Below are 56,524 nucleotides of genomic sequence, written 5' to 3' on the forward strand. Positions count from 1 at the left end.
AACAACCCCCACAACCACAAAACCACTTTTAATGATGTTGTGGGTTTTTTCTATTGTTGGTCTTGTGACTGGGGGGCAGACGTGTGCTCGCCCGCCCCCCCCTCCTCGGTGCGTCACCGACCGCTCACTCGGGCGAGCCGCCCGCTTCGAGAAACCGCCGGTGGACGAGGTCCAGCAGGACCGCGTAGGCGTGCTGCGCGCGGGCGACCTCCAGGTCGGCGCCCGTGGCCGCCTCGCCGAGCCGTTCGGTCCGCCGCATCAGCTCCTGGAGCTCCGCCAGGACGTCTGCCCGCGCCGGCTTGAAGATCCCGCTCTCCACGAACCGGATCACCGTCGTGACGTACTCGTCGGCGCCTGCCAGATCGCTGTGCGCGAGCATCAGTTCCCTGGTCGAACCGCTCCGGGAACGGCGTACGACGCCACAGCAGGTAGGCGTCCATGAGACTCAGCACCGTGCGGACCTCGCCGACCCGGGCGTCGGCCGGTGCCCGGTGCCGAGGGGCTCGGCTACTTGAGGATCTGGAGCAGCCGGTCCGCCAGGATCGCCGCCGAATGGGGGTTCTGGCCGGTGATCAGATTGCGGTCCTCGACCATGTAGGGCTCCCAGATCGGGCCGCGGCTGAAGTCGATGCCGACCTTGTCCTTCAGCTCCGTCTCCAGCAGCCACGGTGCCCGGGGAGCCAGGCCGACGCCCGCTTCCTCCTCGTCGGTGAAGCAGGTGACGCGGTACCCCTCGAAGGGCGACTTCCCGTGGATCCTGGTGGCGAGGATCGCGGCGGGAGCGTGGCACACGATCGCCAGCGGCCTGCCCGAGGCGAGCTGCGCGGTCAGCAGGCGGCCGCAGTCGGCGTCGAACGCCAGGTCCGCCATCGGGCCGTGGCCGCCGGGCAGGTACACCGCGTCGTAGTCCTCCAGGCGGACGTCGGAGAGCTGCAGGGGCCGCCGCAGGACCTCGGCGGAGCGGATGATCTCCTCCAGTTCGAGGGCCATCTCCTCGCCGCCCGCCATCGACGGGCGCAGGCTCATCATGTCGACGCTCGGGACCACGCCGCCGGGCGTCGCCACCACGACCTCGTGACCGGTCTCGGTGATCTTCTTGTACGGCATCGCGAACTCTTCGGCCCAGTAGCCGGTCGCGTGTCTGGTGCCGTCCTTCAGCACCCAGTAGGTGGCCCCGCTGACGATGAAGAGCACTTTCGCCATCGCACTCGGTCTCCTTCCCCCCGAGCCGGCTTGTGGAGGGAACACAGCCGTTCCAGCGTAGGCGCATCAGGGACGCAGTGCCCGCAGCAGCAGGTCGGCCAGGTGGTCGGCGACCTCCTGGGGGGTCATGGGGCCGTCGGGGCGGTACCAGGTCGACAGGTGGTGGACCGAGCCGAAGTGGTAGTCGACGACGAGGTCGGCCGGGGTCGCGGTGGAGAAGACCCCCGTCCGCTGGCCCTCCTCGACCAGCGCGCGGAAGCGTTCGTGGTAGCGACGGCGCTCGGCGCGCACCTGCTTGTTCTTCTCCGGGCTCAGGTGGTGCATGGAGCGGAAGAAGATCATGGCGTCGTCGAGGTTCTCGATGGTCGTGACGACCACGTCCGCCGCCGCGCCGCGCAGCCGCTTCTCGATCGGCTCGTCCGCGTTCGCGAAGGCGTCGAGCCGCTCCTGCTGGACGCGCAGCACGCGCGCGTACACCTCGTGCAGGAGGTCGTCCTTGGAGCCGAAGTAGTGGTACAGCGCCCCCTTGGTGACGCCGGCCGCCTCCACGATCTCCTGCACGGAGGTCCGGTCGTACCCCTGCTCCGCGAAGAGCCGGGTGGCGGCGGCGAGAAGCCGCTGCGGAACAGGAGCCCCGTCTCCGTCCGTCGTCCTGGGCACTGCCGCCACCTGCCTTTCTCGAAACTGCTACCTCTGTTGCGGTCGGGAACGCAGTTCCCGTCGGAGGATCTTCCCACTTGCCGTCTTCGGCAGGTCGGGCAGGATCTCCACCTGGCGCGGATATTTGTAGGCCGCCAGCCTCTCCTTGCAATAGAGGGCGAGATCGTCCGGATCGGTTGCGGTTCCCGGTCGAAGACTGATGTAGGCCTTGACGGTCTCGCCGCGGTACCCGTCCGGGACCCCGACCACGGCCGCCTCGCGTACCGCCGGGTGGGTGTACAGGACGTCCTCGACCTCGCGCGGCCAGACCTTGAACCCGGACGCGTTGATCATGTCCTTCTTGCGGTCGACGACGTACAGCCAGCCCTGCGGGTCCATGAACCCGATGTCGCCGGTGCGCAGTTCGCCGTCCGGGAAGGTCTCGGCGGTCGCCTCGGGCCGCCGCCAGTACCCGGGCACCACCTGCGGCCCCCGTACGGCGATCTCGCCCTGCTCGCCGAAGGGCACCTCCCGGCCCTGGTCGTCGATGATCCGGACGATCGTGTCCGGCCCCGGCAGCCCGACCGCGAGGGTCCCGGAGACCGGGTCCACGGGCGCCTCCAGGCCCGGCGGCACGGAGGCGCACGGCGCGGTGCACTCGGTCAGCCCGTAGCCGTTGCGGATGTACGGCCCGAAGCCCGCGCGGAACTTCTCCACCAGGGCCGGCGGCAGCGGCGCTCCGCCGGACGAGATGGTGACGAAGGAGGCGAAGTGCTCCGGGGTGGCGTCCGGGTGGGCGGCCAGGGCCATGAAGGCGGTGGACGGCCCCACCGTGTACTGCGGGCGGTGCTCGGCGAACGCCTCCAGCACCAGGCCCGGCTCGAAGCGGTACGTGAGCACGAGCGTGCCCACGCTGGTGAGGCAGGCGCACAGCTGGCAGACCATGCCGGTGATGTGGAAGAGGGGCGCGAGGGCGTAGTAGACCGGCGCGTCGGGCAGCCCGAGCCCGGTCCGCTGCCGCTCCGCGTTGTACATGATGTTGCCGTGCAGGTTGGTGGCACCCTTGGGGGCGCCGCTGGTCCCCGAGGTGTAGCTGATCAGCGCGATGTCGGACGGCTCCGGCTCCCGCCCCTCGGGCGCCCTGCCGCCCTGCCGCGCGACGGCGACCAGGTCCTCGGCGTCGGCGGCCTGCGGCAGCCGCTCGAAGCCCAGCACGCGCGGGTCGTCCCGGGTCTGGAAGTCCAGCTCGCTCGCGGTGAGCACGATCCGCACCGGGGAGTCGGCGGCGGTGTCCCGCAGGTAGGACTCCCAGGCCCGCTGCGAGCAGACCAGCGCGGTCACCTCCGCGTCCCGCAGGACGTGGGCGACCTCCCCCGACTTGTACATCGGGTTGACCGGCACGACGGTCGCGCCCGCCTTCCAGGCGCCGAGCAGCGCCAGCACGAAGTGCGGCGAGTTCTGCAGGACGACGGCGACCCGGTCGCCGCGCTCCAGACCGCGCCCGGCGAGGTGCGCGGCGACGGAGTCGCTCAGCTCGTCGACCTCGCGGAAGCTGAGGCGGGCGTCGAAGTAGGCGAGGCAGGTGCGGTCGGGCGCCTCGGCCACGGCCGCGCGCAGGGCGCGTACCAGCGAGGCGGGCGGGTCGACCGGCCCGCGCTGGGCCTCGTCGAGCAGCGCCACCCAGGGCCGGGCGGCGTAGCCGGACTCGGTCCGCGGCCGGGTCACCGGGTGGCCTCCCACTTCTGCTGGATGTGGTTCATGTTCGTCAGCCAGCGGTCCGGGTCGGTGGCCCGCGCCTGGTAGTAACCGGCGACCTCGGGGTGCGGCAGGATCAGGAACCGGTCCTCCGCCATCCCCTTGAACAGCGCGTCCGCGACGGCTTCCGGCTCGATCGCGGTCGGCTGGAGCACGATGTCGCCCGCGCTGCCGGTGGCGGCGAGCATGTCGGTACGGACGCCCTGCGGACAGATGGCGTGCACCTTGAGGCCGCGGTGCCGGTACGTCAGCGACAGCCACTCGGCGAAGGCGTAGGCGGCGTGCTTGGTGACGCTGTAGGGCGCGGCTCCGATCATGGTGAGCAGTCCGGCGGCGGACACGGTGGACACGAACCGCCCGCTCCCCCGCTCCAGCCACTCCGGCACCAGCTCCTGCGCGGCCCGTACGTGCGCCATGACGTTGACGTCCCAGGCGGACTCCCACACGGCCGCGGCGGCCGCCTCGGACCCGCCCGAGCCGAGCCCGGCGTTGGCGCAGTAGACGTCGACGCTCCCGCCGAGCGCGTCCCGGGCGGCGCCGACGACGCCGGACGCGTCCCCGGGCAGCGCGATCCCGCCGATCTCGGCGGCGACGGCGGCCGCCTTCTCCCCGTCCAGGTCGTTCACGACGACGCGAGCGCCTTCGGCGGCGAACCGGCGGGCGAGAGCCGCCCCGATGCCTCCTCCCGCCCCGGTGACCACGACTCGGGCATCTTGCACGGCTCCCACCATCGGTCTCCTTCGACACGACGCGACCAGTCTGGCCGTCAGCACCGACACACTAACCGGTCGGTATGTTCCAGCAAAGGCCCCACCGAAACACGCCTCCAAGGGGCCGCGGAAAACGCACCCCACTGTCCGACACGCGACCACCGCACCCGCCCAGGGACGCGGGGAACTGCGCGAGCGGCCACACCCGGCCCGCACCCGGACAACGGCGAAGGCCCCCTGAACCGAAAGCCTCCGCTGTCCGACACGCGACCACCGCACCCGCCCAGGGGCGCGGGGAACTGCGCGAGCGGCCACACTCGACGTGCACCCGGACGATCACGGAGGCCCCCCCACATGCGCCCGTCCAGACGAAGTCTGCTCACCGCCGCCACGGCGGCAACGGCAGCGGCGGTGACAGCCGTACCCGCGGCCACCCCAGCCGACCCCCACGGCCGGCTCAGAACCGGCTTCGACCGCCTCTCCGCCGACGGCTACGCCCTCCTCGCCGCCCAGAAGGTCGGCATCGTCACCAACCCCACCGGCATCACCCCCGACGCCCGCCACATCGTCGACGTCATGCACGCCGACCCCCGCGTGCACCTCACCGCCGTCTTCGGCCCCGAGCACGGCTTCCGCGGCACCGCCCAGGCCGGCGGCTCACAGGGCCGCTACGACGACCCGGCGACCGGCCTCCCCGTATACGACACGTACCTCAAGAGCGGCCGGCCCCTCGCCGACGTGTTCACCGCCTCCGGCGTGGACACCGTCGTCTTCGACATCCAGGACGTCGGCGCCCGTTTCTACACGTACATCTGGACGCTCTACGACTGCATGGAGGCCGCCCGGCTGGCCGGCAAGCGCGTCGTCGTCCTCGACCGCCCCAACCCGGTGACCGGCCGCACGGCCGAAGGCCCCGTCCTGCACCGCGAGTTCGCCAGTTTCGTCGGCCGGCAGCCGATCGCGCAGGCGCACGGGATGACGGTCGCCGAGCTCGCGCGGCTGTTCAACGCGGAGTTCCTGGGCACACCCGTCGCCCTGGACGTCGTACCGATGACGGGCTGGAGCCGCGCACGCTTCTACGACGCCTCCGGCCTGCCGTGGGTGCCGCCGAGCCCCAACATGCCCACCCCGGACACCGCCCTGGTCTACTCGGGAACGTGTCTCTTCGAGGGCACCAACCTCTCGGAGGGCCGCGGCACCACCCGCCCCTTCGAACTGCTGGGCGCGGAGGGCATCGACGCGCGCTGGGCCGCCGCCGCCGACGAACTGGCGCTTCCGGGCGTGCGGTTCCGGGAGGCGTACTTCACGCCCACCTTCTCCAAGTTCCAGGGCAGCACCGTCGGCGGCGTGCAGATCCATGTGCACGACCGCGACGCCTACGACCCCGTGCGCACCGGGATCGGCCTGCTGGTCACCGCGAAGAAGGTGTGGAGCGGCTTCGCCTGGCGCCCGGACGACTGGATCGACAGCCTCACCGGCTCCGCGCGCGTGCGCACGATGATCGACACGGGCGCGGGCCCGGACGAGGTCGTCGACGCCTGGCAGGACGAACTCGCCGCTTTCCGCCGGATCCGAAAGGATTTTCTCCTCTACAGGTGAGGCGCGTGGTATGGCCAATCTTGCACCGTGGCAGGACGATGCGCGCACATCGCACCGGTTTCGGGGACGAGGAGCCCGGCATGGCGGATCCTGGGATGAGCGTGACTCCCTACTGGGAGCTGACCTTCGACGCGGACGGGGACCCGGACGTCGCCGAACGCGACAGGCTGCTGGCCGAGATCGGCGGCCACGGCCTCCACGACCTGATCGTCTTCGCGCACGGCTGGAACAACGACCGGTCGGGCGCGACCCGCCTGTACCGGCGGTTCTTCGCACCGATCCCGAAGCTCGCGCCGCGGGCGCGGATCGGGTACGCGGGGGTGATCTGGCCGTCGATGCGGTTCTGCGACGAGCCGATCCCCGACTTCCCCAAGTCGGTGGTGGCCACGGAGGCGGAGGAGACCCGGGCCCCCGTGCTCGACAAGGACACCCGGAACGCGCTCCTGGAGACGTTTCCGGGGCGGGCCACCGTGGTCGACCAGCTCGCGCGGATGCTGGAGCAGCGCCCGGCGGGCGAACTGGTGGAGTTCGGGCGCCTGGTACGACTGCTGGTCGAGGTCCTCCCCGGCGGGCCCCAGCCGCTGTTCGCGGCGGACACACTCGCGGAGGGCGTCCCGCAGGGCGAACCCGTGCTGTTCGGCGGGGACACGACCGCCCTGTGCGAGGAGTTCGCGGCGGCACTGGCCGGTCTCCAAGGGGACGGCTGCGCGGCCGGGTTCACGGTGCCGAACCCCTGGGACGGTGCCAAGGAGCTGCTGCGGCAGGCGACCTACTACGCGATGAAGCGGCGCGCGGGGACCGTCGGGGAGCGCGGGCTCGGGCCGGTGATCGGGCGGCTGGCCGAGGCGGCGCCGGACGTGCGGGTGCATCTGGTCGGGCACAGCTTCGGCGGCCGGCTGGTGTCGTTCGCGCTGCGCGGGCTGCCGGACGGGGTGCGCACGGTGAAGTCCGTGACCCTGCTGCAAGGTGCTTTCTCGCACTACGCGTTCGCCGCCCGGCTGCCGCACGACCCGCGCGCCGGCGGGGTGCTGCAGGGACAGCAGAACCGGATCGACGGCCCGTTGGTGTGCTGCTACTCGCACTTCGACGAGGCGCTCGGCACGCTGTATCCGCTGGCCTCGCGGATGGCGGACGACTGCGAGTCGGCGCTGGGCGAGGACGTGGGGCGGGCGCTGGGCGACCAGTGGGGCGCGATGGGCCACGACGGCGTCCAGGAGGTGCCGGGCACCCGGTCGCTGGACCTGGCCGGGGCGCTGCGCGGTCCGCTCGCCGCGCCGGGCTGCGTGAACGTCGACGCGGCGGCGGTGGTGTGCAGGGGCGGCCCGCCGTCCGGGGCGCACAGCGACATCGTGCACCCCGAACTGGCCCGGGTGGTGCTGGCGGCGGGACACATCGCGTGACCCCGCCGCCGTCGGGCATCAGCCCACCGGTGTACGGCTCACCGGTGTCCGGCTCACTGGTGTCCGGCTCACTGGTGTCCGGCTCACCGGTGTGACGTGAACTCCACGACCTGCTGGAAGGTCGGCCGGTTCTGCCAGCTGATGTTGTAGTGCTTGATGCCGCCCAGGGTGCGCTGCACGATCGAGTCGGCGCACCACTGGTCGCCGGCCGAGCACAGCGAGTCCCCGGGGTAGACGGTGGACGCGCTGGTGCCGGCCGCCGTCTTCAGGGTGCTGATGAGGATGTCCCGGCAGGCGCTGAGGCTGCCGCCGCCGCAGTACTGCTCGGCGAGCGGCCCCGACACGGTCTGCCCGAGCACCGATCGGATGTCCTTGTCGACATAACTCCACCAGCCGTACTGGAAGGAGCTACCGGCATGCGCACCGGTCGGTCCGTGGGCGGCCGAGGGGGTCTCGTCTATGTACAGGTTGTTGGTGAACGCGGTGTACAGGTCGTCACCGAGGCCGGGCTGGAACTCGGCCTTCACCAGCAGCGGCCACCAGGCGTCCAGGATCCGGACGGCGTCGGCGTTGGCGTACGTCTTCGAGCCCGCCGAGGTCTCCGTGCGCTTGCCGCCCGCGGTCAGCCAGGTCTGGAGCTTGGTGACGGCCGCGGCGGCCGTGGAGTCGGTCACCGTACTGCTGTTGATCACCTTCAGCAGGTCGGGCAGCACGTCCTCGGCGCGCAGGTCGGTGAGCGCCGCGTCCGCCATGGCCTTGACCAGCGCGGAGCGGGTCACGCCCCCGGCGGCGACCAGTTTCCTGACCCGGTCGTTCAGCAGGTTGCCCCGGTGGACCGAACCGTCGCCCCAGCTCGCGGTCGTGTAGTTCAGCGCCTGCTTGTTGTTCCAGGAGATGTAGTAGTCCTGGTCGATCGACTGGGGGTGCTGGGCGGCCGGGGTGTAGTCGGCCGTGTTGGTGGCCGGGTCCCAGTTCTGCCACTCGTAGGCGGCCTGGCCCCAGACCGGGAACTCGGGGTCGACCCCGCTCGCCCGCACCGGGTTGTTGCCGCTGTTGTAGTACGCGGTGTGCGAGGAGTCGGCGTAGAACCAGTTGAAGGTGTAGTTGATGTGCTGGACCGCGCTCTGGAAGGTCTGCGGGCTCTTCACGTAGTCGGGGTCGTTGAGCATCTGGAAGCCGATGATCGAGTCGGCCTCGTGCATGTAGGAGGATCTCAGGGTGGTGTAGGCGACCTTCTTCCCGCCCACCGTGGCCCGGTACTCGACCGGTCCGTACTTGGTCTTCCAGACCTTCATGGTGTACGACCCGGCGGCCGTGCCGTCGGCCGTGGTCGGCTTCCAGGAGTTGGTCTGCTCGACCTCGTCCATGGCCGTGCAGGTGCCGTGGAACAGGTAGTGGTAGTCGTCCTGGCAGAGTTCGACCGCGTAGGAGTCGATGATGTCCTGCCCGGAGGTGGTCGCGGACCACGCGTAGTCCTGGCCTCGGCCCAGTTCGACGTACATGCTCAGACCGGCGAAGGACGCGCCACGGGCGCTGATGCCCGGCCCCTGGATCTCCTGGAGCATGAGGAGCTGCGGGGCGAAGTAGCCGGTCTGCGGTCCGAACACGGCGATCGGGTGACCGCTCGCGGTGTACTTGCCGCTGACGACGAGGGCGTTGGACATGCCGCGCCTGGCCGAGCTGAGCGCGGTCCTGGTCGCCGCGGCGGAGGCGGCGCTGGCGCTCTGGTTCGCTCCGGTGCCGGTGGCGTTGTAGACCAGCGGTTCGGTCTTCACCGACCCGGCGTCCGGCAGCGCCTCGCCCTGCGGGTCGGCGGGCTTGGTGCCGTAGGGGAAGCTCTCGCCGTTGTGCACGGTGAGCACGGCCTCGGGGTCGTTGCGTTCGCGGAACGACTCCCAGACCTTGGTGCCCTCGGTCACGCCGTACTTCTCCTGGGCGGCGAGCAGCGAGATGGCGTTGTTGACCTCGCCACCGCCGCCGGAGCCGAACAGCGCGCCGATCACGGAGGCCAGTGCCACCAGGTCGGTGATCTTGAAGTGGTCGATCGTGCCGGCGTTGGTGATCGAGTCCTTGTGCCCGGTCAGCACGTACTCGCCCGGGAAGTAGCGGCCGCTGTCGGAGGCGTCGATGTAGGAGTTGATGCCGTCGAGGTAGGCGTTGGCGTCGGCGAGGGCCTGCTGGCCGCGGGCGCCGTTGTTGGCGACGGCGTTGTCGATCTGCGCCTGGAGGTCGGCCTCGGAGTAGGGGGCGTTGCGGTAGAACTCCTGTTCAAGGCCCTGGTTGGAGGCGGCGCCCCCGGCGAAGGTGGTGAGCTGGCCTCGGCCCACGTGCCGGAACACGTCCATCAGCCACAGCCGGTCCTCAGCGGCGGCATACCCGGCGCCGAACTCCGTGCCGTATCTGGTGGTACCGGTGATGTGAGGCACCCCGGTCGCCTTGTCGCGCACGATGGTGACGTCGCTGCGGCCGGCCGGGCTCTCCGTGGAGGCGACTTGACCGGACGGAACCCCGAACGACGAGTCGTTGAAGAAGGTGTTGATCTTCGCGTCGGTGAGGGTGGAGTAGCCCGTGGCCAGGTTGTTGTAGAGGCCGAGCTGGTCCTCGGCGTGGCTGGGCTGAGTGCCGAAGACCTGGTTGAGCAGGATCTGGGCGAGGGTGGCGTTGCCGTTCTCACCGGGCGGCAGGATGTCGGAACACTGGCCGCCGCAGTAGTCGTTGGAGGCCGCGGCCGCCGCCGGGGTCGCCTGGACGAGCGGGGAGAGCAGTCCGGCGACGAGCACGCATACGGATGCGGCTTTCAGGAACCCGGGGAGCTTGCGGGGAGTTCTCAGCTTGTCGAACAACGCGTGATGTCTGGTGCGCCGTGGCATGGCGGCTCCTCAACGACGGGGGTGGGCCGGACGTTACCGCCGGTATCCCCGAGATTGAAGATGAACATGCGTCAAGTTTTCAACTGGTCCTCCCCGTCGGCGGTGTCACCGGCCGTCGGTCAAGGCGGGCGGCCTTATGGACGGCATCGGAAATCGGATGGAGCCGATTCGCGTGTCGATACGTCTATACGGCAACGTCGCGCGAAGCCCGTGCGGCGACGCCGAAGTGACCGAAGTACAGCTGCAGGTGTGACGGAGGTGCAGGGCGATGGCCGGTTTCCGGAGTCTGGCGAGACAGGTGCGAGACCCGCGGTGCGATCTGGCGCTGCGGCGTTACTCGCTGCGCAAGTGCCTGGAGCGGTTCGCTCCTTACGGGCACCGCGCGACCTGGGACCATCTGTGCTCGCGGGCCGGGTTCGGTCCCGAGGACCGCTCTCCCGATCCGGTGCGTCTCGTGGGTGCACTGGAGGAGCTGGAGGAGGCGCGGACGGTATGGCTCGCCTATGAGAGCGAGTTCGCCGAGCGCCGCAAGAAGGAGAAGCACGACGGGCTGCGCCGCCCGGGCAGCGTGGACGACTGGCACCGGCTGACCTGGGGCGGATTCGGAGTGGCCTGGTGCGACGACCCACGGGTCCACCCCGACGAACCACTCGCCGAGGTGCTGCGACGGCTGATCGCCGCCCTGGAGCGCGAGCCGGGCACCGTCTGCCCGGTGTGCGCCGGGGAGCGCCTCATCTGGAAGTACGACCTGGACCACGAGCCCTCCGCCGGTCCGGTCTGCGCGGACTGCGGGATCCTGGTGCCGCGTCCGGTGCTCACCGCCGAGGCGCTGGCCTACGCCAGGCGCGGGCGGCTCCTCATGTCCGCCTGACCATGTGGGGGTGCGCCGGGGATGCCGCACCCCCAACTGCCGTCCGCCCGGCCGCCGTCCGTGGCGACCGGCGCCCCGTGCCCCCCCCCGGCGGCCGCCGCTCGGCGCACAGCCGCCACGCGTACCGTCCGGGCCGAGCACCTGATTTACTGTCGCGCGCGCTCCGGCCTCAGCTTGCGCCCCGCCCGTCAGCGTGCGCCCCGCACCCACCGCGTGCGCTCGGCCCTCAGCGTGCGCCTCGGCCCATCAGCGTGCGCCCTCGCCTCCCCGCGGGCGCGCTCTGGCCTCACCGCGCACGCCCCGGTCTCACCGCGTGCGCTCCGGGCGCTCCGGGAGCAGCCGGGAACCCGCCCGGCGTTCGCCGAATGCGTCGTCCGGGTTGGAGAGCACACACGTGTCCAGGGACAGACAGCCGCAGCCGATGCAGTCGGTCAGGTGATCGCGCAGGCGGTTGAGCTGCCTGATGCGCTCGTCCAGTTCCGCGCGCCAGGCCTCCGAGAGACGGGCCCAGTCCTCCCTGGTCGGCGTGCGCTCCTCGGGAAGTTCCGAGAGGGCCTCGCGGATCGTCGCGAGGGGGATCCCGACCCGCTGCGCCGCCCGGACGAAGGCGACCCGGCGCAGGGTGTCGCGGGTGTAGCGGCGCTGGTTGCCGGAGGTCCGCCGACTGCTGATGAGGCCCTTGGACTCGTAGAAGTGCAGCGCGGACACGGCGGCGCCGCTGCGCGCGGACAACTGGCCCACGGTCAGCTCGTGGATCTTCTCGGGAATCTGCGGCACCCGTCAGAGACTACCCAGCGGGCAGAAGTCGCGGTCCGTTGACAGGCGGCTCGCACCCGACCATGCTAAGCAGTTGCTTAGACATGGCAACGTGTGATCCTGTGAGTGCGAGAGGGCCGGCGACATGGCAGAACCGAGGATCTTCACCTCCCCCGACGAGCTGAAGGCGGCCGTGGGCGAGCAGCTGGGCCACACCGACTGGCTGGAGGTCGACCAGAAGCGGATCGACCTGTTCGCGGAGGCGACCGGTGACCACCAGTGGATCCACGTCGACCCGGAGAAGGCCGCCGCGGGCCCGTTCGGCACGACCATCGCGCACGGCTATCTCACCCTGTCCCTGCTCCCGCTCTTCGGCCCCCAGCTGATCAAGGTCGAGGGCGTGAAGATGGGCGTGAACTACGGCACCAACAAGGTCCGCTTCCCCTCCCCTGTCCCGGTCGGCTCGCGGCTGCGCGCCACCGCGACCATCACCGACGTGGCGGACGTCACCGGCGGCGTCCAGGTGACCGTCGCCTTCACCGTGGAGCGCGAGGGCGGCGACAAGCCGGTCTGCGTCGCGGAGTCGGTGTCCCGGTACTACCTCTGAGCGACCGCCTGCGAGCGGCCCCGCCGCTACTTGACCCCGACCATCCGGAGCACGAGGTCGGCGTAGAGCGCGCCGACCTCATCGGGGGTCAGAGGGCCGTGGACGTTGAACCAGCGGGCGACGTCGATGCAGAGCGACAGCACCGCGAGGGTGGTGGCGTGCACGTCGATGACGTCGAACTCGCCGGAGGCGACGCCCTCCTGGACGATCCCGCGCACTTCGGCGTCGACCTGGCGGCGCAGGTCGAGGATCTCGGCGCGGGCGTCGGGGCCGAGGGCGTCGAGTTCGTACTGCACGACCCGGGCGGTGGTGCGCCGCCCGGCGTGCCAGCGGACGAACGAGCTGACCGCGTCGGCGAGCCGCTCGGCGGCGGTGCCGTCGCGCCGGGCGGCCGTCCGGAGGATGTCCAGTGCCTTGTCGTGACCGATGCGGCTGATCCGGTGGAGCAGCTCTTCCTTGGTCTTGTAGTGGATGTAGAGCGCGGCGGGGCTCATGCCGGCCCGGCCCGCGATGTCGCGGGTGGTGGTGGCGTGGTAGCCGCGCTCGGCGAAGGCCTCCACGGCGGCGACCAGCAGTCGCCGGGCCGCGTCAGGGGTGACCTCTTCCCACGGCTCGACCTCGCCGCCGGTCGTCTCCTCCGCCGTACTCATCGCTCGCTCGCCCCTCTCGATGCCGGGGCTCCACCATACCGCCGAAGCTGAGCGAGCGCTTAGTGTGCCCGCTCAGAGCTTTTCCGGGCGATGTCTCAGAGATTCTCGAAGGGGTCGTGCTCGGCGAGCAGCTTCTCCAGCCTGGCCTGGTCGACCCGGCTGACGATCTGCCCGGCCTCCTGGCGGTCGCGGACCACCTTCGCGAGCGTGAAGGCGGAGGTGACGAGGTAGAGCACGGCGATGCCCAGGAAGCCACGCACCCAGGCGTCGGCGTGCAGCCGGAAGACGCCGATGGCGGTGGCCGTCAGGGCGAGGGCGAAGGAGGCGACGGCCTGACCGTAGAAGGCAGCCGTGTTCTGGTGTCTGACCGGTGTGTCACTCATGGTCCGAGCATCGCCGCACGTGGCCCGCGCCACATCCGTCGCGATACTCAGGGACGTACTCAGAACGCCGAGACGCCCGTCAGCGCCCGTCCGATGAGCAGCTTCTGGATCTGGCTGGTGCCCTCGTAGAGGGTCATCACGCGGGCGTCGCGCAGGAGTTTGCCGACCGGGTACTCGTCGATGTAGCCGTAGCCGCCGAAGACCTGGAGGGCGTTGTTGGCGGCGCGCACCGCGGCCTCGGAGGCGAAGAGCTTGGCCTTGGCGGACTCGGTGGCGAACGGCAGCCCCCGGTCGATCAGATCGGCCACCCGCCAGGTCAGCAGGCGGGCCGCGTCCACGTCCACGGCGATGTCGCTGATCAGTTCCTGGACCAGTTGGTGCCCGGCGATCGGCGTGCCGAACTGCTCGCGCTCCCGCGCGTAGCCGACGGCCGCGTCCAGCGCGGCCTGTGCTATCCCGACACAGCCGGCGGCGACCGACATCCGCCCCTTGGCCAGCGCGGACAGGGCCACCGAGAAGCCCTTGCCCTCGGGGCCGAGCATCGCCGAGGCGGGGACCCGGACGTCCTCCAGGACGAGCTCGGCGGTGGCCTGGCCGCGCAGCCCGAGCTTGCCGTGCAGGGGACGGCGGGTGAGGCCGGGGGTGTCGGCCGGCACGAGGAAGGCGGAGACGCCCTTGTGGCCGGGGGCGTCGGTGGAGCGGGCGAAGAGGAGGGCGACGTCGGCCCAGGTGCCGTTGGTGATGAACATCTTGGTGCCGTTGACGACGTAGTCGTCGCCGTCGCGAACGGCCCGGGTGGTGAGGTTGCCCGCGTCGGAGCCGGTGCCCGGTTCGGTGAGGCCGAAGCAGCCGACGTACGCGCCGGAGGTGAGCCCCGGCAGCCAGCGCCGCTTCTGCTCCTCGGTCCCCCAGGCGGCGACGGTCTTGGCGACGAGGCCGAGGGAGACCGACACGATGCCGCGCACCGAGGAGTCACCGCGGCCCAGCTCCTCCGTCACCAGGCAGTAGGCGAGATGGTCGCCGCCGGAACCGCCGTACTCCTCGCCGATCGTCAGCCCCAGAAAGCCGACCTCGCCCAGCTTCTTCACGATCCCCCGGTCGACCTCCTCGGCGCGGTCCCAGGCGGTCGCGTTCGGGGTGATCTCGCGGTCGACGAAGTCCCGGGCGAGCTGCCGGACGGCGGTCTGCTCCTCGCTGAGCCCCAGGTTCACCATGCGACCACCCTTTAAATTAGCACTGCTAGTTTCTTCTCGCAGCCCTACTATGTGCGCCATGGCCCGACCGCGCAAGCCCCTGCTGAGCACCGACCGGATCGTCCGGGCGGCCCGGGAACTCGTCGACGCCGAGGGCCTCGCGGCCGTCTCCACCCGCCGGCTCGCGGCCGAGCTCGGGGTGAGCGGGCCCTCGCTCTACAACCACTTCCGCACCAAGGACGAGATCCTGGAGGCGGTCGCGGACTCGGTCAGCGCGCAGGTCGACCTGTCGATGTTCGAGAACCTCGGGCAGGACGCCGACCACGACTGGCGGACCGCGCTGCACGACTGGGCGGTGTCGTACCGCGCGGCGCTGCGCGACCACCCGAACATCGTGCCGGTCCTGGCCCGGGGCCCCGGCCGCCGCCCGGCCGGGCTCCGGCTCGCCGACGCGGTCTACGGCGCGATGGTGGGCGCGGGGTGGCCGCCGGCGCAGGCGACGTCGATCGGGGCGCTGATGAGGTACTTCATCATGGGCTCGGCGCTGGGGTCGTTCGCCGGGGGCTTCGTGGACGACGTCAGCGCGTACGACCCGGCCGACTATCCGCATCTCGGCCAGGCGCACCTTCTCTCGAAGCGCCAGGAGAAGATCGACGAGCGGGCGTTCGAGACGGGGTTGCGGGCCTTGCTGGACGGGTTGAGCGCGCAGTTCAGGGAGACGGCGTAGGGGTGACCGGTTCGTGGCCGACCGCGGGCCGGTGGGGGCTGATCGCGCCCGCGCGGCGGAGCCGCACATCGGATACAGCCCCGCGCCCCTGACGGGGCGCTGCAGCCGTGTCCCTGTCCCAGCCGCGGGCAGTCGCGCCGCTGGGGCGGCACGGGTGGGCAGGGGTCCCCCAGACCGAGGGCTGGGGGAGGCACCCTGCCGACGCCGGTGAGCGTCCCCGCCCCCGGGCCGCGCCCCCCCCACGGCGGTCAGAAGACGACCAGCGCCCGGCCGCCCTTGCCCGCCGTCATGTTCTCGAAGGCCGCCGGGATGCCCTCCAGAGCGATGCGTTCCGTCACCATCGACCCGAGGTCCAGACGACCCGCCCGCACGTGTTCGGCGAGCACCGGCAGGTCCCTGGCCGGGTCGGAGTTGCCGTAGACGCAGCCGGACAGGGTGCGGCCCCAGTGGAAGAGCTCCAGGGCGTTGAAGGCGACCTGTTCGGTCTTGGCACCGATGCCGACCACCGTCGTACGCCCGCCCCGGCGGGTGGACTCCCAGGCCGCGCGGATGCTGACCGCGCGACCCACGCACTCCACGGCGACGTCGACGCCCTGTCTGCCGGTGAGGGCGCGGATGGCGCGGGGCGTGGTGTCGGAGGCGAGGACGTAGTCCGTGGCGCCGGCCGCGCGCGCCAGCTCCTCCTTCGCCGCGGAGACGTCCACCGCGACGATCCGGGAGGCGCCCGCGATCCGGGCCGCCTGGACGGTGGCCAGGCCCACTCCGCCGACGCCGAAGACCGCCACCGTCTCGCCCGCCCGGACCCGCGCCGAGTGGTGGACGGCGCCGTACCCGGTGAGGACCGCGCAGCCGAGGAGGGCCGCGTCGGCGAGCGGGACACCGGGCGGGAGGGGCAGGGCGCAGGACTCGGCGACGACCGTCTCCTCGGCGAAGGCGGCCACGTTCAGGCCGGGGTGCAGGTCGGTGCCGTCCGCCGTGCGGGCGTGGACGTCGGCGGAGCCGTTCAGGGCGTTGGCGCAGAGCCATACCTCGCCGAGTGCGCAGGCGTGGCAGCTTCCGCAGGACGGCGCCCAGTTGAGGACGACCGGGTCACCCGGCGAGAGCCGGGTGACCCCCTCCCCCACGGCCACCACGGTGCCCGCGCCCTCGTGGCCGAGGACCGCCGGGACCGGCACCCGCATGGTGCCGTCGGACAGGGAGAGGTCGGAGTGGCAGACACCGGCGGCGGCGAGCCGGACCCGGACCTGGCCGGGGCCGGGGTCCGGAAGTTCGATCGCGGTGACCGACAGCGGGGCGCCCACGGCGGGCAGTACGGCGGCGCGGACCGTGCAGGGCATCGGAGCAACCTCCTCAGAACTGAAGGGACTTGGTCTGGAGGTACTCGGCGAGGCCGTGCGCGCCCAGCTCCCGGCCGACGCCCGACTGCTTGTAACCGCCGAACGGGGCAAGGGGGTTGAAGCGGCCGCCGTTGATGTCGACCTGCCCGGTGTCCATGCGCCGGGCGAAGGCCACCGCCTCCGCCTCGTCCCCGGCCCAGACGGCACCCGCGAGCCCGTAGACCGTGCCGTTGGCGATGCGCAGGGCGTCGTCCTCGTCCTCGTAGCGCAGGATCGACAGGACCGGGCCGAAGATCTCCTCCTGCGCGATCGTCATCTCGGGGGTGACGTCGGCGAAGACGGTCGGGCTGACGAAGTAGCCACGCTCACGCGGGGAGTCGGGGCCGCCGGCGACCAGCCGCGCGCCCTCCGCGATGCCCTTCTCGATGTAACCGCGGACCCGGTCCCGCTGCCGGGCGCTGACCACCGGTCCGATCCGCTCCCCGTACTTCTCCGCGGCCGTCGCCGCCAGCTCGACCGCCTCCTCGTACCGGTCGGCGTGGACCAGCATCCGGGTCCAGGCGCTGCACGTCTGGCCGGAGTTGGACATCACGTTGGCGACGCCGACGTTGACGGCCCTGGCGAGGTCCGCGCTCGGGAGGATGACGTTGGCGGACTTGCCGCCGAGTTCGAGGGCGACCTTCTTCACGGCGGCTCCGGCCACCGCGCCGATCTGCCTGCCGACGGCCGTGGAGCCGGTGAAGGAGACCAGATCGATCCCCGGGTGCTCGGCGAGGGCCTGCCCGGCGACCGGGCCGAGGCCGGTGACCAGGTTGAACACACCGGCGGGGAAGCCCGCTTCGTGCACGGCCTCGGCGAACAGCTGCGCGGTGACGGGGGTGTTCTCCGCCGGCTTGAGCACGACCGTGCAGCCGGCGGCGAGCGCCGGGGCAGCCTTGGCGACGATCTGGTGCAGCGGGTAGTTCCAGGGCGTGATGGCGCCCACCACGCCCACCGGCTCCTGGTAGACGGTGGAGTTGCCGACCCGCTCCTCGAAGGGGTGGACGGCCGCCAGTTCGGCGTAGGAGCCGGCCACCGCGATCGGCACGGCCGCGTGGACGGCCTGGGAGAACGCGAGCGGTGCGCCCAGTTCGGCGGTGACCGTCTCGGCGATCTCGTCCTTCCGGGCCGCGAGCACGTCGCGCAGGGCACCGAGCCGGGCGGCCCGCTCGGCGGGCGCTGTGGCGGCCCACGCCGGAAGGGCGGCACGCGCGGCGCGCACCGCGGTGTCGACGTCCGGCGCGCCGCCCGCCGGGACCCGGCCGACGACCTGCTCGTCGACCGGGTTCACCACCTCGATCACGTCCCGGCTCTCGGCGGCGCGCCAGTCGCCGTCGATGTACAGGCCGTCGTGTGCCTTCATGCTGCTTCCTCCCGGCGGGGCTGCGTCGTCCGAGTCACAAACTAGCGGCGATAGTTTTACTCCGCCAGACGTGCCCCGGAGTCATCAGAAGTCGGCCTGGACGTGCTCGTCCACCCTGCCCACGCTCTCCTGCGCGAAGGCCTTCTCGTAGGCCCGGCGGATCTCCTCGATCTTCCGGTCACCGTCCCGCGCCGCCGACTGCGGGTAGAGCAGGGTCAGCACGTACGACCGCTCCTTCTCGATCGTCCCGTGCGTGTCCCGCCACTGTCCGCGCCCGTTCTGCACGGTGAGCCCGTCGGGGAAGTCGGGGGTGACCTCCCGGTCGACGAACGCCGTGAACTGCCGGTCGGTGACGGCCGGTCCGCCGTCCGGCCGCGCGGTGCCGAAGAACAGCCGCGTCTCCAGGTACGGCCCGCCTCGGGCCGGCGCGGCCGGAGAGCGGCCGTCGGCCGACGCGGTGAACGCGGCCGGAGCACCGGCGAGCAGGATCCCGGCCGCGGCCAGGGCCGACCGGTTGCGGAGGGATGGAGTGCGCATGCCCCCTTCCTAGAGGGTTCGGCCCTCCCCGTTCCCGGCTTTCCGCCGCGGTTCACTCGTCCCGGTCGAGCCGCGGCGGCCCACGGCCGCCGGCCGCTCACCGGGTCGCGGCCAGGTGGGCGAAGACCACCACGTTGCTGGTGTAGCCGGTCCGCCGGCTGAAGAGGCCCCCGCAGGTGATCACGCGGAGTTCGGGACGCCGGGTCGGGCCGTACACCTCCTGGTCGGGGAAGTCCGCCTTGTCGTAGACCTGCACGCGGTCCACGGTGTACACGGCGGTACGGCCGTCGGCGCGCGCGGCCTCGATCCGTTTGCCCGGCTTCACCTGGGCGAGCGCGGCGAAGACGGCGGGTCCCGTCCTGGTGTCGCGGTGGCCGACGGCGACCGCGAGGCCGGACTCGCCCGGCGTGGCACCGCCCTCGAACCAGCCGACCAGATTCGACTTGTCGACCGGCGGTGTCTCCAACTGCCGGTCCCGGTCCAGCCCGACGCCCACGACCGGCGCGTCGACCCCCAGGAACGGGATGCGCAGCGAGGTCGGCCGGGACCGGGACAGCGGACGGGGCGGCGGTCCGGGCCGGGCCCCGTCGGCCCCGTCCCGGTCCGCTCCCGGGCCGGCCGCCAGGGCGTCCGGCCCGGCCGGCACGGTCGGCCCGCCGTCCCCGCACCACCGGACCACGGCCACCAGGACGATCGCCAGCACGGCCGTCCTGGCGAGGCGGTAGGCGCGGGTCCGGTACCACGGCCTGCGTCTGCGCCTACGCGGCGCCATGCGGGCGGCGGCGGATCAGCCGGACGTACACCACGCCGCCGACGGCGACCAGGCTCACGGCCGTGGCCGCGGCCAGGGGGGAGAACGCGGCCGTCGGGTCGGCGATACCGCCGCCGCCCGCGTGCACCCCGCCCTCGGGGCCGTTGCGGTCGCCGCCCTGGACCCAGGCCGTGTCGTTGCGTTGGCTGTCCTCGATCCGGCCGTTCGGGCCGTCCTGCGCGTTCGGGCCGTTCTGGTCGCTCTGCCCGTTGAGGGGGTTGGGGCCGTTCTGGCCGTTCTGGGCCTGCGCCCCGTCCTGCCTGCCGTCGTGGCAGTTGACGCGGAAGACCTTCTCCTTGGTCGCGCCGTTCACGACCCAGGTGATCCGGTACTGCCCGTCCGCCAGCCCCAGCGGGTCGGTGTGGCCCGCTCCGCCGGCAAGTTGGATGGTGCCGGTGACGCTGGCCGCGGTGGGCAGCGGGGGCTGCGGCGTGATGGTGTAGTCGATCAGGCGGAGGACATCGAAGTTGACGGCGTCGAGGTAGAACTTGCAGACGATCGGGTCGTCCTTCGAGACACCGAAGGGCACGCCCACCCGGTGGAGCCTGATGTCGCCGTTCTCCCCCTGGGCCACCGCGTTCGGCGCCGCCACCCACCACGCACCCGCCGCGGCGAGGGCGGTGAGGACGACGGTGGCGCCCGCACGGGAACCGATGGTGCGTGGATGTGTGAGCGTGGGCATGCAGGCTCCTCCGAGTTAGATGATTTTCATACAAACCGACCTTTCGTCAGGACTGTCACTCATGCACTCCGAGGACCGTGGCAGCCACGGCCGACGCGCTGTCAGATATCGCTCGTGCGGCGCAACGCCGGACGCCCGCGCCGGGTCCGCGGTGCCGGGCCGGCGCCCCCGCCGCGTCCCGCAGCCCCCGGCGAGCGCGCCGCCACCCCCGCCGAGACCAGCAGCAACGCGCCGAGCATCAGGAACGGCGCGGCGGCCCCGGCCACGCCCGCCACCAGCCCCGCCCCGGCGGGCGCGGCCACCTGCCCCAGCCGGTTGCCGGTCAGCCGCAGGGCGAGCGCCGTGGAACGGGCGCCGTCGGGTGCGGCCTGCACCACCGTGGTCATGGACAGCGGCTGTCCCACCCCCAGGCAGAAGCCGAGCGCGCCGAGCACCAGGGCCAGCGCCCACACCGGCACCGGCACCGCGATGCCCGCACACAGCAGGGCCGCCAGGAAACAGGTGGCCGTCAGCAGCAGCGGCCGCCCGAGCAGCCGCAGCAGCGGGGTGAGGACGAGCCGGCAGGCGATCGTCGCCCCCGCCCGCACGCTGAGCAGCACGCCGATCACCGCCGGGGAGATGTCCCGGTGCTCGCCGACCACGGGAAGGTACGCGGTCAGGACGTCGGTCGCGGAGAGGACCGACAGGCTGATCAGCATCCCGGCCGGGACGCCCCGGGCGCGCAGGATGCGGCCCACCGCCACCTGGTCGGCCTCCTCGGTACGGGAGGTGACCGCCGTACGGTCCTCGATGCGCCACAGCGACGCGCACGCGACGGCCCCGCCCGCACCCGCCGCCACGAGGGCCAGCGCGCTGCTGCCCGCCAGGTCGGGGCCGCCGATCAGCGCACCGGCCGCGATCGGCCCGATCAGCTGGCCCAGCGACGCCCCGATGGTGAAGTGGCCGAAGTTGCGGTCCTGTTCGTGCGGCGCCGACTGACGGGCCACCAGGGACTGCGCGCCGATCACGAAGCAGAGGTGGCCGAGGCCCATCACCCCGCTCCACAGGGCCATCGCCCACAGGGAGCCGGCGACTCCGCTGAGCACGCAGCCACCGGATATCAGGACGACGCCGACGGGCAGCAGCGGTGCGCAGCGGCCGTGGTCGGTACGGCGGCCGAGCGGTACGGCGGCGAACAGCGGGAGCAGGGCGTAGACACCGGCGATGACGCCGACGGCCCGTTCGTCGGCGCCGAGGGCGAGGGCCCGGTAGGAGACGGCGGGCCGGGCCATCGACACCGCCCCCTGAGCGAGGCCGAAGGCGATGACGAGACGGAGCAGCCAGCCGCGGTTCCTGGCGGGCGCCATGGTGAGGCCTCCTTGTCCTGGGTCACCTGCTGCCGAGGGGCCATGTCCCCTGCCGCCGGGGTGCCATGTCACACGATCCCGAACAGGATCCCTGCCCCGAGCACCACCAGCGATGTCAGCGCCGCCCACTTCACGACGAAGCGGGTGTGGTCGCCGAACTCGACCTTGGCCATGCCGACCAGGACGTAGACGGCGGGCACGAGCGGGCTGGACATGTGCAGCGGCTGGCCGACGATCGAGGCGCGGGCGATCTCCACGGCGGAGACGCCGTGCGCCTGGCCGGCCTCGGCGAGCACCGGGAGGATGCCGAAGTAGAAGCCGTCGTTCGACATGAAGTACGTGAGCGGGATGCTCAGCACGCCGGTGACGAGGGCCATGTGCGGGCCCAGGGCGTCGGGGATGTTGCCGACGAGCCAGTCGGCCATGTGGTCGACCATGCCGGTGCCCTGGAGAACGCCGGTGAAGACGGCGGCGGCGAAGACCATGCCGGAGACGTTGAGGACGTTCTCGGCGTGGGCGGCGATCCGCGCCTTCTGGGCGGGCATCTGGGGGAAGTTGACGGTCAGGGCCAGGGCGGCGCCCAGCAGGAACAGCACCGGGATCGGCAGCCACTCCATGATCATGGAGGTGAGCAGGGTGACCGTGAGCAGCGCGTTGAACCAGTAGAGCCTGGGGCGCAGGGTCTCCCGGTGCGGGTCGAGGCCCCGGAAGCCGTCGTCCGCCGCCGGCTCCTCGGGGAGTCCCGCGCCGGTGCCGGAGCCCGGACCGGCGGTGCCGGCGCCCGGACCGGCGGTGCCGGAAGCGGCCTTGCCCGCGCCCACGAGGACCGTCTCCTGCTCCTCCACCAGCACCTCGTCCAGCGTCAGCACGCCGAGCCGCCTGCGCTCGCGGCGGCCGAGGACGTAGGCGAGGGCGAAGACGAACAGCAGGCCCATGGCCAGCGCCGGGATCATCGGCACGAAGATGTCGCTCGCGTCCAGCTTGAGCGCGGTCGCGGCGCGGGCGGTGGGGCCGCCCCAGGGCAGGGTGTTCATCACGCCGTTGGCCATCGCCGCCACACCGGTCATCACGACCAGGCTCATCTTCAGCCGCTTGTACAGCGGGTACATCGCCGAGACGGTGATCATGAAGGTGGTGGAGCCGTCGCCGTCGAGCGAGACGATCGCGGCCAGCACGGCCGTGCCGACGACGATCCGCAGCGGGTCGGCCTTGCAGAACCGCAGGATGCCCCTGACGACCGGATCGAAGAGGCCGACGTCGATCATCACCCCGAAGTAGACGATCGCGAACATGAGCATCGCCGCGGTGGGCGCGAGGCTGGTGACGCCGTCGATGACGTAGTCGCCGAGGTGGGCGCCCTTGCCCACGGCCACGCAGAACAGCGCGGGGATCAGCACGAGCGCCGCGATCGGCGACATCTTCTTCAGCATGATCAGGACCAGGAAGGTCGCGATCATGCCGAAGCCGAGGATGGTCAGCATGAGTGGATCACCTAACGTTCGCCCTTGAACTCCCACCAGGGCCGGCGGTGCGGACGACGTTAGGTCGCGCCAAACCTTGTTAACAAGACGTTGACGCGCGAGCAATAAGCGCGAAAGTCCAGGTCACAGGAGTGCGGTCACCTCGATGGGGATGCCGTTGAGAACGGCGTTGCCGGACAGCGGGTCGAGCAGGCTGCCGTCGAGGAGCTGGTTGACGTTGACGCCGGGCGCGGTCGCGGCGTGGCTGAGCCGGGTGCCGGGGCGGTCGTGGCCCCAGCCGTGCGGCAGGCTGACGACGCCGGGCCGGACGCCGTCGGTGACCTCGGCGGGGGTGACGACCTCGCCGCCGGCGCCCTTGACGCGTACGTCGGCGCCGTCGCGCACGCCGAGCCGTGCGGCGTCCTCGGGGTGGATGTGCAGGGTGCAGCGGTTGGTGCCGCCGGTGAGGGCGGGCACGTTGTGCATCCAGCTGTTGTTGGAGCGCAGGTGCCTGCGGCCGACGAGCACGAGCGCGGCGGGGCTGGTGTCGAGGGCCGCGCGCAGCCGGGGCAGGTCGTCGGCGATCGGCCGCGGCAGCAGTTCGACCTTGCCGCTCCTGGTCTTCAGCGGCTGCGGGAGGCGGGAGGTGAGCGGCCCGAGGTCGATGCCGTGCGGGTGGGCGAGCAGCCGCTCCAGGGTGAGCCCGTCGGGACGGACGCCGAAGCCGTCGCCGTAGGGGCCGAGCCGCAGCATCAGGTCGAGCCGGCGCTCGGGCCCGTTCTCCCCGGTGAGCAGGCCGGCGAGTTCCCGCGGGTCCCGGCCGTGCACGGGCGAGTGGGTCTCCTGGACGGCCTTGCCCAGGGTCTGGCCGATGACCATGTCGTCCACGGCGGACGGTTCGGCGCCGTGCATGCCGCCGGCCGCGAGGACCAGCCGGGCCAGGATCTCGGTCTCCGGCATCCTGCCGGGTTCCAGCGGGACGGCGGGGCGGGAGTAGCGGACCTGATTGCGCACGGCGAGGGTGTTGAAGGCGAAGTCGTGGTGCGGGCTCTGCGAGGGCGGCGGCGGGGGCAGCACGACGTCGGCGTGGCGGGCGGTCTCGTTGAGGTAGGGGTCGACGCTGACCATGAAGTCGAGGGACTCCAGGGCCTTGTCGAGGCGGTCACCGTCGGGTGCGGAGAGCACCGGGTTGGTGGCGACGGCGATCAGCGCCCGGATCGGCTCGCCCTGCGCCGTCGCGGTGTCGATCTCCTCGGCGAGCGCGGAGAGCGGCAACTCCCCCTTCGCCTCCGGGTGCCGGCTCACCCGGGAGTGCCAGCGCCCGAGCGCGAAGCCCCGGCCGGGACCGGCGGGGCGCGGGGTCCGGTCGGTGGCGGCCTGCGGGAAGAGCGCGCCGCCGGGCCGGTCGAGGTTGCCGGTGAGGATGTTGAGGACGTCCACGAGCCAGCTGGCGAGGGTGCCGTGCGGGACGGTGCAGCTGCCGATCCGGCCGTACACGGCGGCGGTCGGCGCGGCGGCGAGTTCGCGGGCGAGGACGCGGATCGTCCCGGCGTCCACGTCACAGGCGCGGGCGACCGCGTCCGGGGTGAAGTCGCCCAGCGCGGCGCGGAGTTCGTCGAGGCCTTGGACATGCGGGGCGAGCTGCCCGAGGTCCACCAGGTCCTCCGCGAAGAGGACCTGGGCCATCGCGGCGAGCAACAGGGCGTCGGTGCCGGGCCGGACGGCGATGTGCCGGTCGGCGAGTTTCGCGGTGCGGGTGCGGCGCGGGTCGATGACGGTGAGGGTGCCGCCGCGGGCCCTGAGCGCCTTGAGCCTGCCGGGGAAGTCGGGGGCGGTGCACAGACTGCCGTTGGACTCCAGCGGGTTGGCGCCGATCAGGAGGAGGTGGTCGGTGTGGTCGAGGTCGGGCACCGGTATCGCGTTGGCGTCACCGAAGAGCAGTCCGCTGGAGACGTGCTTGGGCATCTGGTCGACCGTGGAGGCGGTGAAGACGCTGCGGGTGCCGAGGGCGCCGATCAGGAGCTGGGGGTAGAGGCCCCCGGCCACGGTGTGCACGTTGGGGTTGCCGAGCACGACGCCGACGGAGTGGGCGCCGTACCGCTCGACGACCGCCCGCACCCCGGCGGCCACCGTGTCGAAGGCCTCGGCCCAGGTGGCCTCGCGCAGTTCGCCGTCGCGGCGAACGAGCGGGGCGCGCAGCCGGTCGGGGTCGGCGTCGACGGCGCCGAAGGAGGCGCCCTTCGGGCAGATGAACCCCTTGCTGAAGACGTCCTCGCGGTCGCCGCGGGCTCCGGTGACGCGGGTGCCCTCGATGGTGAGGGTCAGACCGCAGGTCGCCTCGCAGAGGGGGCAGACGCGCAGGGCGGTGCGGGGCATGCGGGGCCTCCGGGGGGTGCGGCGAAGTGGGTGGGCTGCCGGACTCGGGGCGAGCATACCGGGCGGTATGCCGAGGGGGGAGGGCCGGCGGTGATTCGCGTGCGGGTCGGCTGCCGCGGGAGGGGGACGGCTGCCGTCGGGAAGGGACGGCTGCCGCGGGTCGCCGTTCGGGTGCGGGCCGTTCGTGGCTGGTGGTGCAGTTCGCCGCGCCCCTTCGGGGCACGTCTTCGGCTGGGTCAGTCGAGCACTCGGGCCAGGTACGCCCGCAGCAGTTCCCGCATCTCTCCGATGATCGCCTCGTCGCCCTCCTGGTCCACCCGGAAGGACAGGTGGACCAGGGTGTCGGCCGTCTCCACGGCCACGAGGAACGTGCGGCGCAGGGCCTCGTCGGGGGTGCGGCCCAGGTAGCCTGCGAGCAGGTCGGTCAGCCGGTCGGCGACCCTGTGGTTGGGTTCGGAGCGGGCGCCGACCGGGATCTGGTTGCCGAAGTCGACGAGGGAGAAGCCGGGGGCGGTGCGCTTCATGGCGAGGTACTCGTCGAGCACCGCGTCCGTCGCCGCCCGCCAGTCACCGTTCGGCGCGTCCTTCAGCCGCTCGGTGACCCGCTCGGAGAACCGCTCCAGGTTGCGCTGGGCGAGGGCGTCGGCCATCTGCCGCTTGTTGCCGAAGAAGCGGTACACCGAGCCGATGGGCACCCCGGCGCGCACCGCGACCGCCCGGGTGCTCAGCTCGTCGTAGCCCACCTCGTCGAGGAGGTCGGCGCAGGCGTCGAGGATCCTGGTCAGCCGTTCGGCGCTGCGGCGCTGCACGGGCGCTTTGCGAAGCGGTGTCGCTGGGGGCACGGACTTCATGATGCCTTTCCGCCGGAATCACGGGAACCTCGCCCCCCGGTACGCAGACGGATGGCACATGCACTCATCTGGCGTCCGTACTGCTCGCGCCGGTGCCGGTGCCGGTGCCGGTGCCGGTGACGAAGGGGAGGCGGACACGGCCGCCGGTGCCGACGAGGTGGCCGTCTCCGTGGCCGACGCGGTGACGTCCGCGGTGCTCTCCACCGGCTTGCCGGCCACGGCCCAGACCGTGCCGTCGTCCGCGTAGAGCCGGGCGGTGATGTGGTGGGTGCCGTGCGGGACGAGACCGGCGGGCAGGTGGTACGCGGCGGCGCGCAGCCGCGCCACCAGGCCGCCGTCCACGAAGAGGCAGGCGAGGCCGCGGCCGGCGACCGCCTTTGCCGCGGTGCCCGCCGGGGAGAACCGGAAGCGGTGCACGTCGAGCCGGACGTCCCAGCCGCCGGCGGCGTCCGGGGTGACCACCGTGTCCACCCCGGGCGCCCGCTTCGGGTCCAGCTCGCGGTAGTGGCTCCCGCTCGCGTCCGTCTCGTCGAGGATCTTGCCCACCGGCGAGGACGACGCCGCCCCCCGCCGCCCGTGCGCCTCCTCCCCGGTCCCGCACCCCGCGGCCGCGACCAGGAGCAGCAGGCAGACCGCGAGCGCACCCGGCAGTACACGCGTCCACGACATGCCCGGAGCGTAGAACAGCGCGCCCGGGACCGGATCCCCCTCAGGTCGGGTTCTCGGCATACCTCGCGAGGATGATCCGGGCCCTCTTGCACCCGGCCCCGCCCAATCCTACGGTGATGCATAGGAATCAGTGGCGGGCCGGCAGGTTCAGGGAGCGATCATGAGCGATGGGGGCATCTCCCGCGCGAGCGTGTCCGAGCGGGAGCGCGGGGCAGCCCGCAAGACCGCAGAGGGGCTGTCGTACCTCTCGGGGTTCGGCAACGAGCACTCCTCCGAGGCGGTGCCGGGCGCCCTGCCCGAGGGCCGCAACTCCCCGCAGCGCGCCCCCCTCGGCCTGTACGCGGAGCAGCTCAGCGGTACGGCCTTCACCGAACCTCGGGCGCACAACCGCCGTTCCTGGCTGTACCGGATCCGCCCGTCGGCCGCCCACCCGGCCTTCACCCGGGCCGCCGGCAACGGGACGCTGCGCACCGCCCCCTTCACGGAGCTCGCCCCGGACCCGAACCGGCTGCGCTGGAACCCTCCGCCCCAGCCGCCGCCCGGCACGGACTTCCTGGGCGGCCTGTGGACCCTGGGCGGCAACGGCGACGCCACCCAGCGCACCGGCATGGCCGTGCACCTCTATCACGCCAACGCCTCGATGGACCGGGTCTTCTCCGACGCGGACGGCGAGCTGCTCGTCGTCCCGGAGCACGGCGGACTGCTGGTGCACACGGAGTTCGGCCTGCTGCATGTGGAGCCGGCACATGTGGCGCTGATCCCCCGCGGGGTCCGCTTCCGTGTGGAGCTGCTGGAGGACACGGCCCGGGGTTATGTGTGCGAGAACTACGGCTCGCCCTTCCGCCTTCCCGACCTCGGTCCGATCGGCGCCAACGGCCTCGCCAACGCCCGGGACTTCCTGGCCCCCGTCGCCGCCTACGAGGACATCGAGGGCCCGGTGGAGGTGGTCAACAAGTTCTGCGGCAACCTGTGGACCGCCACCTATGACCACTCCCCCCTGGACGTGGTGGCCTGGCACGGCACACATGTGCCCTACGTCTACGACCTCCGACGCTTCAATGTGATCGGCACCATCTCGTACGACCACCCCGACCCGTCGATCTTCACGGTGCTGACCTCGCCTTCGGACACCCCCGGCCTGGCCGGCGTCGACTTCGTGGTCTTCGCGCCGCGCTGGCTGGTGGGCGAGAACACCTTCCGGCCGCCGTACTTCCACCGGAACGTGATGAGCGAGTACATGGGCCTGATCGAGGGGGCGTACGACGCCAAGGCCGAAGGCTTCCTGCCGGGCGGCGGATCGCTGCACAACATGATGTCGGCGCACGGCCCGGACCGGGAGACGTTCGACCGGGCGAGCACGGCCGAGCTGACGCCCCAGAAGATGGACGACGGCCTGGCCTTCATGTTCGAGACCCGCTGGCCGGTCACCCTCACCCCGCAGGCGGCGACCGCCGAACACCTCCAGCAGCGCTACGACGACGTGTGGCAGGGCCTGGAACGGCACTTCCGCCCCTTGCACTGAAGATCCCCCACCGGTACGGATGGCCCGTGACCTCCTTCGCCCCGGACTCGATCGTCCTCAACCGCAAGCTGCCGCTCTGGTACCAGGTGTCGCAGTCGCTGCGCGCCTCGATACTCGGCCGCTCGCCCCGGGACCCGCTCCGGCTGCCCACCGAGGAACAGCTCGCCGAGCACTACGGCGTGAGCGTGCTGACCATGCGGCAGGCGCTGAAGGAGCTGGAGGACGAGGGCCTGATCAGCCGGCACCGCCGCCGCGGCACCTTCATCGAGCCGGACGCCCGGCGGGGCACCCCGGTGCGGCTGCTCGGCTCGGTGGACGCGATCGTGGCCCAGCAGTCGGGCATGACGGCCCAGTTGCTGGAGCACCGCGCGGTGCCCGTCGACGGCGAACTCACCGAGTACTTCCCGGACCTCACGGAGGTGGCGTCGTATCACCGGCTGCGCAGCGACGAGCAGACCGGCGAGCCCACCAACCACGCCCGCAACCACGTCCGTCCCGAACTGGCCGCGCGGATCGACCCGGAGGACCTGGCCCGCTGGCCCATGACCAAGGTGCTCCGGGACGTCGTCGGCGCGGACATCAGCCGCATCACGGACACGGTAGAGGCCCGCCTGGCCGACCCGGAGACCGCCCGACTGCTCCAGGTCCCCCTGCTCAGCCCGATCCTGCACTACACGGGCGTCACCTTCGACACCGCGGGCCGGGTCCTGGACCTGGCGGTCATCCACTACCGGGGGGACCGTTTCTCCTTCACCGTCACGCTCGACGCCACCTGAACTCGTCGTACGATGCCGGGCGTGACGCACGACGACGCTCCGCCGCTGGCGGACCTCATGCCGTGGTCCGTCGCACCACTACGGCTCGGCCGGGGGTGGCCGACGGCCCCCGTCCCGGCGGCCCTGAAGTCCCGCTGGGAAGCGCTCCTGAGGGCAGACGGCCCCGACCGCGCGGCCCTGTTCGAGCCGACGCGGTCCCGGACCGTCGACTCGGCGGTACCCCAGCTGCCGGGCCGGCGGACCGGCACGGAGCGGCTGGCGCAGGCCTCGGGCCCGTGCGCGGACCCGGTCCGTGTGCTGGCGGCCCCCTTCGACGAACAGTGGCTGATCCCGGACCACCGGCTGATCGACGCGGCCCGCCCGGAGCTGTGGCGGGTGGCGGACGACCGCCAGATCTTCGCGGTGGAGTCGGCGGAGGGCATGCCGTTGCTGGCGACCTCCCTGCTGCCCACCCTGCGCGCGGGCCGGATCCGCCCGCTGTACCGCCGTCCGGGCGGCGCGGAACCGAACCTGGCGCCGGGGCTGCGGGAACACCTGGCCGACCGCCTGGGCGCGACTCCCGCTCCGGTGGACGTCCTGGCCTGGATCCTGGCGACGGTCCGCGCCGACCACACCGTCCCGCTCACCGGGAGTTCCGACCTGTGGTCCCGCGGTGTGGAGCTGGGGCGCCGCGTGCTGTGGCTCATGCGCCGGGACGGCGAACGCCCCAAGTTGCCGGGCGGCCGCCGCCCCTATGTCCGGGCGCCCCTCCCCTCGCGCCCGCTCAGCCTCCGCTACGACCCCGACGAGGAGACCCTCCACCTCGACGAGGGCCGCATCTCGCCGGTACCGCAGGAGGCCTGGGAGTTCACGATGGGGGACGCGAGGATCCTGCAGACGTGGTTCACGGCACGGACGGCCCCCGCGGAACCCGGCACCCTGTCGGCGATCGGCCCCACGGCCTGGCCGCAGCAGCAGACCTCGGAGCTGCTGGAACTGATCACGGTCCTGACCCTGCTGGCGGACGTCCGCGCGGAGCGGGCCGCCCTGGAGATCACAGTGGAGATCACGGCAGCCGACCTGACGGCTGCGGGTGTGCTGCCGCCTCCGCAGACGTCGCGCAGACCGGCGTCGATCCTGGAGCACACGGAAGAAGGACCGGCGGGTCAACTGACGCTGCTGTGAGTCACCCTGCGCGGCGGGGCGGAGCGGGCCGGTGAAGATGCCGGTGCGCGAGGCGTCGGCCGGGTAGGCCCCCATCGCTGCCGGGCGGGGACGAGGCGTGGATGGGGGCGTGCCCGCGCTCGGACCGCACACCGAGGCGCTGCCGCGTGCCGTGGGGATGACGGACGCCGAGATCGCAGCGCTGCGCCGGAACGGCGTGGCGGCCTGAGCGCGGGCCTGACGGTCAGGCGGTCAGTGCTTGCTGCCGCCGAACAGCGAACGGCGCAGCCGGCGCAGCGGCGCGAAGAGGGAGACACGGCTGACCCGAGCACCCCGGTCGCTGCGTCGCGCGGGTTCGCGCGCGGTCAGCTCACGCATCAGCGACGTCGCCTCGACCGCCTGCTGCTGCGGTATGGCGGGCCCCGCCAGCACCGACAGATGGCGGTCGAGGCGCGAACTGGTCGCACCGCTCCCGCAGGTGATCGCAGGAACCCTCGCCCTGCTGCGTGTTATCTGATCCATGTCACTCCCCACCCGTACGAGTCCACCCGGCCCGGGCAGGGTAACCCTATCGCCCCGATGGGGCACTCGTGTATCGCGGTCACAGGATTCACCTTCCCCGCAAGGGTGTTGACGACCCCTCTTGAACTCGGCTTCAAACTCAGCTTCGACTACTCTCCGAATCCAACCGATTTCAGGGCGAGTTGGACAACCGGCTGGCTGGTGGGCTGCGCCGACCCGCCGGCGGGCTCGACGGTCACCGCGAGTGACGTCGCGGACTTGCTCAATCCCGTGGCGACCAGGGGCGATCCCGCCTCGAAGAGCCCGAGGGAGCGCGGTTGCACACGGGGGCGCATGAGCCAGAGCTGATGCACCCGGCCGTTCGCCGGGGTGCCGTATCCGCTGAGCGTGACGACGGCCTGCCCCTCCGAAACGGAAGCCACCGCTCCGATACTTCGGCCCTGGGGGTCCTGGTAGCTGGTCGCGCGGGCGTCGGTCGCGGCCAGAACGTGGGCGATCTCACGTGACTGGGACCGCGCGGCGTCGAGCTGGTTCTGGGTCCGGTCGGCCTGCACCGCGAACAGCGAGGCGACGACCAGCGCGGCGGCCGCGGTGGCGGTGGCGAACGGCACGAACAGCGGGCGCGGCCGCCGGCGCGGCGGCGGGGGCTGCACGCCCCAGACGTGCGGCGGCAGATTGGGCACGTGCTCCTGCCCGGGAGCCGGCTCCTGCGGGGTGGCGCGTACGGCGGCCAGCACCCGGTCGCGCATCGCGACGGGCGGCGGGGCCGCCGTGGACCAGGCGAGGCGGACCGCGTCCTCGGTCAGCGCCCGGACCTCGTCGGCGCACCGGCCACAGTCCTTCAGGTGCTTCTCGAAGCGCCGCCGTTCCCCGGGGTCCAGGGCGTCAAGGGCGTAGGGCGCGGCCAGCGAATGCAGGTCCTCGCGGTGCAGCAGGCGGCCGACCAGGCTCATGCGGCGCCTCCCAGGCAGTCGCGCAGCCGGGTGAGTCCGTCGCGCATACGGGTCTTGACCGTGCCCAGCGGCAGCTTGAGCCGCTCGGCGACCTCACGGTACGTGTAGCCGTCGTAGTACGCGAGCGTGACGGACTGGCGCTGCAGTGCCGTCAGGCGGTCCAGGCAGCGGCGCACCCACTCGCGCTCCAGGCCGGCCTCCACCGTCTCGGCGACCTGGTCGAAGGCGGGTTCGCCGGAGCGCAGGGCCTCGCGTTGCTCGCGTTCACCGGCTGCGCGGGCGCTGCGCACCCGGTCGACGGCGCGGCGGTGGGCGAGGGTGAGAATCCAGGACAGGGCGCTGCCCCGGCCGGGGTCGAACTTGGCTGCGGAGCGCCAGAGTTCGAGCAGCACCTCCTGGGCCACCTCCTCGGACTGGGCGGGGTCGCGGACCACGCGCCGCACGAGCCCGAACACCGGGCCGGACACCAGTCCGTAGAGGTCCTCGAACGCCTTCTGGTCGCCGCCGGCGACGAGCACCAGCAGTTCGTCCGCCTCCACACCGTTCCCCCTCCTGTGGCCGCACCCGGCCCGTCCTCCCACACCAGGCGTTCGCAACTGACGCACCTCCGGCAGAAGTACGTACGCGAGCGCCCGAAACGCGGGTTGACCAAGAAAAAAAGATTTTTTTCTTCGGACCAATCCAAACGGCCTTCTCGCTCCGTATACCCGTCCGTCAAGCAAGTTGGGACCGAGGGACGGACGGCATGACACCTCTTAACTCCAGGAGCGGCGCGGGGCGCAAGGGCCTTGTGACGCTCATCTGTGGGGCACTGGCCACCGGCGGGATCACAGCCGCCAGCGTCGCCGCGCTGGAACCGGGGGCGGCCTCCGCCTCCTCCCACCGGGAGGCCCCGCTCATCTCGGGCACCCCGCAGTACGACAACACCGACCTGTACGCGTTCGTCAGCCCGGACAAGCCCGACACCACCACGATCGTGTCGGACTACATCCCCTTCGAGGAGCCGGCCGGCGGCCCGAACTTCTACCAGTTCGCGGATGACGCCCAGTACGACATCCACATCGACAACAACGGTGACGCGAAGGACGACCTGATCTTCCGCTACACCTTCAAGACCCAGATCAAGAACAAGAAGACGTTCCTCTACAACACGGGTGTGGTCGACAACCTGACCGACCCGGACCTGAACGTCACCCAGTCGTACAACCTCGACCTCATCAAGCTGAGGAACGGCCGGCAGCAGTACACGACGAGGATCGCCAGCGACGTCCCGGCGGCCCCGTCGGACGTCGGCAAGGCGTCGATGCCGGACTACGCGAAGCTGCGCTCGCAGGCCATCTACAAGACCACGAACGGCGGCGCGACCTTCGCCGGCCAGGCCGACGACCCGTTCTTCGCCGACCTGCGCGTCTTCGACCTGCTGTACGGCGGCAACCTCAGCGAGGTCGGCAACGACACCCTCAAGGGCTACAACGTCAACACGATCGCCCTCCAGGTGCCCAACGACCTGATCCGGCAGTCCGCTTCGCGTCCGACGGTCGGTATCTACGCGACGACCCAGCGCCGGAACGCGCGGGGCTACTACTCGCAGGTCTCGCGCCTCGGCAACCCGCTGGTCAACGAGGTCGTCAACCCGCAGAAGGACAAGGACAAGTTCAACGCGTCCCAGCCCAAGGACGACGCGCAGTTCCTGCGGAACGTCACCAACCCGGAACTGCCCAAGCTGATCCAGCAGATCTACAACATCAAGGCGCCGTCCGAGCCCCGCAACGACCTCGTCAGCGTGTTCCTCACGGGTGTCAAGGGCCTCAACACGCTGCAGCCGCAGGCCGTGCCGTCGGAGATGCTCCGCCTGAACACGTCCATCAAGCCCGCCGCCAAGCCCAAGCGGCTCGGTGTCCTGGACGGTGACAACGCGGGCTTCCCGAACGGGCGCCGGCTCACCGACGACGTGATCGACGAGGCGCTCCAGGTCATGGAGGGCGAACTGGTCGGTTCCAAGAACGACCTGGGCGACGCGGTCGACAAGAACGACAAGAGCTTCGAGAAGTACTTCCCGTACGTGGCCGAGCCGACGTCCGGCTCGCGCGGCAAGATCGCCAAGTCGGCGGCCGGCAGCAGCACGAAGAGCGCGCTGGGCGACGCCCTGACCGGTTCGAGTGACAGCAACACGACGCTGATCGCCGGGTCGGCGGCCGCTGGTGCGGCGGGCGCGCTGCTGATCGGCACCGGGTTCGGCTGGTGGCGGCGGCGGATGCGGCGGCCGTACTAGTCGCCGCCGCGGCAAGGGCGGTCGGGGGTCTGCGGGTCTGCGGGACGGCCGTGGCCGGTCGCGCCCGCGCGACGCGCACACCCGCCGCGGCCCCGCCCCCTACCGGGCGCTCGACGCGCCCCCCATCTACTGGCGCGGCCCGCACTCACCCAATCCCCCACGGTGCGGGCCGCGCCGCCTCGCGCGAACAGCTACTAGGAGAGGGCATGGCCCCGGGTACCAACGACAAGCAGCCCGCCGAGACGAAGGACGACGAACGCGTCACCGCCCTGCGCCGGTTCGCCGCCGCGGGGCGGAACTGGCGGCGGGCGCAACTCGCCGGCTCCGCCCTGCTGATGGCGATCGCGCTGACCGGTGGCGCGATCGCCTTCGGGTCCTCCGGCGACGGCGGCACGGCACCGGTGGCCACGTCGAGCGCGGTGGACCCGGCACTGCTGGCGAGCGGGGACCTCGACACCACGATCGCCTCTCTCCAGGCCCATCTCCGCACCCAGCCGAAGGACTCCGACAGCTGGGCCACCCTCGGCCTCGCCTACGTCGAGCAGGCGCGCACCAAGGGCGACCCGTCCCGCTACCCGCAGGCCGAGAAGGCCCTCCAGCGCGCGCTGCGCATCACCCCGGACAACGACCAGGCGCTGGCCGCCGAGGCCGCGCTCGCCGCCGCCCGGCACGAGTTCGCGCCGGCGCTCGGCTACGCGGACCAGGCCCTGAAGCAGAACCCGTACAACGCCAACGCCCTGTCCTCCCGGATCGACGCCCTGGTGGAACTCGGCCGCTACGGCGAGGCGAGCAAGGCGGCCGACCTCGCCGACCAACGCAAGCCGGGCGTACCGGTGTTCACGCGGTTCGCGTACGTGCGGGAGCTGCGCGGTGACGTGCAGGGCGCCCGGCGGGTGCTGCAGCAGGCCCTGGCCACGGCCACTTCGAAGGGTGACATCTCCTACGTGGCCGCCCAGCTCGGTCTGCTCGCCTGGAACCAGGGCGACTACAAAAGCGCGCTGGACTACTACGCCCGCGCGCTGGCCGCCGACGACACCTACCTTCCCGCGCTGGAGGGCCGGGCCCGCGCCCAGGCGGCGACCGGCGACCGGGCCGACGCCATCAAGGGCATGGAACTGGTCGTCTCCCGCTACCCCCTGCCCCAGCCGCTGGTCGAGCTCGGCGAGCTGTACGAGGACCGGGGCGCCAAGGGCGACCGGGCGAAGGCCGAGAACCAGTACAGCCTCGTCGAGGCCTGGATCGCGCTCGCCCGCGCCAACGGCGTCAACGCCGACCTCGACACCGCCCTCGCCGCCGCGGACCACGGCAACAAGGCCGAGGCGCTGAAGGCCGCGCGCACCGAGTGGTCCCGCCGCCACACCGTGCACACCGCGGACGCGCTGGCCTGGGCCCTGCACGTCAACGGCAAGAACAAGGAAGCGCTGCCGTACGCCCGGCAGTCCACCGCCACCGGTTACCGCAACGCCTCCTTCCTCTACCACCTGGGCATGATCGAGCTGGCGAACGGCCGGAAGGCGGCCGGCCGGGCCGACCTCACCAAGGCCCTCAAGCTCAACCCGGCCTTCTCCCCGTTGGGCGCCCGTGCGGCCCGCAAGGCGCTGGAGGCCTCGAAGTGAACCTGCGCCGGATCGCCGCCCTCTTCACCACGGCCTGCGCCCTGGCCCTCCTCCCCGCCACGGCCGCGAGCGCCCACCCGCTCGGCAACTTCACCGTCAACAAGTACGACGGTCTCGTCGCCGCTCCCGGACAGCTCCGTGTCGACCACTTCGAGGACCTCGCCGAGATCCCGGCGACCCAGGCCAAGCCCGACCTGAAGCGGCTCGGCGAAGCCCAGTGGGCCGAGCAGCGCTGCACGACGGCGGCGGACGGCAGCAGGCTCACCGTCGACGGCAAGGCGACCCCGCTGACCGTCACCAGCAGCCGTGCCCAACTGCGCCCCGGCCAGGCCGGGCTGAACACCCTGCGGGTGTCGTGCCGGTTCACCGCGCCGCTGCCGAAGGGCGCCACCGTCACCCTGGGCTTCCACAGCGCGGGCACCGACTCCGGCCCCGGCTGGCGGGAGATCACCGCGCGCGGCGACCGGATGACGCTGACCAGGACGGACGTGCCGAAGGCGTCCCTCTCCCACGAACTCACCAGCTACCCGAAGGACCTGCTCTCCTCCCCGGCCGACATCACCACCGCCGCCGTCCGGGTACGGCCGGGCGGCCCGGCCCTCGCCCAGGAGCGGCAGGCCGCCCCGGGTGCCGAGATCCTGCCCCGGGGCATCGACCACTGGACCCAGGCGCTGACCGACCTGGTCGCCCGCAACCACCTCACCGTCGGCTTCGCGGTGCTGGCCCTCTTCATCTCGATCGGCCTCGGCGCGATGCACGCCCTCGCACCGGGCCACGGCAAGACCCTGATGGCGGCGACCGCGGCGGCCCGTGGCGGCCGCGCCCGCCTGCGCGACGTCCTCCCGCTGGCCGCGTCGGTCACCGTCACCCACACCCTGGGCGTGGTCGCCCTCGGCGTCCTGGTGACGGCGGGTTCGGCGGCCACGCCCTCGGTGATCGCCTGGCTGGGCGTCGCGAGCGGCCTCATGGTCCTGGCCGCGGGCGCGAACCTGACCCGCAGGGCATGGCACAACCGCACCCACGAACACGCCCACTCCCACACCGACGGCCACCACCATCACCACGACCACGCTCACGACCACGACCACGACCACGACCACGAGCGCGACCACGAGCACGAGGCGACCGAGCAGCGGGAGCCGGCCCTGGTCGGCGCCCACGCCGTCGCCCACACGCACGCCGTCGCCCACACGCACCCGCACCCGCACCCGCAGGGCCACGCCGACACGCACGAGCCCGGCCACTCTCATGACCACGACCACGGTCATGACCACGACCACGCGCGTGACCACGACCACGCGCGTGACCACTCTCACGGCCACGACCACTCTCACGGCCATGACCACGGCACCCAGCCGCACCCTTCAGCCCGTCCGGCTTCCGAGGACGAGGCCGTCCAGGCCGAAGCGGGCGTCGGGGGCGCAGCCCCCGCACACGGCCACACCAGCGGGCACACGCACAGTCACGGCGGCCACACCCACACGCACCCCACGGCCCCCACCATCCGCGGCACGATCCTCCTCGGCTTCGCAGGCGGCCTCGTTCCCAGCCCCTCCGCCGTCGTCGTGCTGGTCGGCGCCGCCGCCCTCGGCCAGGCCTGGTTCGGGCTGCTCCTCGTCGTCGCCTACGGCGTCGGTCTCGCGCTGACGCTGACCGCCGCCGGGTTCGCCGTCGTCAAGTTGGGTACGGGAATGACTCGGGTGATGGACAAACGCCCCCGCTGGACCGCCCATCCCATGGCCACGCTGGTCCGCAGGACCACCCCGCTCGTCTCGGCGCTCGTGGTCGTGGCCCTGGGCGCAGGACTGGTGCTCAAGGGGGCCGCATCCGCATTCCTCTGAGTTACGTTTGTGATGAGTTCGCGCGAGCTGCCGTGGGGGGCCACCCGTGACCGAAGAGCCGGGTCGTGAGCGAGTGATCGCGGGCCGCTACCGACTCCTGTCCCCGCTGGGCGAGGGCGGGATGGGCACCGTGTGGCGGGCCCGCGACGAGGTGCTGGGCCGTGACGTCGCCGTCAAGGAGGTGCGGGCGCCCGCCGGGCTGCCCGGCCCCGACGTCGAGCGGATGTACGCCCGTCTGGAACGCGAGGCCTGGGCCGCGGCCCGGGTCGCGAACCGCAATGTCGTGACGGTGTACGACGTGGCGATGGAGGGCGGACGGCCCTGGGTCGTCATGGAGTTGATCCCGGGCGTGTCCCTGGCCGACGTGCTGGAGGCGGAGGGACCGATGTCGCCGCAGCGGGCGGCGGGCATCGGCGCCGAGGTACTGTCCGCGCTGCGGGCCGCGCATTCCGCCGGGGTGCTGCACCGGGACGTGAAGCCCGGCAACGTGCTGCTGTCGAACGACGGCCGGGTGGTGCTCACCGACTTCGGCATCGCCACGGTCGAGGGCAGCTCGGCGCTGACCATGACCGGCGAGGTGATCGGCTCACCGGAGTTCCTCGCCCCGGAGCGGGCGCTCGGCCGGGCGTTCGGCCCCGAGTCCGACCTGTGGTCGCTCGGGGTGCTGCTGTACGCGGCGGTGGAGGGCACCTCGCCGTTCCGGCAGCACACCCCGCTGAGCACCCTGCGGGCCGTGGTGGACGAGGAGTTGCCGCCGCCCTACCGGGCCGGGCCGCTCACCCCGGTCATCGAGGGGCTGCTGCGCAAGGACCCGGCGCACCGGCTGTCGGCCGAACAGGCCGAGCACGACCTGCGGTTGATCGCGGCCGGCGGCACGCCGGGCACGGCCGTCACCGTCCCGGTGCCGGCACCGTACGAGGCCCCGACCCTGGTCGCCCGGCAGCCTCGGCCGTCCTCGCCCACGCCCCCGATGCCCACCCCGGCCGACAGCTGGCCCACCGCCCCGGAGCGGGACGGCAACCGCAGGGCCGGTACCGTCCTGGTCATCGGCCTGGTGCTGGTCGCCCTCGCGCTCGGCGGGCTGACCTACGCCCTGCTCAACCACGGCAACGGGGGCGACGGCGGCGACGCCGGTGCCGGTCAGTCGGCGAGCAGCCTCAGCTCCCCGGCGCCCAGCCGGAGCAGCAGCGCCGCGTCCAGGTCCCCGTCGGCGTCCGCGAGCAGCAGCGCGCCCGCGCAGAGTGTGAAGGTCGCCGTGGCCGGGTCCCGTACGGACTATTCGGGGGCCTGTCCGCCGTCGTCCGCGCAGGCGCCCACGTTCACGGCGACGTTCACGGTGGGGCGCGTGCCCGTGGACGTGCAGTACCGGTGGGTGCTGAAGAACGGCACGCTGGACGACCGGGGCTGGAAGACGCTGTCCTTCCCGGACGGCGGCGGGCGGACCCGCCAGACGAGGGTGACCGTGACGACCTGGTCCGACAGCGGGACCCTGAGCGACGCGATCGCCGTGGAGGTGCGCAGTCCGGTGGAGACGACGTCCGACTCGGTGCCGTTCTCGGTCACCTGCACCACGACGACGGAGACCCCGACCGGCGGGGCCTCCGCTTCGGTTTCGACGTCGCCTTCGCCTTCGGCCTAGGGCCTCAGGAGGCGTTGGCGGTCAGCGCCGGCAGGTAACCGCCGGAGTGGCCGGCCGCGGTGGGGTGGTACGACTCGGTGATGTCCAGCCAGTTGACGCTGTGCAGCCAGGAGCTGCCGGAGCAGATCTCGTGGCCGGCGAACGCGGAGCGGACGTCGGCGAAGGTGAAGCCGTGGTCGGCGGCGCGCTTGGCGATCGCGTTGTCGATGTAGTCGGCGGCGTTGTTGATGGCGGTGCGCTTGGTCGTGGAGAGACCGAGGCAGGTGGTGCCCAGCAGGTAGAAGCGGGGGTAGCCGAGGACGACGACCTTGGCGTCGGGGGCCTTGGCGCTGATCGCGTCGTAGACCTTGTCGAGCTTGCCGGGGAGCGTGGAGTCCACGTAGGCCTCGGCGGTGCTGATACGTGACAGGCAGGTGCTGTCGGAGCTGAGCACACAGGTCGTCATGACGTCGGCGAAACCGGCGTCGTTGCCGCCGATGGTGAGGGAGACCAGGGCGGTCGAGGAGCTGAGTGTGCCGAGCTGGCCGGAGAGCACGTCGTCGGTGGTGGCGCCCGAACAGGCGAGGAACGAGAACGAGGACGGGCTGTGGGCGGCGTTCCACAGGTAGGGGTAGGCGTTGGTGCTGCGGTCGCAGCTGCCGCTTGAGCTGATGTAGCTGCCGGCGCCGACACCGGACGAGTAGGAGTCGCCGAGCGCCACATAGCCCCCGGTCGCGGCCTGCGCCTGCGTCGCGGCCGCTCCGGTGAGGGCGAGGCCGGTGGCGAGGAGGAGCGAGGTCACGTATGCCGTAATTCGGGAACGTCTCATGGAACCTCCCTTTAGCAGGATCTCTGCCACAACTGTCGTAGCAACTACGCGTGTTGACGGGAAGTGTCCATGCCAAAACTGTTCAGGTTCCCCACCGACCGCGGACGGACCGATCCTGCGCGTTCCCGGCGGGTTTGACGGCGTTCGGTGGAGTTACGGCCCCCGTGTCGTAAACGATCACCCAAACGCGCCCGAATCGAGCGACTTTTTCCCTTGAGGCATCAGGTGCCTCCGGCGAACGGTCATGTCCGGAGACCTGCTTGACGCCTCCCGTTCGGCTGCGCGACATTGAAGCCCGGCATCCGACGCCTTGGGGGGCAAAGTCGGCCATGCAGACCATACGGCTCACACCATCATCAACAGCGGACGAACGGGCACGGCCAGGACCGGGGAGGGACCTGAGACCTCTGCTCGCGGGGGCCGCCACTGCCGTCGCCGGAACCGGCGCGCTGCTCGCGTTCACCGACTCGGGCGCGTCGTCGCGCGGGCCGTTCGCGCTGTTCTACCTGCTCGCCGCGCCGGCCGTGGCGATCGGTGCGGCACTGCGCGGACTCGATCCGTTCGCCCGGGTACTCACCGCACTGGCGGGTGCCGTCGCCCTGGACATGCTGGTCGCCCAGGGCATGCTCGCCACCCACCACTGGACCTGGCGCGGCGGCCTCGTCGCCGTGACCACGATCAGCCTTTTCCTGCTTCTGCTGGTACTCCTGCGACCGGTGGAACGCATTCTCGAACGAATTTCCCGGAACACCCGGAAAACCAGTTCGAGTTGCGGAACGAGGTCGGCCAAGGTTTCGTAACGGCCGCACCAACAAAAAAGTGGGGCCAATTCCCGGCCTTGCCATACTGGTTCAATCATCAATACCGTCGTACATCTCACCCGCAGCGGATCATCATCAAGCGGCTCCAGGGGAGGGCTCAAGGACCGCGATGTTCCGGGGCGGGGCGCGGTAGGGGGGTGCCGTGCTCGGTGACCGCAATGACCACCGTCTTTTCCCAGGTGACCACTGTCGTTTCCGAGCCGTGCCGCGCGACCGGCTGCCGTTTACCGGCGGACCGGTCAGCTTTGCCAGCTCACCTGAGGACACGGAGACCCTTTTTCCGTACCACGGGTGAGAACCCCCCTTTCGAACCGGACACGGAAGCGGGCCGCCCAAGGGGCGGGCGGTCCACCGGACGAGAGGGACAAGACTCATGAGTTCCGTTCTGCGCCCACCGGCCGCGGGCCAAGATCCGTTAATCGCGGGCGAATACCGGCCGATCTCCTCCCATCTGGCGATCACACCGCCGGTGAGCGTGGTGATTCCCGCCATGAACGAGGCGGAGAATCTCCCCTACGTCTTCAAGACACTTCCCGGCTGGATTCACGAAGTGGTGCTGGTGGACGGCAATTCCACCGACAACACCGTGGACGTGGCACGGGAGTTGTGGCCCGACGTGAGAGTCGTGGAACAGCGGGGCAAGGGCAAGGGGGATGCCCTGATCACCGGGTTCGAGGCGTGCACCGGCGACATCATCGTCATGGTGGACGCCGACGGCTCGGCCGACGGCCACGAGATCGTGTCGTACGTCTCCGCCCTGGTCTCGGGCGCCGACTTCGCCAAGGGCTCGCGCTTCGCCAATGGCGGCGGCACGGACGACATGACCTTCATCCGCAAGCTCGGCAACTGGGCGCTGTGCACGGTCGTCAACCGCAAGTTCGGCGCCCGTTACACCGACCTCTGCTACGGATACAACGCGTTCTGGCGGCACTGCCTCGACAAGATCGACCTCGACTGCACCGGCTTCGAGATCGAGACCCTGATCAACATCCGGGTGGTCAAGGCCGGCCTGAAGGTCCAGGAGATACCCAGCTACGAGTACCTCCGCATCCACGGCACCAGCAACCTGCGCGCCGTCCGCGACGGCCTGCGCGTGCTCAAGGTGATCCTGAAGGAGCGCTCCAACCGGCGTGAGCTGCGCCGGCAGGTGCGGCGCTCCCCGATGCTCACCACGGGCCGGGGAGAGTCGTCTTGAGCGATCCCGACATCTCCGTCGTGATCTGCGTGTACACCGAGGACCGCTGGGAGGACATCCTCGCGGCGGTCTCCTCGGTGCGCGCCCAGTCGTATCCGGCGCTGGAGACCCTGCTGGTCGTCGACCACAACCCCGCGCTCCTGGAACGGCTCACGAAGGAGTACAAGGAGGCCACGGACGTGCGGGTGCTCGCCAACGCGGGCCCCCGCGGCCTGTCCGCGGGCCGCAACACGGGCATCGCCGCGTCCTACGGCGAGGTCATCGCCTTCCTCGACGACGACGCGGTGGCCGAGCGGGACTGGCTGCGCCGCTTCGCCGAGGGGTACGCCGACCCGACGGTGATGGCGGTCGGTGGCCGGACCGTGCCGATCTGGGCCTCGGGCCGCCGCCCGGACTGGTTCCCCGAGGAGTTCGACTGGGTCGTCGGCTGCACCTACCGGGGGCTGCCGCCGGGCCGCGTACGGGTCCGCAACGTCCTGGGCGGAAACGCTTCTTTCCGGCGGGCGGCCTTCGACGCGGCGGGCGGCTTCGCCACCGGCATCGGCCGCGACGGGGACAAACGGCCGCTGGGCTGCGAGGAGACCGAGCTGTGCATCCGGCTCACCCGGGCCCGCCCGGACGCCGTGCTGCTCATCGACGACCGCGCGGTGATCCACCACCGGGTCCCTGAGGTCCGCGAGCACTTCGGCTACTTCCGCACCCGCGCCTACGCCGAGGGCCTCTCCAAGGCCCTGGTCGCCCGCAGCGTGGGCGCCGGCAAGGGCCTGGAGTCCGAACGCCGGTACACCACGCGGGTGCTGCCCGCCGGGGTCGCCCGTGGCCTGCGGGACGCGCTGCTGGCCCGGCCGGGCGGCGCGGGCCGGGCGGGCGCGATCGTCGCCGGGGTGCTGACGGCGGCGGGCGGCTACGTGGTCGGGAGCGTGCGGGCGCGGCGGGGCGGGGCGGCCTTCGCGGTCGCCGGGATCGACGAGGGTCTGCGCGACGCGTGCGTCCCTGCCGGCGGGGGTCCGCCCGTCACGTGCGCCGCTCCCGACGGGGGTCCGCCCGGCGCGGGCGCCGCTGCCGACGGGGGTGCCCGATGAGTGACACCCCGGTCCCCATCCTCATGTACCACTCGGTCGCGACCGCGCCCAACGACGCCACCCGCGCGCTGTCGGTGGCACCGGAGGCGTTCGCCGAACAGATGGCGCTCATCGGCGACCTGGGCCTGACCCCGGTCAGCACGGCCGAGCTGGCCGCGCGCTGGCGCTCCGGCGCTCCGCTTCCCGTCCGTCCCGTCCTGATCACCTTCGACGACGGCTACGAGGGCGTGCACCGGTACGCCCTGCCCGTGCTCGCCAAGCACGGCTTCGCCTCCACCCTGTTCGTCTCGACCGGCTGGATCAGGGGCGCGTACGACACCGGGGGCGGCCTGGACGTCATGCTCGACTGGGACCAGGTGCGCGACCTCGCGGGCGCCGGCTGCGAGATCGGCGGGCACAGCCACACCCACCCGGAGCTCGACCAGCTGGACGACGAGCGGCTGCGCACCGAGCTGGTGACCAGCCGGGAGATCGTCACCGACGAACTCGGCACCGCACCGGCCTCGTTCGCCTACCCGTACGGCTACTCCAGCCGCCGGGTCCGGCAGGCCGTGCGGGCGGCCGGGTACGCCCAGGCGCTCGCCGTCGGCAACCAACTCGCCCGCCGCCGTCAGGGTCCGTTCGCGCTGCGGCGCGTCACCGTGCGCCGCAGTACGGACGCCACGGAGTTCGCGCGGCTGCTCGAAGGCCGCGCGGTCGCCCGCACCTTCGCCAGGGACCGTGCCCTCACCAAGGGGTACGCCGTCCTCCGCAGAGCACGCCAGGTCCGCCGGAAGGCCATCCGTTCCCGTGTCTGACACGACCACCACGACCAAGACCGCGACCACCGCGGCGCCGGCGCCCGAGCAGTCGGGGCACCGTCTTCGCCTGCCCGGACGGGGTGGCGCGGCCGGCGGCAGCCCACTCTTCCGGAACGCCTACGCGCTGATGCTCAACACCGGCATCTCCGCAGTCCTGGGCCTCGGCTTCTGGCTGGCCGCGGCCCGCTACTACTCCGAGTCGGCCGTCGGCCAGGGCTCCGCCGCCATCGCCGCCATGAAGCTCCTCGCGGGGCTCACCGCAGTGACCCTGACCGGCGCCCTGGCCCGCTTCATCCCCGTAGCCGGGCGCCGCACCGGCACTTTCATCTTCCGTACCTACGCAGTCAGTTCGCTGATCGTGGCGCTGGCGGCCGGGGTCTTCCTGACCATGCTGGGCGTGTGGGGGCCGTCGTACCGCTTCCTGCACGGGCCGCTGCCCGGACTCGGGTTCGTGGCGGCGGTGATCGCCTGGAACCTGCTCACGCTCCAGGACGGCGTGCTGACCGGGCTGCGCAGCGCGCCCTGGGTACCGGTGGGCAACACCGTGTTCTCGGCGGTGAAGCTGGCCCTGCTGGTCGCCTTCGCGGCGGCGATCCCGGTGGCGGGTGTCTTCGTCTCCTGGGTCGCCGCGATCGCCACCTCGTTCGTCCCGCTGGGGTGGCTGGTGTTCCGGCGTCTGGTGCCCCGGCACGTGAAGGCGACCGAGGACCACGCGGCACCGCCCACCCTGAAGGAGATCGGCAGGTTCCTGGCCGGGGACTACACCGGCTCGCTGTTCTCCCTCGCCGTGGTCTACCTGGTCCCGGTGATCATCGCGTCGCAGGTCAGTTCCGCGGACAACGCGTACTTCTACATCACCACCACCATCGGCGGCACCACCAACCTGCTGGCCATCAACATGGGCGCCTCACTGACCGTCGAGGGCTCGCACGATCCGGCCCGGCTGGCCGGCAACACCCGGGCCGCGCTGCGGCGGATGGCCCGGATCATGATCCCCCTGTGCGCGCTGCTGTTCCTCGGGGCGCCCTGGATCCTCGGCGTGTTCGGCCCCGGTTACGCGGACGCGGCGACGCCGCTGCTGCGCTGGTTCGCGGTGGGCGCGCTGCTGCGGGTCGTGATGGAGACGTACTTCGCGGTGCTGCGCGCGCAGAGCCGTACCGCGGGCCTCGCCTGGCTGCAGGGCCTGCTGTGCGTGCTGGTGCTCGGGCTGACCCTGCTGTTGCTGCCCCGGATGGGGCTGACCGGCGCGGGCGTGGCCGAGATCTCCAGCCTCGCGGTGATCGTGACGATCGCGGCGCCCCGGCTGTGGAAGACGCTCCGGTCGGCGCCCGCGGAGATCCCCGAGGGCACGGCGCCGGACGGCGACCTCGCCGACCTGGGGCCCCTCCCCCGCTTCCGGCTTCGCTCCGGCGGGGGGACTGCCGTGGTTCGGACCGCCGCCGCACCGCGCAGGCGGGGTCCGGCGTGGGCGCTGGACAGCGACACCCTCGCCCTCGGCGTCCATGTGGACTTCGACCATGTGGAGCGCCGCCCGGACGTGCGGCCCGGTCCGGGAACCCCGCCCGCCGGGACGCCCGTGGTCCGGCCGGACGACCGGCCGACCCGGGCGCTTCGGCCGCCGCGGAATCCGCCGTCGCCGGTGGAGCAGCGGGAGCCGCACACCGAGGCCTCGCTCGGGCCCGCCGAGGCCGCGCTGCTGAAGGAGGCGGAGGTCCACGCGCCGTTCGGGAGGGCGGCCGTACCGGAGGAAGCGGGCGAGGTGCCGGCCGCGGCCGCGGAGGAACCGGCGAGCCCGCTGCGGGAGCGGTTGACGCCCACCCGTCCTGGTGCGGTCCTCGGCTGTCTCCTGGTCGCCGCCCTGCTGCTCTACTGGGTGCCGGCGGTCCGGCTCGACGACGCGGACCTGGACCGGATGGGCGGGCTCGGGCTGGTCTCGGTGCTGCCGCCGGCGACGCTGGCCGGGGCGGCGCTGCTGGTCACGGTCTTCGCCGGGCTACTGTGGCTGCGCCGGGAGCACAAGGCGCTGCTCCTGGTCACCCTGCTGGCGACGGTCGTGTCACTCCACGCGCTGCCCGCCGTGATCGAGACGGAGCCGCGCTTCCCGACCGCCTGGCAGCACCTCGGGTTCATCGACTACATCGACCGCACCGGGTCGGCGGTACCGGACCTGGACGCCCGCTGGAGCTGGCCGGGCTTCTTCGCGGCGGCCGCGTTCATCGGCCGGGCGTGCGGGGTCACGGACTTCACCGAGGTCATCCGCTGGTGGCCCACCTTCATTGAACTCGCCTATCTGGCACCGATGTTCCTGCTCGTACGGTCGCTGCGGGCGAGCTGGCAGGCGAAGTGGACCGGCATCTGGATCTTCGTGCTGTGCGGCTGGGTCGGCCAGGACTACTTCTCCCCGCAGGGCTTCACCTATCTGCTCTACCTGGTGTTCGTGGCGATCCTGCTCGTCTGGTTCCGCGCCCCGCACCTCGTCTGGACCAGGTTCCGGCCCGGCGAGGCGGAGGTCGAGCCGGCCGACCGCCGTCAACAGGCCGTGCTGCTCCTGGTGCTGATCGGTCTGTACGCGGCGACGGTGCCGGCGCACCAGCTCACCCCGTTCGTGATGCTGGGCGTGCCGGCGGCCCTGGTCCTGACCGGCAGGTCGGAACTGCGGGGCCTGCCCCTGCTGTTCGGGGTGGTCGCGGCCGTCTGGCTGGGCTTCATGGCCGAGCCGTACTGGTCCGGGCACTTCAACGAGCTGTTCGGCGGCGTCGGCGGCGTCGGCAGCAACGTCTCCACCTCGGTCTCCGGCCGTATGCAGGGCGGCAGTCCGGCCCACAAGCTGGTGCTGTACGTCCGGGTGCTGCTGGCCGGCGGCATGATGGCGTCCGCCGTCTGGGGCTGGTGGCGCCGCCGCCTCCACCGGTACCGCGAGCGGTCCCTGCTGGTCCTGACCTTCGTGCCGTTCCTGGGGTTCGGCATGCAGTCGTACGGCGGCGAGATGGCGCTGCGCGTCTTCATGTTCGCCGTGCCGGGCGCGGCCCTGCTGGCAGGGCTCGCCCTGTTCCCGCGCACCGGTTCCACGGCGAAGGAACGGGAGAAGGACAGGGGCCGCCTGGCGCCGGTGGCCGCGCTCCTGGCCGGGTTGCTGCTCATGGGCGGCTTCCTGGTGGCTCGTTGGGGCAACGAGTCGTTCGAGCGGGTGCGGCCCGGCGAGGTCGCCGCCATGGACTGGGTCTACGCCCACGACAGGCCGACGGTACGGCTGCTGTGGCTGAGCAGCGACACCGTCGACGACGTGACCCCGGCGATCCCGTGGGGCGCGAAGGACATGGAGCGGGTCGACTACGTGCCGACGCTCGCGCCGACCGATCCGGTGCTGGTGTCGAGTCTGGTCAAGGCGCTCAAGGACGCCGGTCCGAACTCGTACCTGATGGTCAACAGCGGTCAGGTCACCTATCTCCGGATGGACGCCGGCTACTCGGCGGCCTGGGAGAGCCGACTGATCCGGAACCTGGACGACCGACGGGATCTGCGGAAGGTGCTGGTCAACGACGACGCCGCCCTGTACGTGCTGCGCACCCCGCCCGCGGGTGCGGTGGCCGGGCCGGATCCGGGGCCGGTCGGACCGCGGATCACCTGGACGCCGTGGTCGGTGATCGGCGCTCTCGCCGCCGTCGCGCTGGTCCTGCTGCTGGCCGCGCGCGAGGTGTTCCGGGTCGCGGTCCGGCCCGGGGTGCGTCACCTGCGTCTGCTGCAGGGCGGTTTCTGGTTCTCCATGCCGCTGCTCGCGGTGGTGCTGGCGTCGTTGGCGCAGCGGTTCCTGACGCTCAAGTGACAAGGGCGAAGTGGCTCACCGGGTTCACCGGGCTTCTTGGGCTCACCTGGTGAGCCACTTCACCTCGTACGCCCGCAGGCCGAACCGCTTCCCGTCCACTTCCGCGCTGATCGCCCGGTCGAGGGTGTTGACCACCAGGACGGTCCGGTCACTCGCGAGGACGCGGACGTCCGGCACGTCGTCCCGGGCGACGGGGACCTTCTCGTACCTGGTCCCCGGCGGGAACGCCGTCCCGAACCGCGACACCAGGTCGTACATGGGCAGGGCCTGCCCGCCGTCCGCGCTGTCGGTCGTGGTCCACAGGCAGCCGGCGCAGGCGCCGCCCTTCTCGTCCTCCGGGTTCCAGTAGAAGCCGGAGTCGGCGCCGCCCTCGACCAGGGCGATCATGCCGGTGGCCTGGACGGCGACCCGGTGTTCCTCGGTCCAGCCGTCACGCCGGTCCCGGCCGTCGGCCGGCTCGACGTAGTACTCGGCCCACCACAGCGGCAGGTCGTGGGTCTGTCCGCGCACCCATCGGCTGACGGCGGTGAGCTTCTGCGTGGCCGCGAACTCGTCCGGCAGCAGGTCGTCGTCGTTGGTGTAGCTGGAGCCGTCGACGACCACGAAGTCGGCGCCCGCCTTGTGGGTGTTCCAGTAGTCGAAGGCGTCGACGACCCGCTGGTCCATGACGCCCCAGGGGCCCTTGAGGGCGGCGGAGGCGTTCTCGGTCCGGCGCGGGTCGAAGCTGTCCATCACCAGGTAAGGGCCGCCGACCATGATGTGCTTGTCGACGGCCTTCAACGCCTTGTAGACGAGGTTGTAGAGCTCGGTGTAGCCCTCGTAGTCCCAGCGGCCCTCGGCGTTGTTCCAGAAGCCCTTGAACTCGTTCCAGACGACGAAGTGCCGTACGTCCGGATAGCGCCTGGCGACGGTCGCGGCGAGGTCGGCGTAGTCCTGGTAGTGGTCGGGCGTGGGCGCGGTCTCCAGGGCGGCCTGGCTCCAGTCGGTGTTGTCCGCACCGGCCCTGCCGCCCTTCATCCAGTCCGGCGAGCAGCACAGGGTGATCACCGGGGTGCCGCCCGACCTGCGCATGAAGTCGACGCGCCGGTCCAGCGCGCCGAAGTCGTAACGTCCCTTCACCGGTTCGGGGTTGTCGGCGCCCCAGCCCATGACGGCCTGGACCTGCGGCAGGCCGGCGTGCCGGGACAGCAGCTTCTCGACGCGCTCGGTGGCCGTCGCGCTGCCTTCGTCGGCGCTGTACTGGGTGTGGGTGAAGCCCCAGCCCACGTACGGCTCGGTGGTCTCGGGCGGGGTGGCGGGGGTGCCGTGCACCTTGTCGCCGTCCCGGGTGGTGCCCGCGGTGTCGCCGCCCCGGGGAAGCGTGTTGACCAGTGTCACGACCAGGGCGAGTACCGCCGCGCCCACCCCGAGCAGGGCGGCGAGCCGCCACCGCCGGGCCCCCGAATTCCACCCATGACGTACCATCAGGGACAACAATAACGGCGGAAATCGCCCCGGGGGGCAGGTCTTGCGAACACCCGCGCCCCGAACGCGGCGGCGGCTTCGCCGTGCGGGGACGGGCAGCGAACCGGCGCTGCCATCCGAGGGAAATGCCGTGCGCGCGGCACATCCGTGCCGGATCATGGCGGCATGTCTGCCAAACCGCACGAGACGCTGCCGATCCGGCTCAACGTCGACGACTCCGACTCCCCGTCCGATGTCGTCGACGCGCTGTTCCTCGGCCGCTTCGCGACGGGCGAGCAGCCGTACTCGCACGCGGCCAACATCGACCGGGTGCGCTCCGGGGCGACCCTGCTGCCGAAGGAGGCGCGGGTGCTGCGGGTGGCCCGCGACGACGACCGCAGCGCGACCCTGGCGGAAGGCGACGGCTGGACCCTGCTGGTCTCCCGCTGGAACCGGGGCGCGGACGTCACGGTCACCGCGACCACCGCCGAGCTGGCCGCCAAGGTGCTGAACGAGGCGACGGACGGCGCGGCGGACGAGCCGGAACCGCAGCCGGAGAACGTGACCATGGGGTTCTGGTACGTCTCACCGCGCCGCGGCCCGCACCGCACCACGCGGCAGATCTCCGCGGGTACGTGGGACGAGGTCCGCGCCAACTACACGGCGCCGGTCGCGGACGCGATGGACCGGCTGATGAAGACGACGCCTCAGGACATCGCCGGCCGGCTCCTGCTGCTGCACGGGCCGCCGGGCACCGGCAAGACCTCCGCCCTGCGCACCCTGGCCCGGTCCTGGCGGGACTGGTGCCAGGTGGACTGCGTCCTCGACCCGGAGCGGCTCTTCTCCGACGTCGGATATCTGATGGACATCGCGATCGGCGAGGAGGACGGCGCCGGCAAGGGCCGCTGGCGGCTGCTGCTGCTGGAGGACTGCGACGAGCTGATCCGCGGCGAGGCGAAGCACACGGCGGGCCAGGCGCTGTCCCGGCTGCTGAACCTGACCGACGGCCTGCTCGGCCAGGGCCGCAACGTCCTGGTCGGCGTCACCACCAACGAGGACCTGGAGCGGCTGCATCCCGCCGTGGTCCGCCCCGGCCGCTGCCTGGCACGGATCGAGGTGGGCGCGCTGACCCGTCGCGAGGCGGTGACCTGGCTCGGCACCGAGGAGGGTGTGGGCCGGGACGGGGCGACCCTGGCGGAGCTGTACGCGCTGCGCCGGGGGACGGCGCCGACCTCGGTGCCGGGGGCGCGGGAGGGTGCGGACGCGGGGCTGTACCTGTAGTGCTTTGATGGGGGTGTGCCCCTGTTCATCGGAACGTCGGGCTGGCAGTACAAGGACTGGCGGGGCGTCCTGTACCCGGCCGAGGTACCCGTGCGCTCGTGGCTGGAGACCTACGCGGAGCACTTCACCACGGTCGAGCTGAACAACGCCTTCTACCGTCTCCCGTCCCGCGAGACCTTCGCGTCCTGGCGGGACCGGGTGCCGCCGGACTTCGTGATGGCGGTCAAGGCGAGCCGCTTCCTGACGCACGTCAAACGCCTCAAGGAGCCCGCCGAGCCGGTCGAGCGCCTGATGAGCCACGCGGCCGGCCTCGGCGACCGGCTGGGACCGGTCCTCCTCCAACTCCCGCCGACGCTCAAGGCGGACCCGCCGCTGCTGGACGCCTGCCTGGCGTGTTTCCCGCGCGGCACCCGCGTCGCGGTCGAGCCCCGGCACGACTCCTGGTGGACGCCCAAGACCCGCGAGGTCCTGGAGTCCCGCGCCGCGGCGGTCTGCTGGGCCGACATCCAGGCGCGCCCCATGACGCCCCTCTGGCGCACCACCGACTGGGCCTACGTCCGCTTCCACCAGGGCAGGGCCCATCCCTGGCCCCGCTACGGCCGCCGCTCCCTGGAGACGTGGGCCGACCGGATCGCCACGGCGTACCCCACGAAGGCCGATGTCTACGCGTACTTCAACAACGACCCGGGCGGGGCGGCGGTGCTGGACGCGGTGGCGTTCGCGAGGGCGGCGCGGCGGGCCGGGCTGACGGTGACCAGGACGCCGGAGCTGAGCACCAGCGGCTGAGCGCGGGTCTTCCGTTTCCCGCCGCGACGGCGTTCAGCCACGACGGCGGAATCCGGCGGTGCCGGACCCTGCTCGGCGACCGGCGACTCCCTACCCCTCATAAGCCGCCCGCAGGGCGTCCCGCACCGCGGCCGACGCCGCCTCCTCGCCCAGCCCCAGTCGGCGCACCCGCTCGGCATAGGCCTGGGCGGCCAGCGCCGCCTCGCGCTCCGCCGCCGATCCCGCCGCCGCGACGAACGTGCCGTTGCGGCCCCGCGTCTCGATCACCCCGTCCTGCTCCAGCGCCCGGTACGCCTTGGCGACCGTGTTCACCGCCAGGCCCAGCGACTCGGCCAGCCCTCTGACCGTCGGCAGCCGGTACCCCACCGGCAGCACCCCGCCCCGCGCCTGCTCGGAGATCTGCGCCCGCACCTGCTCGTACGGCGGCGCGCCGTCATCGATGTGGATCTTCAAGGTCACGGCCCGATTCTCCCGTACCCGGCGGAAAATGAGAGGCACCCCGCGCACCTCCCGCATAGCGTGCGCCCCATGACAGTGATCGTGCGTGACCTGCGCCCCGACGTCCGGTCCGACGCCGAGGGCTTCGCCCAGGTCCGGCAGCTCGCCCTCCCCTTCATCCTGCACACCCCGGAGTCCCTGGTCCACGACCTCACGCACGCCCACCCCGACGCCCGCTTCCGCCAGCTCGTCGCGGAGGAGGACGGCGAGGTCATCGGCACCGCCCAGGTCGGCCTCGCCCACGAGAGCACGGAGCCGGGCCAGGGCTTCGTCAACGTGTACGTGCATCCGGAGCGCACCGGCCGGGGCGCCGGCGCGCTCCTCGCCCGCTCCGCGGAGGCGCACCTGTCGGCGGTGGGCGCGCGCACCTCGTACGCCTGGGTGCTGGACGCGCCCGCGCACCGCGCCTTCGCCGAGCGCCGCGGCTACACCGCGAGCCGCTCCGCCCACTTCCTCCGGCTCGACCTCGCGCACGGCGCGCTGCCCCCGCTGCGGACACCCCCGCCCGGCGTGGAACTGCGCACCGCCGCCGACTTCGCCGACGACCCGCGTCCGCTCTTCGACCTCGACGCGGAGACGCTGCGGGACGAACCGAGCGACATCGACGTCGAGTTCGCCGACTACGCGGCCTGGCTGGACGAGACCTGGCGGCACCCGCTGCTCAGCCATGAGCTGACCTCGGTGGTCCTGGTCGACGGCCGCCCCGCCGCCTTCAGCGCGGCCCGTACCGACGGCGGCACGCGGTACGGCACCGTCATGACCGGTACCGCCCGCGCCTTCCGCGGCCGGGGGCTGGCCAAGCTCGCCAAGAACGACTCGCTGCACCGGGCCCGCGCGGCCGGCTTCACCGAGGCCCACACGGGCAACGACAGCGGCAACGGCCCGATGCTGGCGATCAACAAGTGGTTCGGGTATGAGATCTGCGCGACGGAGGTCAGGTATGTCCGGGAACTCGGCTGAACCGGGCGGCACGGTGGACGTCGTGCTGGTCAAGGCGGGGCGCACGAAGATCCGTTACCCCGCCGAGCTGCTGCACGACGACGGCAACCGGATCGCCGTGCGCGCCCCCTGGGCCGGCGACACGCCCCGCGACTTCGGCTTCGTCCGCTTCGAACAGGGCGATGTGTTCACCGAGTTCTACTGGCGCGACCGCTGGTACGCGGTGAAGGAGGTCCGGGCCGCCGACGGCACGCTGAAGGGCTGGTACTGCGACGTCACCCGCCCCGCGACGCTGACCGGCACCCGGCTGGTCGTCGAGGACCTCGACCTGGACCTGTGGCGCTCCGCCGACGGCGGGGACGTACGCCGGCTGGACGAGGACGAGTTCGCCGAGAGCGGGCTGGCGGAGCGGGACCCGGAGGCCGCGGCGGCGGCCGTGGCCGCGCTCGACACGCTGGAGGCGCTGGCCCGCGAGCCGGACTTCGCCGACCTGTCGGCCCTGCCGTCCTGAGCGCTCTCACACCGTCGCCACCACCGCGTACCGCTCGTCGTCCACCTCCTTGCCCCACAGCGCCGTCTGCGCGGACAGCGGCTCCAGGCGCACGTCCTCGGCGAGCGGCGCGAGCAGGGCGGTGAGCCGGCCGGCGGGTATGCCGGCCGGGGTCACGGTCCCCCACACCCCTTCCACCAGCACGAACCGCCCTCCGGGGCGCAACAGGCCGCGCCAGTGCCGCAGGACGCGCGCGGGGTCCGGCAGCGCCCAGAGCAGATGCCGTACCAGCACGGTGTCGAAGAGCACCTCGCCCACCGGCGGTGCCGCCGCGTCACCGAGCAGGAACACCGCGTCCCGGCCGGCGAGCTTGGCGCGGGCCCGCGCCAGCATGGCCGGGGAGCTGTCGACCCCGGTGACGCGGTGACCCTGCTCGGCGGCGAGGAGGGCGAGGCTGCCGGTGCCGCAGCCGAGGTCGAGGACGTCGGCGGGGCGGGCGGGCAGCCATCCGCGCAGCCGGGCGGCCCAGGCGGCGCGCACCTCGGGCGCGCCCAGCCCATGATCGGGTTCCGCGTCGAAGGTGGCGGCCTGCGCATCCCAGTCGACACGCACCGCAACTGTCCGATCACTGTCGTTCGTCATGCCCCCAGAGTGACACCCACCACTGACACTCGATCCGTGTGACAGCGACCACTGACAGACCGGCATCGATGAGGAACTCTCGCCGAAAGGGCCTACCTCCGTGACAACGCGGAACTCGGTAGGCACTGAAGGAGGCAGCCATGCGCCGCACAACCGTGCAGAAGCCCCTGAAGAGGACGGACAGCCGCCGGATCCGCAAGGAGACCGACGAGCGCCCGGCCGGACGCCCGGAGGTGCGGAAGGACATCGCACGCACCTGGTGGCCGGACGGCTGACCGTGCCGGTCTCCCCCGCGCCCTTTCAGCTCAGCCGCTTGCGGTGGTGGACGCGGTCGTAGGGTCCGTCCACCCGCCGTTCGACGACTTCACAGCGGTACCTCGGGTACAGCCTCCGGTTCTCCCACATCAGCGCGTTCGTGCAGAGCCTGACCTCGGACAGGCCGAGGGCACGCGCGCGTGCTTCCACGAACTCCAGCAGCCGCCGCCCCGCACCCGTGCCGTACGCGTCGGGGCGGACGGCGACGCTGTCGAGGAACAGGTGGTCCTCGCGCGTCTCGACGACGAGTCCGCTCATGGCGTGACGCCAGCTACCTCAGCGGAGTCTGAGCGCTCCCTTAAGGCGACCATAAGGATCTCCGTCGCCCCCTCCCAACAGGCGATTCCACGGTTTCGTGGGGTTAGTTTGCTGATCGCTCATGACTCCGGGGCCTGACCGGCGGCTCAGGCCGGACAGGCCCCGGCGGCGTTCAGCCGGGCGACGGCTCAGCTGAGGGCCGACGCACAGGTGGTGGGGGTGGCGTGGGCCGGGTCGAGCGCGTTGGCCACCTCGTGGAAGGCGATGCGGTCGAAGAGCCCGATCGCCACGTGTTCGGAGAGGTCGAGCGAGCACAGGTCCTGGAGCAGGACGTTGTGGACGTCGGAGCCGGTCAGGTACTGGCTCTGCCAGGGCGTGGCCACCTCGTCGTACTTGGTGGCGATGACGGTGTAGTGCACTCCGGGGACGGTGTCGCCGCCCGCGTTGAGCTTGGTGAGGAAGTCGGAGCCGGGGATCTGGTCGCCGAGGCCGGGGGTGGTGGCCTTGATCAGGTCCGAGGCGCCGGGGAAGTACGGCAGCAGGTTGGTGAGGCCGCTGAGGGTGGCGCCGTGGTTGTCGGGGGCGAGGCCGACGAGGGCGTTCACCTTGGCGGCACCGCCGAGGAACCTCAGGTAGTAGCGGGGCATCATGCCGCCCTGGGAGTGGCCGACGAGGTCGGCCTTGGCGGCGCCGGTCGCGGCGAGCACTTTGTCGACGAACGCGGAGAGTTGCCCTGCCGACTTGTCGATGGGGCCGAGGCCGTAGAAGACGGGGACGCCGTCCAACTGGCCGTAGTCGAGGGAGAAGACGCAGTAGCCCCGGTCCTCCAGGTACGGGGCGAGGGAGAGCCAGTTGTCCACGGAGTTGCCCAGAGTGCCGTGGACCAGGATCACGGGACGGGGGTGGGCGGCGGAGGGGCGGCAGGAGTAGTCGTTCCAGCCGGTGCTGGGGGCGCTGGACGCATGGGCGGTGGCGGCGGGGACGGCGGCGACGGCGGCGGCGAGGAGCAGCGCGGTCAGGGGTCTGAACGCTCGTTTCCAGGGCAGCATCGGGTGATCTCCTTGCGGCTCAAGGGAGGTGCGACGGCCTTACGCCCTGTGATCCGGATCACGAGGATGCTGTTCACCCATCAAGTTACGGACGAGTAGTGCAAGCGTGAAGTTACGCGTCAGTAAAACTTTCCGGTAACCAGTCGCGAGCCCGTCGTCTGACGGGATGTCACCAGCGGGGCCCACGGGGACCATAGGGGGCTGCACACGCCGAAGACGCCCGCAACACGCGCACCCCCTCCGGCTCGGGGTGGGTTGCGGTCAGTCCGCCAGGGCGGCCGGGCGTACGGCCCTCGGCCCGAAGCGCCGGCGGGCACGGTCTGCCGCCGCTTCGGCGGCGCGGGCGCGGGCATCGCCTGGATCCAGAGAGAGTTGCCGGTAGGCGCTCCCGGCCGGCAGCAGGTCATCGGCGCGGATCGCGAAGGCACGGACTCTCGCTCGCTGCAGCCCGAGGGCGGTCAGCAGGCCAAGGGCCGCAGCGGCAAGGGCGGGTGAGTGGTCGGTGGCTTCCGGCAGGGTGCGCGTACGCGTGGTGGAGCTGCGGTCGGCGTACCGGACCGTGAGGGTGAGCCGGCCGGCGACCTGGCTCTCACCGCGCAGGCGCAGGCCGATCTGCTCGGCGAGTCCCAGGACCGCCCGGTGCTGCCGCGCCGGATCGAGACAGTCCTGGTCCAGCACGAGGTCGGCGGTCAGATGGGTCGCCGGTTCCGCGAGGACCACCGGGCGGGGGTCATGGCCGCGGGCACGTTCGGCCAGCAGCCGCGCCTGGCCGGCTCCGAGGAGCCGTTGCAGGGTCGCCGCGGGCAGGTCGGTGATCTGGCCGATGGTGTGCAGGCCGTATCTGCCGAGCGTCGAGGCCGTGGCGCGGCCGATCCCGGGCAGTGCGGTGACCGGGCGCGGATACAGCCATTCGGCGGCCCTTTCGACGGGGACCCAGGTGGCGTCCCCGGGCGCGGACGCGTCGGCAGCCATGGCCGCCAGCATCCGGTTGCCCGCGAGCCCGGCGCTGCTGTCGATGCCGTAGAGGGCCTTCAGCCTCAGCATCGCCGTCTGGACCAGGTCGTAGGGGGACAGGTCGAAGTACCGGAGCGCCGACGTCAGGTCGAGCTGGACGGCGTCGGGCGGGACGGCCTGGACGTGCGGCGTGAGTCCGGACATCAGTTCGATTATGTCGCC

At 72.0% G+C, this 56,524-nt stretch carries 51 protein-coding genes and 1 pseudogene (1 of these 52 cut by a window edge); 22 read left to right on the top strand and 30 right to left on the bottom strand.

Annotated elements, in window-relative coordinates:
- Positions 1-124 precede the first annotated feature (124 nt).
- The 5 genes from AB0M11_RS21740 to AB0M11_RS21760 form a co-directional block, all read right to left on the bottom strand.
- The gene (locus AB0M11_RS21740) at positions 125-379 is read right to left on the bottom strand and encodes a hypothetical protein (protein WP_365707838.1); all 255 of its coding nucleotides are present in this window, start codon (positions 377-379) and stop codon (positions 125-127) included.
- Between the two features lie 128 nt (positions 380-507).
- Positions 508-1,203, bottom strand: coding sequence for a type 1 glutamine amidotransferase domain-containing protein (locus AB0M11_RS21745; RefSeq protein WP_365707840.1), 696 nt, complete (start codon positions 1,201-1,203; stop codon positions 508-510).
- Between the two features lie 66 nt (positions 1,204-1,269).
- A complete protein-coding gene (locus tag AB0M11_RS21750; RefSeq protein WP_365707842.1) occupies positions 1,270-1,863 on the bottom strand; it encodes a TetR/AcrR family transcriptional regulator in 594 nt (197 codons plus the stop codon).
- A 27-nt stretch (positions 1,864-1,890) separates the two neighbouring features.
- Positions 1,891-3,567, bottom strand: coding sequence for an AMP-binding protein (locus AB0M11_RS21755; RefSeq protein WP_365707844.1), 1,677 nt, complete (start codon positions 3,565-3,567; stop codon positions 1,891-1,893).
- On the bottom strand, positions 3,564-4,328 hold the full coding sequence (locus AB0M11_RS21760) for an SDR family NAD(P)-dependent oxidoreductase (protein WP_365707846.1): 765 nt from the start codon (positions 4,326-4,328) through the stop codon (positions 3,564-3,566). Before AB0M11_RS21760 ends, AB0M11_RS21755 begins: the two co-directional genes overlap by 4 nt.
- A gap of 333 nt (positions 4,329-4,661) precedes the next feature.
- On the opposite strand from AB0M11_RS21760, the gene AB0M11_RS21765 reads away from it, so the two are divergent.
- Entirely contained in the window at positions 4,662-5,906 is a 1,245-nt protein-coding gene (locus AB0M11_RS21765; RefSeq protein WP_365707848.1) for a DUF1343 domain-containing protein, read from the top strand.
- Between the two features lie 80 nt (positions 5,907-5,986).
- Positions 5,987-7,306, top strand: coding sequence for a serine-threonine protein kinase (locus AB0M11_RS21770; RefSeq protein WP_365707850.1), 1,320 nt, complete (start codon positions 5,987-5,989; stop codon positions 7,304-7,306).
- 83 nt (positions 7,307-7,389) lie between these two features.
- Here the strand turns inward: AB0M11_RS21770 and AB0M11_RS21775 are convergent, their stop codons facing one another.
- On the bottom strand, positions 7,390-10,176 hold the full coding sequence (locus AB0M11_RS21775) for a penicillin acylase family protein (protein WP_365707852.1): 2,787 nt from the start codon (positions 10,174-10,176) through the stop codon (positions 7,390-7,392).
- A gap of 268 nt (positions 10,177-10,444) precedes the next feature.
- Between AB0M11_RS21775 and AB0M11_RS21780 the strand changes: the two genes are divergently transcribed.
- Positions 10,445-11,047, top strand: coding sequence for a hypothetical protein (locus tag AB0M11_RS21780; RefSeq protein ID WP_365707854.1), 603 nt, complete (start codon positions 10,445-10,447; stop codon positions 11,045-11,047).
- 306 nt (positions 11,048-11,353) lie between these two features.
- Here the strand turns inward: AB0M11_RS21780 and soxR are convergent, their stop codons facing one another.
- Positions 11,354-11,824 (bottom strand): redox-sensitive transcriptional activator SoxR, encoded by a 471-nt coding sequence (gene soxR / locus AB0M11_RS21785; protein ID WP_365707856.1) that lies wholly within the window; start codon positions 11,822-11,824, stop codon positions 11,354-11,356.
- A gap of 124 nt (positions 11,825-11,948) precedes the next feature.
- Here soxR and AB0M11_RS21790 point away from each other — a divergent pair, with 124 nt between their 5' ends.
- Complete coding sequence (locus tag AB0M11_RS21790) at positions 11,949-12,410, top strand: MaoC family dehydratase (protein ID WP_365707858.1); 462 nt, start codon at positions 11,949-11,951, stop codon at positions 12,408-12,410.
- Positions 12,411-12,436: 26 nt separating this feature from the next.
- Here AB0M11_RS21790 and AB0M11_RS21795 read toward each other — a convergent pair whose 3' ends face one another.
- The 3 genes from AB0M11_RS21795 to AB0M11_RS21805 form a co-directional block, all read right to left on the bottom strand.
- The gene (locus tag AB0M11_RS21795; RefSeq protein ID WP_365707860.1) at positions 12,437-13,060 is read right to left on the bottom strand and encodes a TetR/AcrR family transcriptional regulator; all 624 of its coding nucleotides are present in this window, start codon (positions 13,058-13,060) and stop codon (positions 12,437-12,439) included.
- A gap of 95 nt (positions 13,061-13,155) precedes the next feature.
- Positions 13,156-13,443: a YiaA/YiaB family inner membrane protein gene (locus AB0M11_RS21800; protein WP_365707862.1), complete on the bottom strand. Its 288-nt coding sequence runs from the start codon at positions 13,441-13,443 to the stop codon at positions 13,156-13,158.
- A 59-nt stretch (positions 13,444-13,502) separates the two neighbouring features.
- Positions 13,503-14,654 (bottom strand): acyl-CoA dehydrogenase family protein, encoded by a 1,152-nt coding sequence (locus AB0M11_RS21805; protein WP_365707965.1) that lies wholly within the window; start codon positions 14,652-14,654, stop codon positions 13,503-13,505.
- 61 nt (positions 14,655-14,715) lie between these two features.
- On the opposite strand from AB0M11_RS21805, the gene AB0M11_RS21810 reads away from it, so the two are divergent.
- Complete coding sequence (locus AB0M11_RS21810; RefSeq protein ID WP_365707864.1) at positions 14,716-15,363, top strand: TetR/AcrR family transcriptional regulator; 648 nt, start codon at positions 14,716-14,718, stop codon at positions 15,361-15,363.
- Positions 15,364-15,611: 248 nt separating this feature from the next.
- Here AB0M11_RS21810 and AB0M11_RS21815 read toward each other — a convergent pair whose 3' ends face one another.
- The 10 genes from AB0M11_RS21815 to AB0M11_RS21860 form a co-directional block, all read right to left on the bottom strand.
- Complete coding sequence (locus AB0M11_RS21815; RefSeq protein ID WP_365707866.1) at positions 15,612-16,700, bottom strand: Zn-dependent alcohol dehydrogenase; 1,089 nt, start codon at positions 16,698-16,700, stop codon at positions 15,612-15,614.
- A 13-nt stretch (positions 16,701-16,713) separates the two neighbouring features.
- Positions 16,714-18,102 (bottom strand): aldehyde dehydrogenase family protein, encoded by a 1,389-nt coding sequence (locus AB0M11_RS21820; RefSeq protein WP_365707868.1) that lies wholly within the window; start codon positions 18,100-18,102, stop codon positions 16,714-16,716.
- Positions 18,103-18,186: 84 nt separating this feature from the next.
- Positions 18,187-18,639 (bottom strand): DUF3574 domain-containing protein, encoded by a 453-nt coding sequence (locus tag AB0M11_RS21825; protein WP_365707870.1) that lies wholly within the window; start codon positions 18,637-18,639, stop codon positions 18,187-18,189.
- A gap of 97 nt (positions 18,640-18,736) precedes the next feature.
- The gene (locus tag AB0M11_RS21830; protein WP_365707872.1) at positions 18,737-19,411 is read right to left on the bottom strand and encodes a class F sortase; all 675 of its coding nucleotides are present in this window, start codon (positions 19,409-19,411) and stop codon (positions 18,737-18,739) included.
- Positions 19,398-20,132 (bottom strand): hypothetical protein, encoded by a 735-nt coding sequence (locus tag AB0M11_RS21835; RefSeq protein WP_365707874.1) that lies wholly within the window; start codon positions 20,130-20,132, stop codon positions 19,398-19,400. The genes AB0M11_RS21830 and AB0M11_RS21835 overlap by 14 nt, the downstream gene beginning before the upstream one ends.
- A 101-nt stretch (positions 20,133-20,233) precedes the next feature.
- Complete coding sequence (locus tag AB0M11_RS21840; protein WP_365707876.1) at positions 20,234-21,478, bottom strand: MFS transporter; 1,245 nt, start codon at positions 21,476-21,478, stop codon at positions 20,234-20,236.
- Between the two features lie 68 nt (positions 21,479-21,546).
- The gene (locus AB0M11_RS21845) at positions 21,547-22,959 is read right to left on the bottom strand and encodes a citrate:proton symporter (RefSeq protein ID WP_365707878.1); all 1,413 of its coding nucleotides are present in this window, start codon (positions 22,957-22,959) and stop codon (positions 21,547-21,549) included.
- A 123-nt stretch (positions 22,960-23,082) separates the two neighbouring features.
- A complete protein-coding gene (locus AB0M11_RS21850) occupies positions 23,083-25,314 on the bottom strand; it encodes a molybdopterin oxidoreductase family protein (RefSeq protein WP_365707880.1) in 2,232 nt (743 codons plus the stop codon).
- 236 nt (positions 25,315-25,550) lie between these two features.
- A complete protein-coding gene (locus AB0M11_RS21855; protein ID WP_365707882.1) occupies positions 25,551-26,165 on the bottom strand; it encodes a TetR/AcrR family transcriptional regulator in 615 nt (204 codons plus the stop codon).
- Positions 26,166-26,183: 18 nt separating this feature from the next.
- Positions 26,184-26,834, bottom strand: coding sequence for a hypothetical protein (locus AB0M11_RS21860; RefSeq protein WP_365707884.1), 651 nt, complete (start codon positions 26,832-26,834; stop codon positions 26,184-26,186).
- 160 nt (positions 26,835-26,994) lie between these two features.
- On the opposite strand from AB0M11_RS21860, the gene hmgA reads away from it, so the two are divergent.
- From hmgA to AB0M11_RS21875, 3 genes are read left to right on the top strand one after another with little or no spacing between them, the layout of a single operon-like run.
- Entirely contained in the window at positions 26,995-28,356 is a 1,362-nt protein-coding gene (gene hmgA, locus AB0M11_RS21865) for a homogentisate 1,2-dioxygenase (protein WP_365707886.1), read from the top strand.
- 26 nt (positions 28,357-28,382) lie between these two features.
- Positions 28,383-29,132 carry a GntR family transcriptional regulator gene (locus AB0M11_RS21870; protein WP_365707888.1) on the top strand — a complete coding sequence of 250 codons (750 nt, stop codon included), beginning with the start codon at positions 28,383-28,385 and terminating at the stop codon, positions 29,130-29,132.
- A gap of 12 nt (positions 29,133-29,144) precedes the next feature.
- Positions 29,145-30,296, top strand: coding sequence for a type ISP restriction/modification enzyme (locus tag AB0M11_RS21875; protein ID WP_365707890.1), 1,152 nt, complete (start codon positions 29,145-29,147; stop codon positions 30,294-30,296).
- Between the two features lie 231 nt (positions 30,297-30,527).
- Here the strand turns inward: AB0M11_RS21875 and AB0M11_RS21880 are convergent, their stop codons facing one another.
- From AB0M11_RS21880 to AB0M11_RS21890, 3 genes are all read right to left on the bottom strand, one after another.
- On the bottom strand, positions 30,528-30,797 hold the full coding sequence (locus tag AB0M11_RS21880) for a hypothetical protein (RefSeq protein WP_352362186.1): 270 nt from the start codon (positions 30,795-30,797) through the stop codon (positions 30,528-30,530).
- Between the two features lie 149 nt (positions 30,798-30,946).
- Positions 30,947-31,750 (bottom strand): anti-sigma factor, encoded by an 804-nt coding sequence (locus AB0M11_RS21885; protein WP_365707892.1) that lies wholly within the window; start codon positions 31,748-31,750, stop codon positions 30,947-30,949.
- Positions 31,747-32,289, bottom strand: a complete 543-nt coding sequence (locus AB0M11_RS21890) for a sigma-70 family RNA polymerase sigma factor (protein WP_365707894.1) — start codon at positions 32,287-32,289, stop codon at positions 31,747-31,749. The genes AB0M11_RS21885 and AB0M11_RS21890 overlap by 4 nt, the downstream gene beginning before the upstream one ends.
- A gap of 206 nt (positions 32,290-32,495) precedes the next feature.
- Between AB0M11_RS21890 and AB0M11_RS21895 the strand changes: the two genes are divergently transcribed.
- The 4 genes from AB0M11_RS21895 to AB0M11_RS21910 all read left to right on the top strand — a co-directional run bounded on the left by AB0M11_RS21895 (position 32,496) and on the right by AB0M11_RS21910 (position 39,118).
- Positions 32,496-34,022: a DUF4331 domain-containing protein gene (locus AB0M11_RS21895; protein WP_365707896.1), complete on the top strand. Its 1,527-nt coding sequence runs from the start codon at positions 32,496-32,498 to the stop codon at positions 34,020-34,022.
- A gap of 206 nt (positions 34,023-34,228) precedes the next feature.
- Positions 34,229-35,638: a tetratricopeptide repeat protein gene (locus AB0M11_RS21900; RefSeq protein ID WP_365707898.1), complete on the top strand. Its 1,410-nt coding sequence runs from the start codon at positions 34,229-34,231 to the stop codon at positions 35,636-35,638.
- Positions 35,639-35,640: 2 nt separating this feature from the next.
- On the top strand, positions 35,641-37,479 hold the full coding sequence (locus AB0M11_RS21905) for a nickel transporter (protein WP_365707967.1): 1,839 nt from the start codon (positions 35,641-35,643) through the stop codon (positions 37,477-37,479).
- Between the two features lie 46 nt (positions 37,480-37,525).
- Positions 37,526-39,118, top strand: a complete 1,593-nt coding sequence (locus tag AB0M11_RS21910; RefSeq protein WP_365707900.1) for a serine/threonine-protein kinase — start codon at positions 37,526-37,528, stop codon at positions 39,116-39,118.
- A gap of 4 nt (positions 39,119-39,122) precedes the next feature.
- Here the strand turns inward: AB0M11_RS21910 and AB0M11_RS21915 are convergent, their stop codons facing one another.
- The gene (locus AB0M11_RS21915) at positions 39,123-39,926 is read right to left on the bottom strand and encodes an SGNH/GDSL hydrolase family protein (RefSeq protein WP_365707903.1); all 804 of its coding nucleotides are present in this window, start codon (positions 39,924-39,926) and stop codon (positions 39,123-39,125) included.
- A 260-nt stretch (positions 39,927-40,186) separates the two neighbouring features.
- On the opposite strand from AB0M11_RS21915, the gene AB0M11_RS21920 reads away from it, so the two are divergent.
- The 5 genes from AB0M11_RS21920 (at position 40,187) to AB0M11_RS21940 (ending at position 47,647) form a co-directional block, all read left to right on the top strand.
- Positions 40,187-40,726: a hypothetical protein gene (locus AB0M11_RS21920; protein WP_365707905.1), complete on the top strand. Its 540-nt coding sequence runs from the start codon at positions 40,187-40,189 to the stop codon at positions 40,724-40,726.
- A 394-nt stretch (positions 40,727-41,120) separates the two neighbouring features.
- Positions 41,121-41,942 carry a glycosyltransferase family 2 protein gene (locus AB0M11_RS21925; protein WP_365707906.1) on the top strand — a complete coding sequence of 274 codons (822 nt, stop codon included), beginning with the start codon at positions 41,121-41,123 and terminating at the stop codon, positions 41,940-41,942.
- Positions 41,939-43,024, top strand: a complete 1,086-nt coding sequence (locus AB0M11_RS21930; protein WP_365707908.1) for a glycosyltransferase family 2 protein — start codon at positions 41,939-41,941, stop codon at positions 43,022-43,024. The genes AB0M11_RS21925 and AB0M11_RS21930 overlap by 4 nt, the downstream gene beginning before the upstream one ends.
- Positions 43,021-43,821 carry a polysaccharide deacetylase family protein gene (locus tag AB0M11_RS21935; RefSeq protein ID WP_365707910.1) on the top strand — a complete coding sequence of 267 codons (801 nt, stop codon included), beginning with the start codon at positions 43,021-43,023 and terminating at the stop codon, positions 43,819-43,821. Before AB0M11_RS21930 ends, AB0M11_RS21935 begins: the two co-directional genes overlap by 4 nt.
- Positions 43,814-47,647, top strand: a complete 3,834-nt coding sequence (locus AB0M11_RS21940; protein ID WP_365707912.1) for a lipopolysaccharide biosynthesis protein — start codon at positions 43,814-43,816, stop codon at positions 47,645-47,647. Before AB0M11_RS21935 ends, AB0M11_RS21940 begins: the two co-directional genes overlap by 8 nt.
- Positions 47,648-47,689: 42 nt before the next feature.
- Here the strand turns inward: AB0M11_RS21940 and AB0M11_RS21945 are convergent, their stop codons facing one another.
- The gene (locus AB0M11_RS21945) at positions 47,690-49,111 is read right to left on the bottom strand and encodes a xylan 1,4-beta-xylosidase (protein ID WP_365707915.1); all 1,422 of its coding nucleotides are present in this window, start codon (positions 49,109-49,111) and stop codon (positions 47,690-47,692) included.
- Positions 49,112-49,276: 165 nt separating this feature from the next.
- On the opposite strand from AB0M11_RS21945, the gene AB0M11_RS21950 reads away from it, so the two are divergent.
- Positions 49,277-50,371, top strand: coding sequence for a DUF5925 domain-containing protein (locus tag AB0M11_RS21950; RefSeq protein WP_365707917.1), 1,095 nt, complete (start codon positions 49,277-49,279; stop codon positions 50,369-50,371).
- Between the two features lie 15 nt (positions 50,372-50,386).
- Complete coding sequence (locus tag AB0M11_RS21955) at positions 50,387-51,157, top strand: DUF72 domain-containing protein (protein ID WP_365707919.1); 771 nt, start codon at positions 50,387-50,389, stop codon at positions 51,155-51,157.
- A 90-nt stretch (positions 51,158-51,247) separates the two neighbouring features.
- On the opposite strand, the gene AB0M11_RS21960 is transcribed toward AB0M11_RS21955, so the two are convergent.
- Positions 51,248-51,616 carry a GntR family transcriptional regulator gene (locus AB0M11_RS21960; RefSeq protein ID WP_365707921.1) on the bottom strand — a complete coding sequence of 123 codons (369 nt, stop codon included), beginning with the start codon at positions 51,614-51,616 and terminating at the stop codon, positions 51,248-51,250.
- A 69-nt stretch (positions 51,617-51,685) separates the two neighbouring features.
- Between AB0M11_RS21960 and AB0M11_RS21965 the strand changes: the two genes are divergently transcribed.
- Together AB0M11_RS21965 and AB0M11_RS21970 are read left to right on the top strand one after the other, a co-directional pair.
- Complete coding sequence (locus AB0M11_RS21965) at positions 51,686-52,615, top strand: GNAT family N-acetyltransferase (protein ID WP_365707923.1); 930 nt, start codon at positions 51,686-51,688, stop codon at positions 52,613-52,615.
- The gene (locus AB0M11_RS21970; RefSeq protein WP_365707925.1) at positions 52,596-53,105 is read left to right on the top strand and encodes a DUF402 domain-containing protein; all 510 of its coding nucleotides are present in this window, start codon (positions 52,596-52,598) and stop codon (positions 53,103-53,105) included. The genes AB0M11_RS21965 and AB0M11_RS21970 overlap by 20 nt, the downstream gene beginning before the upstream one ends.
- Positions 53,106-53,111: 6 nt before the next feature.
- On the opposite strand, the gene AB0M11_RS21975 is transcribed toward AB0M11_RS21970, so the two are convergent.
- The gene (locus tag AB0M11_RS21975; protein WP_365707927.1) at positions 53,112-53,726 is read right to left on the bottom strand and encodes a class I SAM-dependent methyltransferase; all 615 of its coding nucleotides are present in this window, start codon (positions 53,724-53,726) and stop codon (positions 53,112-53,114) included.
- Positions 53,727-53,866: 140 nt separating this feature from the next.
- Between AB0M11_RS21975 and AB0M11_RS21980 the strand changes: the two genes are divergently transcribed.
- A complete protein-coding gene (locus AB0M11_RS21980) occupies positions 53,867-54,001 on the top strand; it encodes a hypothetical protein (RefSeq protein ID WP_365707929.1) in 135 nt (44 codons plus the stop codon).
- A 25-nt stretch (positions 54,002-54,026) separates the two neighbouring features.
- Here the strand turns inward: AB0M11_RS21980 and AB0M11_RS21985 are convergent.
- From AB0M11_RS21985 to AB0M11_RS21995, 3 genes and pseudogenes are all read right to left on the bottom strand, one after another.
- Positions 54,027-54,290, bottom strand: a pseudogene (locus AB0M11_RS21985) (GNAT family N-acetyltransferase); the annotation flags it as partial.
- 197 nt (positions 54,291-54,487) lie between these two features.
- Positions 54,488-55,348, bottom strand: a complete 861-nt coding sequence (locus tag AB0M11_RS21990; protein ID WP_365707931.1) for an alpha/beta fold hydrolase — start codon at positions 55,346-55,348, stop codon at positions 54,488-54,490.
- A 261-nt stretch (positions 55,349-55,609) separates the two neighbouring features.
- Positions 55,610-56,524 carry the 3' portion of an ImpB/MucB/SamB family protein gene (locus AB0M11_RS21995; protein WP_365707933.1) on the bottom strand. The gene runs 66 nt beyond the window's last position, so the window shows 915 of its 981 coding nt (coding positions 67-981); its start codon lies beyond the right edge, outside the window; its stop codon occupies positions 55,610-55,612.

This window comes from Streptomyces sp. NPDC051987, assembly GCF_040680735.1.
GTDB lineage: Bacteria > Actinomycetota > Actinomycetes > Streptomycetales > Streptomycetaceae > Streptomyces.

Coding starts and splice junctions, on each gene's coding strand:
- AB0M11_RS21740 (WP_365707838.1), bottom strand. CDS start 379: ATGCTCGCGCACAGCGATCTGGCAGGCGCCGACGAGTACGTCACGACG.
- AB0M11_RS21745 (WP_365707840.1), bottom strand. CDS start 1,203: ATGGCGAAAGTGCTCTTCATCGTCAGCGGGGCCACCTACTGGGTGCTG.
- AB0M11_RS21760 (WP_365707846.1), bottom strand. CDS start 4,328: ATGGTGGGAGCCGTGCAAGATGCCCGAGTCGTGGTCACCGGGGCGGGA.
- AB0M11_RS21765 (WP_365707848.1), top strand. CDS start 4,662: ATGCGCCCGTCCAGACGAAGTCTGCTCACCGCCGCCACGGCGGCAACG.
- AB0M11_RS21770 (WP_365707850.1), top strand. CDS start 5,987: ATGGCGGATCCTGGGATGAGCGTGACTCCCTACTGGGAGCTGACCTTC.
- AB0M11_RS21775 (WP_365707852.1), bottom strand. CDS start 10,176: ATGCCACGGCGCACCAGACATCACGCGTTGTTCGACAAGCTGAGAACT.
- AB0M11_RS21780 (WP_365707854.1), top strand. CDS start 10,445: ATGGCCGGTTTCCGGAGTCTGGCGAGACAGGTGCGAGACCCGCGGTGC.
- AB0M11_RS21790 (WP_365707858.1), top strand. CDS start 11,949: ATGGCAGAACCGAGGATCTTCACCTCCCCCGACGAGCTGAAGGCGGCC.
- AB0M11_RS21795 (WP_365707860.1), bottom strand. CDS start 13,060: ATGAGTACGGCGGAGGAGACGACCGGCGGCGAGGTCGAGCCGTGGGAA.
- AB0M11_RS21800 (WP_365707862.1), bottom strand. CDS start 13,443: ATGAGTGACACACCGGTCAGACACCAGAACACGGCTGCCTTCTACGGT.
- AB0M11_RS21810 (WP_365707864.1), top strand. CDS start 14,716: ATGGCCCGACCGCGCAAGCCCCTGCTGAGCACCGACCGGATCGTCCGG.
- AB0M11_RS21815 (WP_365707866.1), bottom strand. CDS start 16,700: ATGCCCTGCACGGTCCGCGCCGCCGTACTGCCCGCCGTGGGCGCCCCG.
- AB0M11_RS21820 (WP_365707868.1), bottom strand. CDS start 18,102: ATGAAGGCACACGACGGCCTGTACATCGACGGCGACTGGCGCGCCGCC.
- AB0M11_RS21825 (WP_365707870.1), bottom strand. CDS start 18,639: ATGCGCACTCCATCCCTCCGCAACCGGTCGGCCCTGGCCGCGGCCGGG.
- AB0M11_RS21830 (WP_365707872.1), bottom strand. CDS start 19,411: ATGGCGCCGCGTAGGCGCAGACGCAGGCCGTGGTACCGGACCCGCGCC.
- AB0M11_RS21835 (WP_365707874.1), bottom strand. CDS start 20,132: ATGCCCACGCTCACACATCCACGCACCATCGGTTCCCGTGCGGGCGCC.
- AB0M11_RS21840 (WP_365707876.1), bottom strand. CDS start 21,478: ATGGCGCCCGCCAGGAACCGCGGCTGGCTGCTCCGTCTCGTCATCGCC.
- AB0M11_RS21845 (WP_365707878.1), bottom strand. CDS start 22,959: ATGCTGACCATCCTCGGCTTCGGCATGATCGCGACCTTCCTGGTCCTG.
- AB0M11_RS21850 (WP_365707880.1), bottom strand. CDS start 25,314: ATGCCCCGCACCGCCCTGCGCGTCTGCCCCCTCTGCGAGGCGACCTGC.
- AB0M11_RS21855 (WP_365707882.1), bottom strand. CDS start 26,165: ATGAAGTCCGTGCCCCCAGCGACACCGCTTCGCAAAGCGCCCGTGCAG.
- AB0M11_RS21860 (WP_365707884.1), bottom strand. CDS start 26,834: ATGTCGTGGACGCGTGTACTGCCGGGTGCGCTCGCGGTCTGCCTGCTG.
- hmgA (WP_365707886.1), top strand. CDS start 26,995: ATGAGCGATGGGGGCATCTCCCGCGCGAGCGTGTCCGAGCGGGAGCGC.
- AB0M11_RS21875 (WP_365707890.1), top strand. CDS start 29,145: ATGCCGGGCGTGACGCACGACGACGCTCCGCCGCTGGCGGACCTCATG.
- AB0M11_RS21880 (WP_352362186.1), bottom strand. CDS start 30,797: ATGGATCAGATAACACGCAGCAGGGCGAGGGTTCCTGCGATCACCTGC.
- AB0M11_RS21885 (WP_365707892.1), bottom strand. CDS start 31,750: ATGAGCCTGGTCGGCCGCCTGCTGCACCGCGAGGACCTGCATTCGCTG.
- AB0M11_RS21895 (WP_365707896.1), top strand. CDS start 32,496: ATGACACCTCTTAACTCCAGGAGCGGCGCGGGGCGCAAGGGCCTTGTG.
- AB0M11_RS21900 (WP_365707898.1), top strand. CDS start 34,229: ATGGCCCCGGGTACCAACGACAAGCAGCCCGCCGAGACGAAGGACGAC.
- AB0M11_RS21915 (WP_365707903.1), bottom strand. CDS start 39,926: ATGAGACGTTCCCGAATTACGGCATACGTGACCTCGCTCCTCCTCGCC.
- AB0M11_RS21925 (WP_365707906.1), top strand. CDS start 41,121: ATGAGTTCCGTTCTGCGCCCACCGGCCGCGGGCCAAGATCCGTTAATC.
- AB0M11_RS21935 (WP_365707910.1), top strand. CDS start 43,021: ATGAGTGACACCCCGGTCCCCATCCTCATGTACCACTCGGTCGCGACC.
- AB0M11_RS21945 (WP_365707915.1), bottom strand. CDS start 49,111: ATGGTACGTCATGGGTGGAATTCGGGGGCCCGGCGGTGGCGGCTCGCC.
- AB0M11_RS21950 (WP_365707917.1), top strand. CDS start 49,277: ATGTCTGCCAAACCGCACGAGACGCTGCCGATCCGGCTCAACGTCGAC.
- AB0M11_RS21965 (WP_365707923.1), top strand. CDS start 51,686: ATGACAGTGATCGTGCGTGACCTGCGCCCCGACGTCCGGTCCGACGCC.
- AB0M11_RS21970 (WP_365707925.1), top strand. CDS start 52,596: ATGTCCGGGAACTCGGCTGAACCGGGCGGCACGGTGGACGTCGTGCTG.
- AB0M11_RS21975 (WP_365707927.1), bottom strand. CDS start 53,726: ATGACGAACGACAGTGATCGGACAGTTGCGGTGCGTGTCGACTGGGAT.
- AB0M11_RS21980 (WP_365707929.1), top strand. CDS start 53,867: ATGCGCCGCACAACCGTGCAGAAGCCCCTGAAGAGGACGGACAGCCGC.
- AB0M11_RS21990 (WP_365707931.1), bottom strand. CDS start 55,348: ATGCTGCCCTGGAAACGAGCGTTCAGACCCCTGACCGCGCTGCTCCTC.